Here is a 57671-nt window from a genome sequence, read left to right as displayed (position 1 = left end):
TCACATCGAACGATACCGGCTTTCCGCCGAGGAGTCACCGGCGATCAACCAAAGGGTGAATTAGATGCAGTCGATGACGTCCATGCTGACGAGGTGACGTTAGGCTCAGCTGCTATCAGGCAGTCGGTCTCGGTCAGGGTGGGGCATCGCCAGGTCCGGATTTCAACGGCAGGCCCGCGCCTGATCGCGTAGAACAGTGTAGTCGCTCAGCATCCGGACAATCACTGCGTCTTCCGGCATCGCCTCAACCTCGTCTGCCGCGCGCGCCTGCTCAGCGCTGGTGTACTCGACCACGGGCGGACATGGCGCGCGGGTCTCAGAACCTGCCATCGCGCAGCCGGTCAGCCAGAGCATCGCGATCAGGGGGGCGATGGGCGGCAGCGTCGAGCATCTGGCGGTGGATCGCATCGTTTCTTTCTTTGGCATCAAGGCGTTCGGCGGCGCGCCCGGCGCGTTCGCCTGCGCGGCGGAGGTTCAGCAGGAACAGCAGGATCGCTGCGGCGGGCAGGATCAGGCCCAGCGCCTTGCGCTCCGGGCCATGGGTGAAGAGCGAAAGGGTCACCGCTGGCCCCGTTTCCAGTCGTCGAGCCGAGCGTGGATCGTGACGGCGATGCCGATCAGCGCGATGACGATCAGCACCCAGCGCAGGGTGTCGAGGTACGGCACCAGCGGCTGGATCGTGGACTGGGTTTCGGCAAGGACATCCTGAAGCACCTCCACACCGGCGGCGCCGACGGTGGCGGCACCTGCAGCACCCCCGCCACGGAGCGTGCGGCTTTCCGACAGGACTTCGCGCGCGGGCGGCAGTTCCGGCGCGAAGGGGACGGCCCGCGCCGGAAAGGGATCGCCCCAGGATCGGGCAGGCCCGAGGTCGATGTGCATGAAGCCGGAGCGGGGATAGTATCCGAACCCCAGGAACCCGACCGCCCGCGCCGCTGCCTCGAAGGTCGAAGGATCGTGGTTCGCCATCGCGATGTCAAAGGCTGTGCCCTGCATGTGCTTGGACGCGGGCGCCCCGCCGACAGCGCGATTGTGTTCCGGGCTGCGGTAGGCCGAGCGCACGATCAGCGGCTTGCCCAGCCGATCGCGCAGGGCCTGCAGCTTGTCCATCGCCTCGGTGTTGATCTTGATCGCGCCGGTGCCGCGGCAGGCGATCTCGGCGGCCGAGAAGTTCGGCCAGCGCCAGGTGTTGGCGGGCACGTCGCGCCAGTGGCGGTAGGTCAGGGTGGGCATGGCATCCTCCAAATGAAAAACCCGCCTCTGGGGCGGGTGGGGTGTCGGTTGGCGAGGTTCGGATGGGTCAGTCGGATCGGCTGCGCTGGAATGCGTCGAACAGCATGTCCCGCATGGATCGGATGTCCGTCTCGATCCGGTCGAGGCGGTCGCCATCAGCCTTGCGGTCCTCACTGCGCTGGCGGTCGATGCGGTCCCGGTCGGCGATCAGTTCCCGGTCCAGGCGATCCAGCAGGGCCTCGTTGGTGAAGGCCTTGCGTGTGATTGCCGCGATCAAGGCCATGGTGCCGCCGATCAGGGCGGTCAGCGCGGCGGTGATCCCGTGGTCCCGAAAGGCCCGCGCGACCTCCCCGGCGAGAGTGGTCTGGTCGTTCATGATGGTCCTTTCATCGCCGCGGGTTGCGGTCGGTCAGAAATCGGTTTCCAGGTAGACCCCGGCACAGTCGTAGGCGACGACGGCGGCGGTCGCGCCGGTGTTCAGGAACAGCCTCGGCGACAGGAATTGCGTGGCCGCTGGCAGGTCGGCGGTGATCTCCTGTTCGAAGACCGCGCCGGAAACCTCGTGGACGACACGCACCCAGACCGAGCTGCCGTTCGGCGGGGCGGCGATGAAGATCGTCAGCACGCCACCGGTGGCGATGGCGAAGGACGCGCCCATGTCAGTCAGGGTCGGTGCGCCGGTACCGTCGTTGCGAACCAGCTGCCAGTTCGCATGGGTTCCGCGCTGGAAGCCGATGCCGATGCAGTTGATGGCGGCAGCCAGGGTCAGGGTGGTGGCCAGCGCGGCCGTAGATCCGTAGAGGCCGAAGAACCCCATGCCGGTCGCTTGCAGCGTCGTCAGCGAAATCCGCGTGACGAAGGTCCAGCCGCCGAGGCCCGCCGCGTTGCCGCGCCAGCAGGCCCAGCCTGCGGAACGCTGGTCGGCGACCGAGTCCACGACCGCCGCGGAGGTCAGACGCCAGCGCCGCATCGAGGCGGCCAGGTTCGTCGCGGCCAGCGTCGGGTGCGACACGGTGCCGACCGAGGTGATCGGCATCCCTTCGGTGGTGATCGTCGTCGTGACCGAAGGTGTCCACGTGGCGATCCGGTTCACCCCGAAATGCGGCTGGAGCGGAAAGTCCCGGCCAGAGGGGCGCATCACGTCGATCCAAGGCGCCCCGGCGCGGCTGCGGGCATAGACGGCGGCCTTGCCTGCGGGCGGCGGGGTTGGCGCTGCGGCCAGTCCCGGCAATACCGTCGGCTGCGGCAGTTCCACCTGGCCGTTGGTGCGGTCGATCCTGATCGCATCGAAGAAGGCGGAACCGTCTGGGCTCACCTTGAAGCTGAAGTCGTCGTTGCCCAAAAGACCGATCAGCGCCCGCGCCGAAAATCCGGTCTTGAAGGCGACGGCGGCATCGTTCGCCGGGGCCGCCTTGTTGACCGTGGCCTCGATCCCTGCGCCCGCATTGTTCAGCAGCACGGCGGGCGTGTTGACCGAGAGCCGATTGTAGCTGTCGGCCGTCGCCCCGCCGAGGCCCAGAAGCTGCGCGGTCAGGTTCGCCTGGGGCATGCCAACCTGCGTGACGGCATTGGCGAAGGTGACCGTCGGTGTGTTGATGACGGTCGTGCCCCCGGCCCCTGCTGTGGCCGAACCGATGTTGACGACCGTTGTGGATCCGGACGCGCCGCCGGTGCCGATGTTCACGGTCTTGGTGACGCCGGTGGTCGTGGCGCCGGTGCCCACGCCATAGGTGGCGGTCGTCGTTGCCGTCCCAATACTGGCCGACGCCGCCGAGACCGTAACCGTGCCCGAAGCGGTCAACGTCCCTGAGAAGGTCTTGTTGCCAGTGAAAGTCTGCGTCCCCGCGAGGATCGCCAGTTCGGACGAGGTGTTCGGCAGCGTGAAGCTGCGCGTCGTCCCGGCGCTGATCCCTGCGAGCGAGAAGGTCGCTTTCTTCGTCGGGTCCGCGTCGTTCACCAGGCTGAACACGGCATCCGACACGTCGCGCGGCTCGCCGACCACTTCCCAGGCGCTGCCGGTCCAGACGAGAAACAGCCCCTCCGCCGCGACCCAAACCATCCAGCCAGTGCGCGGCACCAGCCGGATCCATGCGCCGTCCACCCAAAAGGCGATGTTCAGATCCCACCCGGCCCAGAGTCCGCTCGCGCCCGAGGCCACCAGATGCCGGTTGCCGTCGGTGGGGCTGGCCGGGGGCGCGGTGCGTGTGCGGTCGAGGACCGAGAGCTGCACCATGGCATCAAGCAGGCGCAGCGCCTCATTGTGGGTGACATGCTTCTGCGCCTGCGCCGCCAGAAGATAGGGCAGGCCCAGATGGGTCGTGGTGTCGGACATGGGGGTTCCCGTGGGTTGGGATCAGAATTGTATCGTGACCGCGGCAGGCGTGCCGCGGCCGAGGCGGTTCGAAAGCTGGTAGATGCGGATGGCCAGCGTCTGCCCCGGCCCGAGCGGCGCGCCCCAATCGGCGGTCTGCTGGGCGGCGGTGTAGAGGACAGAGGTTGTGGTGCTGGTCAGCGTCCGCTTGATCGCAGCGCCGTCGAGGATCTGGACGTCGTAGGATTCCTGGTCCTCGGCCAGCGGCACCTCGACCTGTTCCCAGGCATCGGCGACCAACGCGCGCGACCGCCGGGTCCAACGGATGGTCAGATCGCCGGGGCTGCGTGCCGTTCGCCATGGCTGTTCGACATGGACCGGCGCAAAGGGAACAAGCCCCCGGCCAGTGGGGGTGAAGCCCAGCGCGGCATAGCTCGCGTCACTGACCGCCCGGGCGGCCGGGCCGACCCGCCAGTTCCACGGCAGTCCGAGGTCGGCTTCGGCGATGGGCAGCGAGGACAGCGCGGTGTCCAGGACCACAACTCGAGCCCCGGCGGGGGCCGGGTTGCCCATCGCGGGTTCCGTCCCGCGCTGGCCGCGCAGCAGGCGGGTCAGGCTGTACCTGCTCGGCGCGATCAGTTCAGCCTGACCCGCCTGGACGATCTCCCACTGGCCTGCAGTGCTTTCGACCGCCAGCGCATTCGCCCCGCCGAAGAGCGCGACGTCGGTCACGCCTTCCAGCGTTCCAGACAGGAGATCGACCACCAGCGCGTTGCCGAGATCGAAGCGTGAGGTAGGGCCCGGAAAGAAGTCGAGAGCCAAGGTGCCGATCCGCGCCCGACTGCCGAAGGTCGTCAGTAGCGCGAACCCATCCGTCGAGGCGCTGCGGAACACGGCGATCTCGCCAGGCCATGGGCTGGCATGGGCGGCGATCAGGGGGCGATGTGCGGGCTGGTCCTCCGAAATCTGCGGCAGGTCCAGCATCACCACCTCAGGCGTGCCGAAGACGACGGGGCTTGCGAGCGACGCGGGTCGGGGGTCCCCGGGTGGCAGATCGTAGGTGGCGCGGTCCTGGCGGACGGCCTCAATGCCCCTTGCCTCGGCATCAGCGACAGACACCAGCCGGAACTCGACCTCCCGGCCGTCATGCGAGAGGCGGATGACGTCGGCAGGGTCCAGAGCCAGCCGCGAGGGCGGCAGGCGAAGGGTGGCGCTTTACCGTCCGATCCAGGCTTCCATCAGCGCGCGGCGGCACCGGCGTACCGCCTCCTCGGGCGGGATTGCCATCGGGAAAGACTCGGACGCGATGCGCGTCGTGTCGACGGTGATGCGGCGCGCTTCCACCAGCGCCGCGTCATAGTCCTCGTCGGCGCGGGCGACCTGCCACTTCAGCGCCTGCGGCAGTTCGGTCTCCTGGCCGCGCGTCAACTCGAACGCCTCGCCCTCGCGGTTGGAGACCAGATCATCGATGGCCAGCGTGGCGACCGAGGCGCGGCCGCGCATGACAAAACGGATCACGCCTTCGGTCTCGATGGCATCGAAGCCGAATTGCCGGGCCAGCGTGGAGATCGACGCGCGGGGTGACTCAATGGCCCCGATCACATAGCCCTCGACCGCGCCCCAGAGGCCGGAAACGTCGATCAGGTCTTCTGTAAGCCCAGCGCGCAGGCAGAGGTGGCGCACCAGCGCGGCCAATGACAGCGCGCCCAGCCGCCCCGTCAGCCAGTGGCCGAGCCGCCAATTGGGACCGTCGGTCCAGATCCCGGTCAGTTCCGGAAAGAACGGATAGGGGCGCGCGTCCCAGGTCCAGGCGGCGCATTCCGGGACGTGGACCATCCGGCCGCCGTAGATGGCCGAAACCGGATTGTTGGTCGAGGTTCCCCACCAGAGATAGCTGGCCTCGAGATATGCACGCTGGATCGCGTCGTCGCGCCAGCCGCGCGAGAAGTAGGGCGTAAAGCTCTCGGACGACTTCGGGTCGAAGAAGACGTTGGGCTGGTTCGTGCCACGGTCGATGGCGGGGCAGCCCAGTTCCGTGAACCAGACCGGCTTCGACTGCGGCACCCATGCGGTCGGCGTACCGCTTTCCACCCCACCCGGTCGGTTGAAATGCGGGTTCGACCACCAGGCGCGCAGATCCTTGTAGCGGAAGACCCACGGCTTGCCCGCGGCTCCATCCGTGATGGGGGTCCGGATCTGTGCCGACCGGTCGGCGGCCGAGGCGTAGAACCAGTCGAAGCCCTCGCCACCCGCGATGTTCGCCTTCAGGTAGCCCCGGTCATGGATCGCGGGCCAGCCTTGCAGGGCATCGGCATGGTCGAAGCCGTCGCGCCAGTCGGAGAGAGGCATGTAGTTGTCGATGCCGATGAAATCGATGTTGGCGTCCGACCAGAGCGGGTCGAGGTGGAAATAGACGTCTCCCGTGCCGTCGCCGGGCCGGTGGCCGAAGTATTCCGACCAGTCGGAAGCATAGCCCACCTTGGTGCCCGGCCCGAGGATGGCCTTTACATCCGCCGCCAGCGCCTTGAAGGCAGTGACGGCCGGATAGGCGCTGGTGCTGGAGCGGATCGTCGTCAGCCCGCGCATCTCGGTCCCGATGAGGAAGGCATCGACACCGCCCGCGACGCCGCAGAGATGGGCGTAGTGCAGGATCATCCGGCGCAGGCCCCAATCGCCCGAGGGGCCGGTCCAGCTGACAGTGTCGCCAGAGATGGGCCTGCAGCGCCGGGTTCAGGGACTTCATGTGCGGATTTCCACGAGCGGGATCGAGGTGATCGACCCGAGACGTTCGAGGTCGAGGGTGACGTCGAGGACATCGGTGTCGAAGCGGACGGGTACGTCGAATTCGAAGCCTGCGGTGATGGCCACGCCCGCGGCGGGGGCGGTGGTGAAGGTGACGAGGCCGGTCGTGGTCGAAACTGACCAGCCTGAAGCCTATGGCGTGCCGTTCAGGGCGATGGTGACGGAACCGGCGACTGGCTTGGTGATGGCGCGCGTCCAGGACTGCGCGCCCGAGGTGTAGCGCTTGGTGAGCTGGAACAGAGTAGCCGACCCGTTGCCGGTGCCGATCGGCTGATCGGCTGGCCCCGGCGTCTGCGATGGCAGGCAGGACTTGAAATCGGCCCAGTCCTTGAAACGGAAGCCGTGCAGGCGGCCGTTGCGGGCCTCGAAGAAGGCGACCACCGCCGCCAGATCATCGGCGCGGCGGATGCCATAGGCGACATCATAGCGGCGGCGCGAATTGGCCCAGCTGGCATTGCGCTCTTCGGCCCCGCTCGCCAGTTCGACGATCTGGGTGCGCCGCTCGGGGCCGCCGCGCGCGCTACGGCCGATGTTGTCCGGAAACCGGACCTCGTGAAATGCCATCACATCCCCCTTCGGCCCAGCGACACGGCGCGTGCGATGTCGCTGGCGACCTGCGTCCGGGACTGGCGGAAGCTCTCTGCGTCGCGGGCGTTGATCGTGACGTTGACAGTCGACGCGCCCGCTTGGCCGTACCCCGCCGCCTCGCGCCGGGAGAGAACCCGCTCCCCGCGTTGCAGGATCGCGGGCACCTCATCGGGGCGCAGCCCGGCCCAGCCGCCGTTGTGCATGCGCGGCGCGCCCGCGAAGGCCAGTGCCGGGACCATCCGGCCGGGGCCACCAACCATCCCGCCCGCATGCAGGATGTTCGCGAAAATGCCGCTTGCCCCACCCAGCGCGCCGGAGAGGGCGTTCGCAATGGGGCCGAGGATGAAACGGCGCGCGGCGAGCTTGGCGAGATCGGCGATCATAGACGTGACCAGGTCGCGGAAGTCGAGCTTGCCGGTCTTCACGAAGTCACCGATGGCATTCTCCGCGCTCTGGAAGGCGCCCACCAGTGCGCTGCCAATGTCCCCGCCGATGTCGCGCGCCTTCGCGGCGTAGTCGGCGAGTGCGGCGGTGACGGCTTGCCAGCCGGAGAGGGCCGTGTCCGCGCCTTCGGCGGCAGCCGCCCCGGCGTCGCGCGCTGCACCGCCTGCGCCCTCGGCGGCGGTGGCGGTGTCGTTCAGCCCGGCCGTGAGGGCACCGGCCGAGGCGGCCGCATCGGCAAGTGCGGTCTCTGCTTCGGTCCCCGTGCCGGTCACCGCATCCTTCAGCGCCTGCCAGCTGGCCAGCGGCCGACCGGCGGCATCGGCGAGCATCCCGGCCGCCTCGCGATAGCCGTCGGCCCGGGCGCGGGCATCCTCGGCCATCGCGCCGAGGCCAAGATCAGGCGGTTCAAGGTAGGTCCGCGACAGCGCGGCCGAGAAGGCATCCGCCGCCGCAGCGCCCGCAGCGGTCGCGGCCCCCTCGAAGGGATTGCCGATGCGCCCCAGTTCCACCGGGTCGAGGATACCGATCCGCACGCCACCTTCGCCCGTAGCCCATTCGGGCAGGAGGGCCAGCGCTGCGTTCAGCGTCTCGATGAAGCTGTTGATGCGCGTGACGACGCCGTTCAGCATCGCCTCCACCCCGGAAATCAGCCCGTTCGCGGCCTGGAAGGCGAAGTCGCCGATGGCCCCGGGCAGGCTGCCCCAGATTGCGACCGCCGCGTCATAGGCCCCCTGAAAGATTGCGGCCGTCCGGTCACCGAAGCTGACGACGCCTGCGATGGTGGCTTCCAGGGCCGAGAGACCCGCCGCCTTCAGCCCCTCCCATCCGGCGGCCATCCGCGCGAGGGCTGCATCCAGCGACAGCCCGATACGGGACCAGACCTCGCGGGCCAGATCGCCGAGGAGGCGGAAGGCTTCACCCACCCCGCCGACCCGGGCCACCAGCTGTGAGAACTGATAGACCAGCTCGCCCGCGCCGACGATCAGCGCCCCAATGCCGGTGCGGATGAGGGCACCGCGCAGGAAGACCAGCGCGGTGGCGAGGCCGCGCACGGAGAGGGCCGCGGCCGCCATACCAGCGACCCAGCGCCCCGCCATGACAGCAGCGAAGGTCGCGGCATAGGACGCTAGGCGGCCAAGGTTGGCGATCAGAGTATCGATGGCAGACCGCAGGATCCCGCCATCGGACGCCAGCGCCACAAAGGCATTTGCCAGCGCCTCGATGGTCGGGGCCACGGCGACGGCGATGCGGTTCCGGAGACCATCGAACACGAGGGATACCGTGCCCAGCGCCAGTTGAGTGCGGCGGAGTGCCTCCAGCGCATCACTGTCCAGCACCGCCCCGAGATCGGAGGCCTGCTCGCCAAGCCGGGCCATTTCCGCGCCGCCGTTGCGCAGCAGCGGCAGCAGGCGTGTGGCGTCCGAGGCCATCGCCTCCAGATAGAAGGTCATCTCCTGCTGGCTGAGACCGGCGCGCTCGAGGGTATCGACGTAAAGCTGTAGCGCCTCCGGACCCGACAAACGTGCGAATTGGTCGGCCGTCACACCTACAAGCGGGGCGACATTCTCAAAGAAGTCCGCCATCGGCCCGCCGCCGGTCTGCAGGAAATCGCCGACCCGGTCGTTCACGTCTTTCAGGATGTCGGCCAGCTTCTCCTGCTCGACCCCGACCGTCCGCGCCCCGGCCGACCAGCGCTGCAGCGCTTCAGGAGTGGCATTGGCGACCTGCGCGAACTGGCGCATCTGTGCGGCGCTCTCGGCGGTGGATCGGACGATCAGCCCGAGCGAGGCCGTGGCCGCGGCAGCGGCGGCCCCAAGGGCAAGGCCAGCCTGGCGCGCAAAGGCGGCCAGACGGGTGTTCGCCAGTTCCATTTCACGCGACAGGCGGCCAAAGCCACGGGCACCGGCCTCGCCCACACCCTCCAGTTCGGCGCGCACGCGACGTCCGCCCTCCGCCACGAGGCGGACGGAGACCTTCTTCTCAGCCATTCCGGCGTCCTTCCATCTGCTCGTTCAGTTTGCGCACCATCACCGCCTCGATCTCGGGCAGCAGTTCGGCGGTGATCAGGGGGTTGATGCCCAGCGCTTGCGCCAGCGCGAGGGCGGCGCCCATGTCCCATCCGATGACGGCCCCCGGCGCGATGCGCAGCTGGCCACCGAGGCGCTGGGTCAAGTCCCAGACCTGCCAGCCCTCGACCGTCTGCGGCCGGTTCAGTCTTGCGGGGCAGTCCGGGCAGGGGCCCGCGCAGGCCGCGCAGTAGCCGTCGCCCCCGCCGAAGGACCAGTCGGCGAGGGCGCGGAGGCGTTTTTTTCCTGATCCAGCATCAGGCCGCGGGCGACGTATTGCGCCTGAAAGGCTTCGAACACCGGCCAGATTTCGAGAAGGGCGTCGATCCCGGCCGGGGTGACGGGCACGAGGTTGCCGTCATCGTTGCCGACGCCTTCCCATTCCAGGACCGCGCGGCGGGCGACGGCCATGGCCATGGCCAGCGCCATGTCCTCCTGGCTTGATGCCTCCGACAAATTGTCGATCAAGGGATCGGCGCGCGCCGAGACCATCAGCGCGGTGGTGAGAGGGGCCACCAGCACGCGAAGGCCGGGCAGCAGGTCCAGCCATTCGGGTCGGTTCGAAAGGTTCAGTCGGATCATGGTCAGTATCCCGTGACGGTGTTGACGAGGACGGCGGTGCACATGCGGGCGGGGCTGGTAGCCTTTGCGGCCTGCCATTCGAAGGTCGCCTGAATGCCCTGGGGCCCGGGGATCTCGATCCGCGGGACTGGCAGGTAGACGGCATGGGCGGTGAAGGTGAAGCTGGCATTCGCGCCGAGGCTGTAGGCGAATTCCAACTCGCAGGGCGTGCCGTCGATGGCCTGGGTCACCAGTGCCGAGTCTGCGAAGCGCACCTCGATCCGGCCTGTCAGCGCGGCCATGCCGGGATCGGCGCCCTCGATCTTGCCGTCGTTGCGGATGGTCTCGATCCGGTCGAGGCCATTGGCATAAGTGATCTCGGCCGAGACGACGTTGCCCAAGGCGGTGCCGTTCCGCCTCACCACCCCGTTGAAATGGCCGAAGCGCTGCAAGCCCAGCGCGGTGGGCGTCCCTGCCGCGGTGACGGCTGCAATCGCCTCGCCTTGGGCGATCAGGCGGGCGGTGGCGGTCAGCAGCCCCGACCGGCTCATCTGCCAGCTGAGCTGGTCCATCACGCAGCCCGCATACATCGCGAAGCGCGGCACCTCTGGCATGGCCACTTCGATGGCCATGGAGGGCAGGGTCCAGTTCCCCGACTGGAAGGTGTGGGTCTTCGGAGTGGTGCCCGTCGTGGTCGGGGCGCCGAAGGTCGCCTTCAGCCAGAAGCCGAAGGCCTCCACATCGATCGGCACCACCACCTCGCCGTCGGCGGTGACGGCGTCCTTAATCGGCGCCAGGGGATCGCGGCCGTAGCCCAGCAGTTCGCTGTTCAACAGAGGCTGTTCCGCGCCCAGCGTGGTCCGGGCGAAGGGCATCAACCGGTAGCCGTTGGCGGGCGGGGTGCCGTAGACGGTTTCGAACGCAAGCGCCATCTGCGCCCGCGCGCCGTGTGCGCGTGCCATGGGGGTCTCCTTGGATGTGGGGGTGTCAGGCCAGGGGGCCGGTCGTGGTGTAGTGCAGTACGACGGTGATCACCGCCGCCTTGAGCGCCGCGGCACCCTCGACGGGCAAGTCGACCGAAGCCGGTGCCTCGGGTTCGACCCAGTCGCAGAGGCCGCCGAGCGTGCGATCCGCCTCCAGCGCCGCGCCGATAGCGGCGATCAGGGTGTCGAACGCGGTAGCCCGGCCGGGGCCAGCCTGGACGACTACCTCCAGCTCCGCCCGGTGCTGGTAGTGGTAGCGCAGGGGTGACAGCGTGACTTCCGGATCGCCCGGTTGGCCGTCGCGCAGGATGATCAGCCCTGCCGCAGGGATCCGCTCGGGCAGCACCTCGTCACGCAGGGTGAGGGCGGCAAGCGGTAGCAGCCGCGCATGCAGCGCGGCGAGGACGGTTTCGCGGGTCGTGGGCATTTGGTCTCGACTTTCTATGAGTCCGCAACCTTCTCTGCCGCGTCCTTTCCGGCTTAAGGATCCCTGTGTGCGCTCATTCGAGGCGCGAAATGTCTCGGGATGTGGACGTCATGGCTCCAACTGAACTATAAGGTCGTTGGCTAAGGCCGCACATATGAGTTCTGAGGCAGGCAACATGAAGTTCGAAGTCTATTGTGATGAAGCCTTTCCGGACCTGTTTACCTCTCAGAATCCTAAAGCTCGCCACTTAATGATTGGTAGTCTCTGGTTGCCTGATACACTGCGGGATGAGCTAAAGGGCAAGATCAAGGATCTTCGCGCGAAGCACCAAGCTTGGGGAGAGATTAAGTGGAGTAAGGTGTCACCTTCAAAGTTGCCCTTCTTTTTGGACATTATTGACCTCTTCTTCGCACATGGCGAAAATCTGCGTTTTCGATGCATAATGGTCGAACGTGAGCATGTAGACTTTGGTCGCCATAACGGCGATCAAGAACTTGGATTCTATAAGTTCTATTATCAGCTCCTGCATCAGTGGATTCATGACTTCAATGAGTATCGCATTTTTTGTGATTTGAAATCAAATCGTGATCCTGAGCGTTTCCAAACCCTTCGAAGGGTCCTTTCCAATGCCAACCTTTGGGCGACTGTTCATTGTGTTCAGGCACTGCCGTCTCGCGAGGTAGTTTTGATTCAGTTTTGCGATCTTCTTTTAGGCGCTGTGAGTGCTCGGGCGAATGGAACATTGCGTGCAGGATCGGCAAAAGAGCGGCTTGTTTTGGAAGTGGAAGAGCGACTTGGAAAGGCTCTGACGCCGACTTTTCGCAACGCGAAGAAGATTAATATATTCAAGATAAATTTGCAGGGCGGGTGGTGATGGCGCTCCCGGCCCTTAAAATCCTTGCTGATGAAGCTGCATACCGTCAGTATTTCGTTAACCATTATGTAAATGGAACGGTCCTTACACGCGATGGTATCCGCGTTTATTTTGACACGAGGGATTTTTATCATGCATTCTTCGAGTCGACGCAGCGTGACGGGAACAAAGATGCATTCTCTGTTCCGCGTGCTCAGCGTATTGACTGGATTGGCTCTACACTTCTCGAGCCAGGCGTTGATTGGTATCAAGGTTACCTAAAGGCGAAAAAAGCCTATGATCCCACTCGTTCGGCAGCAGTTGCCTATGGAGACTTCGTGGTCATCCTTGGCTTCGGGGTCCGTAGGAACAAGACAATCAAAGCAAAGTTCATAACCTGCTATCATGCGGATAACAGTATCGCAAAGATCCGCACTTCACCACCGTGGGATCTGGCCGGCTGCATGTCATCGCTCGGGGTGTAAGGTGGTCGCTGATTTGCTACGCTGGTTCAGCGACCGAAACCTCGATTGGTTCGAAGCCGATAGGCAGCGAACTCACGTGTGTTAGATGCGAATGATTGCGAAATAGTCAACTGCTTTTCCGCGGTCGCAAAAAAAAGTGATCGACCACTTGGGGCGGTGCGCCATCGTCTTCCGGCGCGGCGCGACTATAGTAGTTTGATATTAAAGGATTTCCTGGATTTCCTCATGCCAACCACCCCGCCACAATCCGCCCCGGCACGCCGTCGATGGCCCGCTCGGCATCCCGCGCCAGATCGAGCCGCTTGCGCAGCTTGACCTGCGGCACGAGGAGGAAGATCGGCACAGTTGTCAGACCGCGGCCGGTTTTCGACCGCGATGCCACCGCGCGGCCCTTGCTGTTCAACCGCCCCTCGGCCACCAGCAGGCTCGTGCCCCGGCGCCGGTAGATGAACCGCAGGCGCAGGCCGGTGCGGCGCTCCCATTCACCGGGGGTGATGCGGCCGCCGGGGGTGGATTTTCCCGCCGCCGGGGTTGGGATGGCCAGCCAGAAGCCGTTTCGCGACCGGATCAGTGGCCCGGTGTCATGCGCGCCGACGATGACCGGCGCGTTCGACCAGACCAGCGCCGCGGCGTTCAGGCTCTCGCTGCCCTTGGGATAGGTGGCGAGACAGATCGAGTTGCCCAGCCGGGTGCCGAGCCCCGCGCCGGTGATCTGGCCGCGCCAGGCGAATTTGAGGCCCGCGCCCGCCTCGCGCATGGCGGTCGTGACCGCCTTCTCGCCCGCAGCGATTTCCGCCTGCATCAGGGCGGCGAGGTCGGGGCTGATTTCGAGCTTCAGCTTCATGCTGGCCTCAGGTCCAGCGTCCAGATCAGCCGCTCCTGGTCGCGCAGTGGCTCCCCCTGGATCACATGGCTGTCCGCGCCGATGACGATCACGTCGCCGGGTCGCGGGGCGGGCAGGTCGGCCACGCGCACATCCACCACCGTCGTGTCGCTGACGAAGCGACCCGCGCCGAAGTCGGTAACGCGGTCGGGCGCGCGGCGGATGATGCGGATCGGGCGTTCCTCGGACGTCGTGGCCGATATCCAGAGGGCCGGGGCCGCCATGGAGGCATGGGTGAAGATGCGGTCCATGGCGGCGGCAAAGACGGACACGGGGTGCGTCCGTCAGTTCGACGTGTGCAAGCGGATCGCCAGCCTCGGCCGCTTGTTGACGGGCAGGATCGAAGCCTCGGTCATCACATCGATCCAGCGGCCTTTCTCGTCGAGATGCTGGCGGGCGTAGAGGGGCAGGCCGATGGTGTTGGCCGTTTCCAGCAGGTTCGCGGGGCCGCCATAGGTGGTGAAGGTGTCCATCGTGCCGAGCGGGAAAGCGATGCCCTCGTTCGCCGGGACCAGCCGTTCGGTGGTCTTGGTCGAGAGGGTGACGGTGCCGGAGTATTCCTCGAAGAGAATGCCGCCGAAGGGGAAGTTACGCCGCACATCCTCGCGCAGGGGCTGGGCGCCGGTCGAGGCGTAGAACTTGTAGGCTTCCTCGGTCTTGGGGTGCGCGATCAGCTTGTCGAAGAACTCGCGGCTGACGAGGGCATGGACGGAGGTCATGGCCTCGCCCAGCAGATTGTCCTCGATGGCGCGCAGCACCTCTCGGACCTTGCCCTGCACGTTCGTTCCCGCCGTGCCCAGCACGAAGTCCACCGAGATCTGCGCCAGGCCGAATTCGGTGAAGTAGTTGTAGAGGGTGGTCCCGGCGCCATCCTTCACGATGCCGCGCAGCGCGTTCATCTCCATGTATTCGCGGGTCTGTGCGTGCTTCCGGCGCATCAGCAGAAGCTTGCGGTTCATCACCTCGACGAGGGGATCGGCCGCGTCGAAGGCGCCTCCCAGCGCGGGCTGTCCCTGGATGTCGGCAGGCAGGACCACATCGTCATGCGGGATCCACGGCAGCGCGAAGGACCGCATGGACCGGCCTTCGCGCGTGCCGACGGTGGCGGGACCGCCGAGGGGGACGGAGGGCAGCAGGCTCAGGACCCCCTCATACTGTTCGATGATGACCGAGCGCTGGCTGACCCCTTCGAAGCGGAAGAGGCCGATCTGGGCGAGGCGGGTGTAGAGGTTGGGCAGGATGTTGATGGCCTGCGTCATCTCGGCTAGCGAGTAACCGCCAGCGTCGAAGGGATTGCGGACGAGGGTCATGGTGGGGCTCCGGGGGAATGAGGGGGATCAGACGCCGTCGCGCGCGACAATGCCTGCGGCGGCCAGCTGGCCGATCTTGGTGGTGATCTTTGCCCCGTCATCGACGGTGGCGTCGTAGGCGAGACCCGCGCGCGAGACGATGGCCGGGCCACGGGCCACGACGATGCCGGTGGCGTCCGCGAGGGTTGCGTCCACGGCATAGAGGAGAACGGCCGAGGCAGTCTGCGCGCCGTCCGACCCGCCGCTGGTCGCCAGCTTGTACTTGCCGCTGGCCGTGATGCGGCCAAGGACGGCGCCGACGGGGTAGGGCGTGCCCGCGAGCAGCGTCACCACCTCGCGGGTGTAGTTCGGGTTGACCTCATATTTGAGGACATCGCCCATGCTGGGCGGTTCCGTCAGGACGGGCATGGTTCAGTCTCCAGGGTGTTCGGGGGATGGGGTGCGCTGCTCGATGGCGCGCGCGGCAGTGGTCGGTGCCGTGATCAGCGCAAGGCGGCGGCCGATTTTTTCGCGGCCGCGACAATGGGGCTTTCCTTCGCGCCTGCAGCCGGGGCGGTGGCAATGATGCCCGCGGCATCACCCCGGGCGGTGAGATCGGCCAGCACCTTGGCGCGCAGCGCTTCGGGCTTCACGCCCTTGGCGACCGCATCCGCGGCATCGATCTGGATGCCGAGGCGCGCCGCCTGTGCGCAGACCTGTGCGACCTCCGCTGCCTCGGCGCGGATTGCTTCGGGTGATATCGCGGCCGCTGCGGTTTGCGGCGGCGCGACTGCCGTGGGCGGGGCCGGTTCCGGCGCAGGACTGGTGGCAAGCGCGACTGAAGGCTGCGCATGATCTTCGGGGGCAGTGGTCATCATTGGGCCCTTTCCTCTGGGGGTGGTTGTGCCGCGGGGTGTGGCGGCGAAAGCGCGGAAGGCGGTGACCGGATCGGCCACCTCGTCGGCGAGACCGGCGAAGACCGCCGCCTCGCCGCGGAAGACGGCGGCCTCGGTGCCCAGCGCGCGAAGGGTGTCGAGGCGACGGCCGCGCCCTTCGGCGACAGTTTCGGCGAAGAGCTGGCGCAGGTCCTCTAACTCGCCCGCGATGCGGTCGCGGACGGCCTCGGGCAGCGGCTGATACGGGTTCGCATCGACCTTGCGGGCCCCGGCATGGATCAGCGTGACGGCGATGCCCTTCTGGTCCAGCGCCCCGCTCATGTCGTTGTGCATGGCCACGACGCCGATGCTGCCGACAGCGCCGGTGCGGGGCAGGATGATCCGGTCGGCTTGGGAGGCCAGCGCATAGGCGGCCGAGAGGGCGTGATCAGCGACGAAAGCCTGCACGGGTTTGACCTGACGCACGGCCCGGATGCGATCCGCCAGATCGAAGGCCCCGGCCACCTCGCCACCGAAGCTGTCTATGTCGAGGGCGATGCCGCGAATGGCAGGGTCGTCCAGCGCCGCCTCCAACTGCGCCGCTATCCCCTCGTAGGAGGTCAGCCCCGAGGATTGCCCGATCCAGGCGCCGCGATGGACCAGCGTGCCCGCGATCTCGATGACCGCGATCCCGTCCACCACAGCGAAGGGCTGACTGCCGTTTCGCGTCTGGCGGCTGGTCAGGTCGTTGCCAAAGAGCGAGGCGCGGGCGGGCAGGGCGGCTACATTCCCGTCTTCGGCCGCGATTTCCAGCCCCTCGACACTGATCTCCTGCCCGGTGATCCGAGGCCCCAGCCCGGTCAGGAAGGCCAGCGCCTTGCCGGGATCGACCATCAGGGGCGTGTTGAACACGCGCTGGGCGATCTGGGTGTGGTGCATCATGCGTCCTCCGCGGGCCGGGGTTCCCGGTCCTCGCCGAGGTTGTCCGCGTCTTCTTCTTTCTGCTGGTCTCGCTGCTCACCCTCGGCATCACCCGACCCAGCGCCGCCACCCACCGCCTGTGCCGGGGATCCCGGCCGCCGGAAGTCCAGCCCCAGTTCAGCCTCACGCTTGCGTTCGGCCGCGATTTCCCGGTCGACCTGTTCGGCGTCGTATCCCCGCTCGGCGATGGCCTGCGTGCGGGATTTGAGGCCTGCTTCGATCTGCAGGATCTCGGCCGCGGCATCCTTAGCCGGGTCGATCCAGTCCCATTTGGTGGGGAGCCAGTCGCAGGCGAGGTATTGGCGCCGGTCGGTGGCATAGCCCGGCAGGTCGATGGCACCGGCCAGCACGGCCATGTCCATCCAGCGCGTCCAGACCGCCCGGCAGAGCTGATAGACCATCACGGAATGCTGGAAGGCGGAGATGCGACGGCGGAAGTCGACGAGGGCAATTCGGGTGTTGGAGAAGTTGCCCTTCGCGGTGTCGCCGGTCAGATAGCCATAGGGCACGCCCAGCGCGGCTCCGATCTGCAGCAGCGTGCGGTACTGGAAGGGTTCATAGGTGCTGCCCGAGTCCGGAGTGGACGGAGTGGTGACGTCTTCGCCGGGGTCGAGCCGCACGACCTGGCCCGGTTCCACCTCGAGATCGTCTTCGGCCGGATCGAGGGCGGTTTCCGGGGCGGGCGACGTGATGAACATCGCGAACATCGCCGCGGTTTTCTTCCGCTCCAGCTCCGCATCGTCGTAGAGGTCCAGCGTGAAGAGCTTCACGACGGCTGCCGCAAACCGCGACACCCCGCGCAGCTGGCCCGCCTCGACCGGGTCCAGAATGTGGATCACCTCGGAGGCGGGCACGCGAACCGTCTCACCCACCAGCCCCGGGTCGGTCATGTCCCCCGGATGGCGGCGCAGGAAGTGATAGGCGACGCGCCGCCCGATGCCGTCGAACTCGATCCCCTGCCGGATCGATCCCGCGCCGGGCAGGACGCGGGTCATGTCCTGCGGCAGCATTTCTGACGGCAGCATCTGCAGCTGCATCGGCACGGTCAGGCCGTCTTCCGGCCGCCGCGTCCGGATGCGCAGGAAGACCTCGCCCGCCAGAAACACCTCGCGCGCGGCCCGGCGCTGGAGGCCGAAGAAGTCGGTTAGCCCCTCGGCATCCGCCTCGTCGGTCCAGGCAAGCCAGAGCTTCTGCAGCTCTTCCTTCTTGGCGACATCGGCGATCTTCGACGACGGCTTGATCCCGTCGCCGACGACATGGTTCGCGAAGGCATCGACCGCGTTCGCGGCATAGCCGTTGTTCCGCACCAGCCAGCGCGCACGGGCGGTGATCGTCTCGCCCGAGGCGGCGATCAGCGTGTTCACATGCGCCCGGGTGGCGCGGAACCCGCGCATGCGGCGATGGGACTGCGCGGCGTCGAACCCGCCGATAATGCTGCCGAGGCGTGCCCGGAAGGCGTCGAAGACCATCGTCACAGGCCTTTCGTGGCGATGGTGCCCCACCGACGGCGCCGGGAAGAGTTGCCGCTGACCGCCGCAATGCGCGCTTCCAGATCGCGAATGGCCGCCGCCAGTTCTGCGTCCGAGCCATAGGTCACGGTCTTGCCGTCATAGCTGACGCTGCGCAGCCCGGCGAAGCGGGCTTCCTGCAGCGCCGTGAGCAGGGCCTGCATGCGTTCCAGGTCCATCAGTCCCTCATGAAGTTCGGGGTGTAGGCCCGCCGTTTCCGGCGTGGCGTGGTCAGGGTTCCGGCCTTGGGCTGGGCCGGATCGGGTGGTGTGGCGTCTGTTGCGACAGCCACTGGCAGTCGCGTTTCCACGCCCGCCTGCGCTTCGAGCCGCCGCCATGTGGCTTCGTCCCAGCGGTCGGCACCAAGGATCCACGCCGCTGCGCGGGCGTAGCCCCGGCAGTCCAGCGCCTCGTTCCGCTCGCGCATCTTCTGCCATTCCTGATGGGCATAGCCGCGCTTGTTGCGGATGGTGACCAGCTGTTCGGCCACCAGCTGCTTCAGCCATTCGGTATCGGCCCAGCCGGGCAGATGGATCGTGCCGGGCGCGTCTAGCACGCCCAGCGCTCGGTCTTCGTCCGAGGGGCGTTCGATCCGCAGGAACCGGTAGGTCTCCGCCTTGAACGTCGCCGTGGCCACCGACCAGAGCCGCGCGCCACGGCGAAGCCGTTTGCCGCCAATGGTGGCGTCGACAAAGGTCGGGCCAGACACGGGTGCCGACCGGTTGAACCCTTCGAGGCCCTTCAGCGGCGCGACCTGTTCAAACCCGACCTTGCGCGACCAGGCATAGACTGCCGCGGCCTCGTAGCCGGTGTCGATGCCAAGCCGCGCCACGGTCATGAAGGCGCCGTTGGCATGCTGCCACGACCGGCCGAGAAGAGCGGTCAGCTTGTCCCAGGCGGCCGGATCGTCAGGCCCGCCCGGAATGACGATGTGATCGACGAGCCAGCTCTCCAGGCCCCGGCCCCAGGCCCAGATGTCGACTTCGATCCGGTCCCTCTGGACGTCGGCCCCGGCGGTCAGGAACAGAGCGGCCATCGGCACGGTGCCCGGCTTCCAGGTTTCACGCCGATCCGCAAGCCGCTGCCACTCCGGCGCGTCGCCCGACTCGACCCATGTTTCGCCCAGAAGGGTGTTGCGCGCGGCGCGGAGCGTGTCGTCCGACCCTTGGGCCGCCAGCCATTCCCGCGCCACGTCGGACCAGCTTTTCCAGCCCAAGGGCGAGTAGAGCGCCGAGAGGTGGAAGCCGATGGCCTTCGGATCCCTAGAAACCGCTGTCGGTCGCCATTCGCCGCGGGCTAGCATCTCGGTCTTGTGATGCTCGGCGATGGTACGTTCGCAGCCTTCGCAGTGGTAGGCGGCGGTTTCGGGTTTCCCCTTTGCCCAGCGCAGCCGGTCGAACTGCAGCCACTGCATCGTGCCGCAGTGCGGGCAGGGGACGAAGTAGCGCCGCTGGTCCGATGCCTCGAACTCGCGCTCGATCCGGCTCAGCCCCCGGATCGTCGGGGTCGAGACCATGAACACCTTGCGCCGGTGCGAAAACGTGGTCGTCCGCGCCTCGGCCAGCGTGACCGGATCGCCTTCCTCGTCGGCCGAGGCCGGGTAGGCGTCGACCTCGTCGAGGAAGACATAGCGCGCGGGCATCGACCGCAGGCCGGTGGCCGAGTTGGCCCCTGTCAGCACCAGGATGCCGCCGGGGAATTCCTTCGACAGCATCGAATTCCCGGCATCGCGCGACCGGGCCGGGTTCACCCGTTCGCGCAGCGCCGGGCTGTCCGCGATCAGCGGGTCCAATCGGCCGCGCGAGGTGCGCTTCGCCAGTTCCAGGCTCGGCAGCACCGCCAGCATCGGCCCCGGCGCGTGGTGGATGACGAAGCCGATCCAGTTGTTGCCCGCCTCGGTTGCGCCTACCTGCGCCGCCTTCATGAAGGTGATGCGCTGCGCCGGATGGCTGGGCGACAGTGCATCCATGATCTCGCGCAGATAGGGCGCGCGGGCGGTGCGGTACCGCCCCGGCTCGGCCGCGCCGCGCGAGGACAGCCAGCGATGCTGATCCGCCCATTCCGACACCGTCAGGTTCGGATCGGGCCGCAGCCCCTGCCGCCAGACCCGCAGCAGGTCCTCGGCGCCGTCGAAGCCGAGGTCGAGACCTGCGGTCAGATCGTTGTCGTCCTCCTCATCATGCAAGCGAGACCCGGAGGTCGGCGAGGGAGTCGAGCTGTTCGCGGACATGGGCTTCCAGCACCCTCTGCATGATCGCGGTCTCGATCGTCACCGATGCCCCGGATTGCCGTTCCACCTCCGCCATGATCTGCGCCGCCATCAGCGCGGCCACCCGTCCAGGCCAGGTCACCCAGACATCCCGTTCCTGCCGCGCCAGGCGGAAGACAAGGGTCTCCGCCCTTGCACGGTCGACCAGCGTGCCCTTCTTCTTCTGGACCGCCAGCTGGCGTTCTTGCGCCGCGTAAACCGTTAGCGCCGTGCGGGCCTTGATGTAGGACGTCGTGTCGCCGGGGCCGCTGGCCAGCCCATCCCCACCAAGCGACCGGCGCTGCTGGTCTGGGTCCGTCATTTCCGCCCGCCGCACATCCGAGGCCGCTGCGTTGATCGACCCGTCGTCATGGATCACCAGCCGCCCGTTCTTGCGCGCCTTCTGCACTCCGCCGCGCGACAGCCCGGAATGGGCCGCGTACTCGCGCTCGCTCATGCCTTTCATGGCGCCGTGAAGCCTATCAAGATATTGAAAATCAACAGGAAAATAGAATTATTGCCGTTGATTGTCTCCCCCTCCGGAGCGATTCTGTTGTCCATCAACAGGCCGCATCGCGCCGATCCCAGGAGGGTTTCACCATGACCACGACCACCATCCGCATCGACTATTCAACCCTTCCCGAGGGCTTCGACCTGAGCCGCCCAGACGCCATCGCCGAGGTCATCGAGCAGGCGTTGCGCGAGATCGGGATCCTGGCGGACGCCTCCGACGTCCTGTCGCACCTGAAGATCGAATTGCCGACCGCCCAGCTTGGTGCCGCCAGCCGCACGCTGGCCGAGATGCGGCTGATCTGACCGGAGCGATCAGAAAGCACTGATATTGCTCCGATTTGCCTACGATCATTCGCCCGACAGAGCGATGGTGTTGGCACCAGGACGATGCAACTCACCGAAGGATGCCCCGCCATGACCCGCCGCGCCACCGACAATTCCAAAGCCCTCGACGCCTTTATCGCCGCCAAAGCCGAGATCGACATCATGCTGGAGCGCCTGAAGTCCCTTAGCGACGACCACTTCGAGACCCACCCCGACGAGATCCATTGGGGGCACGTCGGGGCGCTGAAGCACTACGCGGGCCTGCTGCGCCAGATCACCGATAGCGCCTTCAAGGAAGGCGAACACGTCGCCTGACGCGCCCCCACGGCGCGAAGGCCGCCCCGTCCGATGACGGGGGTGAGCCCGGACCGTGGCCCCAGTGGGGCCGCGTAAGCCGGGCGAACGTCCGTAGAAGGCGCGCACACCGCGCGCCCACAGCCACGGAGGCCCCGATGACCACCCCATCCGACACCCAGTCTCTGATCCTGTCCCGCGCAGCGACCCGGCCCGGCAACCTCGCCCTGCCGCTGCCCGCGGGGCTGGTCGGTGCCGCCGCCAAGATGGTTGTCGGCAAGATGATCGCCCGCGGCTGGCTCGATGAGGTCAAGGCCAATCTGCGCCGCGGCGAGCCGATGTGGCGCGAGACCCGCGACGGACATGGCACCACGCTGATCGCCACCGAGGCCGGGCTGGAGGCCATCGGGATCGAGCCGGTGGTGGCCAGCGCCGTAGCCAGCGTGCGGAGGGCGAAGCCCAAGGCGGAACCGGTGCAGACGCCCGACGACACCGACACCGCGAAACCCGTCGCCATCCGCGCTGGCACCAAGCACGGTATTCGTCAACGCAGTTGTCCCAGTCGCTCGTTTTCAGGCTGCCTTTTCGGCCGGCCCGGCCATGGGTCCGCCGCCGCCAGCTTCATGGGGGAGCGCGTCGGCGGACCCATGGCCTCCGCGCCCGGCATCGGGCCGCTCGGGGTTCAGCCAGACCGAGCCGATGGGCTGCCAGTTGCGGGTCTTGCCTGACCAGCGCTCCGGATGCGCGGCGCGGGCCAGCTGGTAGACGCGGTGGCGCTCGGCGAGCAGCGCGTGGTCCTCGCCGCGGTGGCGCTGCTCGGGCGTGACAAAGCGGATCGCGCTACGGCGGTGCTCGAGATTGTACCAGCGCACGAAGCTCTGGACCCAGGCCCGCGCCTCGTCGATCGTCGCGAAGCCGTGGCGAGGCCAGCGGGGCGTGTACTTGCAGGTCCGGAACAGCGCCTCGGAGAACGGATTGTCGTTCGACACCCGCGGTCGGCTGAAGGAGGCGATGACGCCCAGCCGCTCCATCGTCACCTTCATGGTGGCGCCCTTCATCGGACTGCCATTGTCGGCGTGAAGTACGAGCGGGCTGGTCAGGCACTTCTCGGACCAGACGGCGCGCTTGAGCACCTCGGCCGCGAAGTCCGAGGCCTCGCGGTCGTGGACCTCCCAGCCGACAATCTTTCTGCTGAAGATGTCGACGATGAGGTAGAGGTAGAAGAAGGCGCCGGCGATCGGTCCGGGGAGCCACGTTATGTCCCAGCTCCAGACCTGGCACGGGGCCTTGGCTTCGAAGCTGGTGGGTGGCTTGCGGCGCGCAGCCGGTCGGGCGCGGCCGCGGCGATGGTTCTGCCCACGCTCGCGCAACACCCTGTAGAAGCCGGATTCCGATCCGATGTAGATGTCTCGATCGGCCAGCCGGGGCACGATCTGGCTTGGTGGAAGACTTGCGAACTCGGGACCGGCACAGGTCGCCACGATCCGGTCGCGCTCCTCGTCCGAGAGCTTGTTGGCCGGCGTCGGGCGGTCTGCGGAGGGGCGACGATCCTCGCGGATCCCGCCGTCGGGGCCCTGCCAGCGGCGCAGCGTGCGCGGGCTGAGGCCGATCTCGGCACAGGCGGCCGCCTCACGGGCACCTGTCTCCGTGGCCGTGGCGACAAGGGCGGCAACCTCATGGCGATCCGAGGCGGAGGTCATTCGTCCTCGCCGTCCTTGCGGCCCCAGATCGCGTCCACCTTTTTTCTGAGGATCATCAGCGCGGCGGCCTCGGCCAGCGCCTTCTCCTTGCGGGCAAGCTCACGCTCCAGCTGCTGGATCCGTTTCTTGTCGTCGCGCGTCTCGCGGGCGATCCGGCTGCTGGCCACCCGCTCCCAGTCGTTGGCGCGTGCGCAGGCCTCGCGCCAGACGGCCAGCTGCTCGGGATAGATCCCGCGGCGCCGGCAGTATTCGCCGAGCTCGGCCTCGTTCAGCGCGGACGTCTCGATCACCGCCGCCAGCTTGTCCTCGGAGGTCCAGCCCTCGGGACCGGCATTGGCGTCAGGCAGGAACTGCCCCTTCGCCCGCGCCTCGGCCCGCCATTTCGCGAGCGTCGCTACGCTGATCCCTTCCTCCTTGGCCAACTGGCCCAGGGGCATGTTGTTCGGCGGCAGCATCTTCGCGAGAACCGCCGCCTTCCGTTCCGGTGAGTAAGCCAAACCCGTCGTCCTGTCCCGCCCGCCTCAGGATACACTTCCAGATTCAGAACCGGCGACAACTACCCTGACGGAGGGGGACGGCTTCTAATGAATTGGCTTCCCGTGGTGGTTTCCGCCCACCTGGCTTCCCCGGAGGTGGCTTCCCTGGCTTCCCACCGGGAATCCAGCCCGGCCAGTTCCCGATTCCGCAAGCCGCTGATCTGATTCACGAATTCCGGCATCAGGTCGCAAGGTGGCTTCCGCCTGGCTTCCCCGGTGAAACTGCCTCACGCTAGCGAACCGCCGCGCTGCGCCCCCCCCGCATACGTTTGGCGCCGGGGAGGAACCAGAGGAGGGGGGAACGCAAAAATCGAACCGGCTGTCGGCTGTGATTGCGCTGGGACCTCTCGACATTTTGGCGCTATGCAGCCTAAAGCCCGCTCCTCTATTGGAAAGCTGACATTTACTCCTTTCGGAGCTGCTCGAAGGCAGTTTCAAATGGCTTGCGCATTGGCGCAGATTCGTTGAAGAACGGCAGTCCGTAGACGGTATAGTCGCGGCCTTGAAAGACGGTTTCGAGACGCGCGACTTGTTTGATTTGCTTTAGGAAATCCTCCTTCCATTGGTCTTGCTGGCGGAGGTGCTCGCCTTTTGGTTCGATGAAAATCTGCATTATAGAAGTTTGCCCGTTGTCGGCGCGGCGTAGGAACAGCACGAAGTCAGGCTCAAAGGCGCGTCCCTCCTTGAAATCGAAGAGCTGGAACAGCTTTTCGTTCCGCATTAGGTGAAAATCCTGGTATGCAGCCCTCAGCGTCGCCTCGTTGTCATGGAGGAAGCGAACGAAATGCTTCTCCTGATCAGTCCCATAGCTGTCATCATATATGTGCCAGTCTTTGGCGCTAAGGTCGATCAGGCTCAGGCCCGGTATCTTGCTCTCTGACCATGCAAGGCCAGTCTCGCCCTGAACGCTGACTTTCAGCGTTTTGTCTGCTAGGATGCTCTTCAGAGCGTGAGGCACAAAATCCTTCGTGCCTATGTAGTCGACGCTGTCCTGCCGAATGCCTGTTTCGACGCCGTGAAGTACAAACTGCGCGATTTCTACCTTCGATCTTGATGACAGGTTCCGAAGGTCTTCGGGCAGCCCGGTTACCTTGACCTTAACCCCACCAAGGAAGCGGTCAGACGACATGAACTGGGTCATCCCGCTCAACTGCGGAAAGTATTCCCGAAGGCGGCCAAACTGGAAGAATGGGTTGGTGTCGAGTGCGAAGCGCAGGATCGGCTGACCCAGGTCAGATAGGGACCATGTTTCAGTGACCGGCTCCTGCCCAAGCGATGCCTGACGAGGGCGAGCCTCGCCGAAGGCTGTCGCTTCGATTACCTGCCCAGTCATCAGTCGTGGGAAGGTGAACTCGCGGCCAGCCAGATAGTCATCCAACCCTTGCACCGCATCGCGTGGATTCTTGATGCGATCATTCAGCCAGATATGGCCATTCTGATAGAGATCGGTCTGCTTGAAGCTGTCCTTGACCCGCAAGGTGACAGTCCGCGCGGTATCGTCCAGCATCCCAGTTTCGCGTAGGGCGTTGCGGATATCCTGAATGTATTTCGGGTTGTGCGAACAGTGATAATGCAGTTGTTCCAGCAGCCGGAGAGGATGATCGGCCTGACGATCATACTTGCGCATGGCGCGTGGCGCGTCTGGCTGGTCAGCAGCGGTAAACGGAAAGTACCGCGCGCCACGCCCTATCAGTTGCGCCTCCTGCATGGTGGTCTTGCCAACCTTATTCTCGCGGCCGTCCCGGGTGTCATAGAGGCGGACGATGTCGAACAGGTTAAGCACGTCCCAACCTTCGTTCAGCTTGTCCACCGCGAAGATAACCCTCAGCTCGTTGTCGCGATCTTCCAGCGTGTTCAGGGCGATCTGGCGGGCTTGCAGGTCAGTCGGGCTGTTCACGTTCTCGACCTTCGCCGGGTCGAAATCCAACTTGATCTCTGCTGCCAGGTCCGGTGCGTTGACGCCTCGTTCGTCAAAGATGAAGCCAAATGCGCGAGTAAGGGTTTCGTCGCCACGGCTGGCGGCCCTGAGCGCGAGGAGGGCGTCTCCGTCCAGCCCCTTGATCATCGAGTGGAAGAGCGTCTCATTCGCGTTCGATTCCGCGATGGTCTTCGATTTCATCAGGATCACGGGCTTGCAGTCCACCCCGTGCGCCGCAGCCAGCTTGCGCCGAAACTGACTGACCACGACAGCCTGCAACATCCGGTCACGCGCGGGCAGATCGGCCTGCCGCAGTTCGATGTCTTTCGAATACCCGTCCTCGCGGAATTGCCGCAGGGCGTAATCGAATAGGATCTTGTCGTGGTACTTGGCCCGGATTGCCGGGTGCGACAGGTCCACAGTCGCTGTGAATTCCAGCAGCAGGTTGTCCGGGTTCGCGCTCCAGATGCGGGAGACCGTGCTTTCCCAGCTGGCCTTCTCTTCTTCCTCTTCTTTGCCTAGCTTCGCTTTGGTCTCGGCGTTCAGATGGTGCGCCTCGTCCGAGATCAGAACGATCTGCCGCGCCTCGAAATCCTCATAGGTCACGGCGTTCTCGCGGGGGTTCAGCAACCGGCTGTGTAGCCCCTGGATCGTGGTGAAATGGATGTTGATCGAGCCGTCCACCGCCTCGTCGAAATTGTCAACGGCTCGGATATCCACCAGCGCGTCATCAATCCGGACCTGGGGAGCGAACAGGTACTTGCTGGAGGCCGGGTTCAGGAAGTTGTCCTTGGTCTTTTCGATGATCTGCGACGAGTTGACGAAGAACAGGAAGTTCCGCTGCCCCTTGGAGTAAAGATACAGGATCAGCGCTGCCATCAGCACCGTTTTGCCGCTGCCGGTGGCCATGTGGAACAGAAGCTGAGCGGGGTTCGGGCGGTTTTGATACTTCTCCATGTAGAAGACAAACCGTTCCAAGGCACGTTCCTGATAGGGGCGCAGCTTAATGGACGCGGCAAGGTTTTCGGAAATGCATGTCGGGATCTGGGCCGTCAGGGCACCATACTTGGCAAGCGCGTCGAATTCCTGGGCGAGGGACTGCGTCACGCCTTGTCCCCGTAGAAGGCCCGGTTGACCCGCATGTCCTCGTCAGAGATGCCATAGGCTTCGTCGGCGATGTCGCCATAATTGACATAGAGGTGGTTGGCGTCGAGGCTGTCGATCAGAACGCGCTTCTGATCATCTAGCGGCAAGGCATCGAAGGCTGCGTCCGCCAGTCCATCCAGTTCTACGCCTGGTCGCACATAGCCTTCGGTCTGCAGACGGTCTCGCAGGGCGGCAAGGGCGCTGGCATCTGTGGCATCGCGAATGTCGTCGGCCAGCCTCGCGTTCCACCGGGCAAGCTCGGCATAGACGAAGCTGCCGCCGCCCTTCCAGTTTGCCGTGGCCGAGATCCCGCCCTGTTCACCATCGATCACCTTCTTCAGTCGCAGAGCCGTCAGATCATGGATGTAGTCCATCTGTTCGACTGCAATCCAGCGGCGGCCCATCTTCTGTGCGACGGCGGCGGTTGTGCCGGATCCTGCAAAGAAATCCAAAACGAGGTCGCCAGGGTTGGTGGCGATCTGAACGATACGAGAGATCAGTCGTTCTGGCTTAGGCGTAAAATCTGATGCTGCATCTGCACCAACAAGAGCATTCAACTCCTTCTTTGCAATCTCGTTTGTGCCTCCGTCTTGATGGGGCCACCACGTCGAGGATTGAATTCCAGTCTCCTCCTTTAGATATTTCTTTCGCCGCGGCTGGTTGGAGCCAAACTTTCCAAACCAAATGCGACCCTCGGCCATCAATGTCTTGAATTCATCTTCGGTCGTTTTCCAGCAGTAACCGTCAGGTGGATAGAACCGATCACCTGACGGAGAAGTTATCCAATAGAGTTGGTTCTCTCTGCCCGCTTTTCCATCCTTCTTCTTGTTCTGGGCAGTGAAGTCGCGATGGACCCAATCGCCTTTAGGGTCATTATCGGGATTCTTATACTCAGCCCTCTGCTTATCGGTCATTGGCAGGCGATTAGCAGTCTCCTCGAACAGTGTTTTTACTGTACCATTGGAGCGCTTCGTTGAGCCCTGCTTGCGCGCAAATACCAATATGTTGTCGTGAGAATTGCCAAGTATGACCCGATCATCAGGCGACGTCCGTTTCTGCCAAGCAATGTGAGAAACGAAATTCTCCCGACCGAAAACCTCGTCCATCATTACCTTGCAGTAGTGAACTTCGGTGTCGTCAAGGGTGACAAAGATAGCGCCATCTCGGCGAAGCAGGTCTTTCGCAACCTCTAGTCGATTGCGCATAAAGGTCAGCCAAGCCGCATGGTTGAACCGATCATTATACCGGAACCCGTCACTCCCTGTGTTATAGGGCGGATCGATGTAGATCAGTTTCACCGCGCCCGCATAGCGCGCTTTAAGGCTGTGAAGGGCCAGCAGGTTGTTGCCCTTGATGAGCAGGTTGTCGTCGTCCGCGATTCGGCCCACCGGCTTCGCTACACCCGCGGCGACGGCTTCGGCGTCCCAGCGTTCAAATCCGGTCAGTACTTTGGGTTCATACAGGCGGCTGATGTCGTCGGGCGCCAACGTGGTATTCCAAAAAACCTCCTGTCGCGCCTTGTCTTCTTTGGCCTGTCCGCCCTCTAGGACACAGTCCTTGTAGGGCCAAGCCAGAACCACATCACGGGATTCCTTGAGATAACCTCGAGCATCGGTCAGCCCGATCCGGTTCTTGAACGCGGTATAGCTGTCAGGCAGAAATGCCTTGTTTGACACGAAGTCCTGGAACCGCGCCTTGTCAAAAATCAGGGTGCCTTCGACCTCGACGAAGAAATGCTTCCGGATTGTTTCGGACTGCATAAGCAACCGCAACAGCCCCGCATCCATCTTTGCAGCTCGCTCGATCACAGCGTTTTTCAGGATATGTCCGTCCGAGATGAGTGACTGATCCTGTTGCAGAAGTGCTTCGAGGTCGTTGATCAGGTTCTGCATGGGCGTGTTTCGTTTCTACTTCTTGATGTAACGGCATGAATTAAGCGCCGATTTGACGGCCGGAGGCCAGATCGAGCGCCTGTCTTTGTAGACCAGAACCGGGCAGGGGTCGACAAGGCCCTACTTGGGTTGCTCCTCGGGCCTAGGCCATGACTTGTTGGAGCATGCGAGGTCGGTGGAAGCACATGGTCGCAGCCTCCGTCGGCGCTGGGCGATCCTATCGACGCCTTGGCTGATGACTCACCACAGCCGATCACGTAGGTTCCCGAAAAGACGAACAACTTGGAGACTATGCATGAAAGCTGCCGAAACCCGCGTCGACCGATTCTTGGCCAGCAGCGAGACAGCTTTCGCCATACCCGTCTACCAGCGGAACTACGACTGGACCCGGGTCCAGTGCCAGCAGCTGTTCAACGACATTCTGGCGATCGGCGCGGATGACAGTCAGTCGGGGCACTTCATCGGCAGCATCGTCTACGTTCATGACGACGTCTACACGGCCTCGGGCCTTCGTGAGCTTACGATCATCGATGGGCAGCAGCGCCTTACCACCCTGACCCTGATTTTCATCGCGCTCTATCGGCACGCGACGGCGACGGGGAAGGACCAGCAAGCCCAGCGCATCTACAAAACCTATCTGATCAATGAGTTCGCTGACGACACTGAGAAGCTGAAGCTGAAGCCCACAGATAATAACAAAGTCGCCTTGGCCCAGATCATGGACCCTAAGGAGGCCGTTAAAGCGACAGGATTTTCTCGGCTTATCGAAAACTTTCGTTTCTTCCAAGCGCGCATAACGGATGCCAATTTCGACGTCGTTCTCCGCGGCGTGTCGAAACTGATCTTCGTCGACATCGCACTTGATAGGCAGAAGGATAATCCGCAGCGCATCTTCGAAAGCCTGAATTCGACGGGTCTTGAGCTGTCGCAAGCTGATCTTATCAGAAATTACATTCTAATGGGATTGCCCCGGAAGGAGCAGGAGCAGGTTTTCCGGAAGTTCTGGGAGCCTATCGAAGCAAACGCAAGGAACCGAGAGGTTAACGAGAGCCGAGTGTCGGATTTCATCCGTGATTTTCTGACGCTGAAGCAGAAGGATATTCCGAACAAGGGGGCGGTCTATGCCAAGTTCAAGGAGCGTTACCCAGTGCCGAACTCGGCCGACCTTATGGATGCCCTCGAAGAGTTGCGCGAATTCTCCCATGTCTACGCGCGCCTGCTGAACCCTGACCTTGAATGCGACCCAGAGATCCGACGCGAGCTGGGCTACATCCGGACGTTGGAGGTTAACGTGGCCTTCCCGTTTCTGATGCCGGTCTATCGGGATTTCACCGCCGGGATCATCTCCCGCGACGTGTTCGCAGCCGTCCTGCGGCTGGTGCAGAGCTACGTCTGGCGCCGGTTTATCCTAAGCCTGCCGACAAATGCCTTGAACAAGATTTTCATGAGTTTGTACGACCGGGTGGACCCCGCAGAGTATTTGGTATCGATCGAACGTTCCTTGATGCAACGCAGCGGCAGCCAGCGCTTCCCGCGGGACGCCGAGGTGATCGCAATGTTGCGGGAAAAGGACATCTACAGCACGAAAAGCCGGACGAGGACATATTTCTTCGACCGCTTGGAAAACCACAACAACAGGGAACTGGTGGACGTCACGGTTCCTGGCATCACCGTCGAGCATATCTTCCCCCAGAACCCAGAGCCTGCATGGCGAAGTGCTTTGGCCGCCGAAGAGTACGCCTTGCTCGGCGAGAAGTACCTCAACACGATTGGAAACCTCACGCTGTCTGGGAACAACGGTCGATTGGGGAACAAACTCTTCGTCGATAAGCGGGACATGAACGAAGACGGTGGCGAGCAGGGATACCGGTTCAGTCGCCTTTGGCTCAACCGCGACCTTCAGGCCCTCGACGGATGGGGCGTCAAGCAGGTCGAAGCGAGGGCGGATCGTATTGCAAAGCGCTTTCTGGAGGTCTGGCCTGCGCCGGCCATCGAGGTCGTCGCAGAGACGAACGGAGACGAAATCAACATTTTCGATGCGGAAGAGCCCCGGTTCAAGCGCCTGGAGTATGCGGTCTTCCTCGGTGCCCGCTTGAACGTGACGCAAGTCGCCAAGCTGTATGTCGAGGTGCTGGAACAGCTTCTGGTGCTTCAGCCCGAGGCGTTTCAAGGCACCAAGCTTGGTGAACGGATACAACTGACGTCCGAGCCTGATACGTTGCGGCAGGCCGTTCGGGTGGCGGAGGGGTACTTCGTCGAGGGCAATATCGACTCCACCAACAAGTTTGAAAGAATGAAGCTGGCCCTGTCTGAATTGGGGATGGAGGAGGAACTCTTCATCAAGTTTGCATAGGCGGTGACACTGGTTCGGGCTGGGAACGCAGCCAAGGCCGCGCCTTCGGCATCGCCCCTGTCACCTCGACCTCCCTCAGCATCCCACCCGCGATCAGCCCCTCCCGGACCCAGCCCAGCGCCTGCCACCAGTCGTCATAGCCGCGCCGAGCGGCCTCGATCTGATGGGGATGGGGGGCGAAAGTGACCGGGCAGGCGAGGATGTCGATGGTTTTCCAAGTGGCGCGCGCGCCCGGGCCGCGCACGCGGACGCGCTCGGTGCCGACGACGATGGTGCCCACATGTGTGCCATGCTGGTTCTGCTTGACGATGCTTGGCACGCAGCGCGGGACGGCACCGGGCATCCAGTCCGGTGTCAGCCCAGCGCGGGCCAGTTCGGCGACGCGGATCGCCATGCGCTTGCCACCGAGGCTGTCGGGGATCCCGGCGACGGTGGCGGCGATCACCTCGGCGTCCTCGTGGGTGTAGCCGCCGATCTTGTACTGGCCGCCGTCAATCTTGCAGCCCAGCACGGCACGCTGGAGGAGAACGTATTCGAGGCGAAGCCGAAGCCTTCCTCGGTGACGTCCGGTGGCAGCGGCAGGTCCAGCTGCGCTTGTTCCACCCGGAACGCCCATTCCAGCGCCGCCTGCACGCCCAGCGCCCGTTTGATCCTGGTGCCGTTGACGCGGCCGTGGAAACTCATGTCTGCAATCCTTCAAGGAAATCCATCTGCGCCGGGCGCTGGGCCGCATCCGTCGGCCGCCAGATCCACGGGCCCGAGGCCATGGGCAGCCGCGAGAGCGCGCCACGCATGTGCCGCTGCCAGAGGGTGAACTCCGTTGCCGAGCAGGCGCAGAGCGCGTGCCCGATGGGCCAGCCCATCAGCCATCCGACGAAGAGCGGGTTCAGCCGCCGCCGTGATCGGCCCTTCAGGATCCGCCGACACGCGACGCGCCCATGCGAGGCAATCATCGAAGCCCAGAGCGGGCGCGAGATCGGGGCGTGTGGCGAGGACCGCGGCCCATCCGGCGAGATAGCCGGGGCCGGGCGGGTGAAGCCCTGTTCCGCCCGGTAGTGCAGCAGGTCCATCCGGGACTTGCCGTCGGTGCGGGTGATGCTCGCCTCGCTGCTGCCCTTCCAGTTCTGCGCCGCCGGTGTCGGCCAGTGGTTCGGCAGGGCTTTCGCGATGCCCAGCGCCAGTGCTTCCGCCTTCCGGGTGAAGTCGCTGTTCCCGGCCGGGTTGTAGCTGCCGGTGCCGGGGTGCAGGCTCATCGGTGTGGGCCAGGATGAAGATCCGCAGCCGCTCGTGCGACGCGCCGACCTCTGCCGCCGAGAACAGGCCCGCCGCAGGCGTGTAGCCCAATCCCCAAAGCTCTCGCAGGACGGTCTCGAGGCCGAGGGTGACGTGACCGGCGACGTTTTCGAGGAAGACCCATTCCGGGCTGCATTCGCCGATGACGCGGGCGACGTCGGGCCAGAGATGACGGGGATCGTCGGCCCCGCCGCGCTTGCCAGCCGCACTGAAGGGCTGGCAGGGATAGCCTGCGAGGATGGCATCGAAGGCGCCACGGAAGGGCAGGGCGTCGAAACTGCGCAGGTCGGTCCAGATCGGGGCCGGGGCGAAGTAGCCTGCGCGCTGGGCGGCGACGAGGACTGCCCTTGGCCAGTCCTCCCATTCGACGAAGGCGCGCGTGTGATAGCCGGGCTCGGCGAGCATGAGGCCCAGATCAAGGCCTCCGCCGCCTGCGCAGAGGGACAATCCGTGCCGGGGACGTGACACCATGCCATTCACCGCACCCCGCGCTCGCGCAGGCGTGCGGGTGTCACCAGCCCCCGGGCCAGCATGGCATCGCGCATCGTGTTGCTGATCGCGCTGACCGGCAGGTAGCGGTCGGAATTGACCAGATCGGCGTGGAAGGCTGGCAGGTTGGTGATCGGCTTCGCGGCCGGGGCGGGGGCCGCCTTGGGCTTCCGGCGCTTCCGGCGGTTCGGGATGTTCCTGGCGGCTGGCCTCAGCCGTGGCGATGATCTCGGCCTCGGTCAGCCCCAGCTCGTCGCGCCAGCGCTGGACGTGCAGCCGGGGCGGCCAGCCTTGCCACCAGCCGGGCAGGGCGTCGGGGTCGAGGCCCAGCGCGTCCAGCAGGTCTCCGAAAACCTCATCGGAAATCGCCTCGCGCGCTTGCGCGCCCTCCTCCTCCTTTACTGGTTTACTTAGAGGTTCCCTTACAGGGTTAGTGTCCGAAATCCGGACACGGCTTTTGGCATTTTCCGGACACGGCTCGGCCGGAAAATCGGACACGGCTTCCGCACCAACCCCGTGTCCGAATTCCGGACACGGCAAGGCATCGGCCGCGGCTTCCGGGGGCAAACCCTCTGCCATGTCGGCGATTTCCGCATCGGTCGGTCCTCCGTGTCCGATTTCCGGACACGGCACCACAGCCACGGGTGTGAAGCCCGGCTCGAACCCCAGGATGTAGCGGGTCGGCAGCTGGCGCTTGGTCACAGGGTCCAGCCGCGGCACCCGCCGCAGCAAGCCTACCGCCTCCAGCTGGCCAAGGTGATCGTTCAGCGTGGACCGGCTGATCTCGCAGTCGTGCGCCAGGCGGCCCTGCGAGGGGAAGCAGCCGTAGTCCGGGTTGAAGCGGTCGCAGAGGTGCCAGAGCACGATCTTGGTCGTGGGCTTCAGCCCGCGCTGCTTGATGGCCCAGTTGGTGGCCTCGTGGCTCATGGCGCGGGCCTCCGAGTGGCAGGGGCGATGCGCGTGGTGAACCCATGGTCCGCCAGCGCGCCCAGCGCGTCGTCGAGGCTGCGGACCAGCGCCCAGCCGAACCCCTGCGCCTGCACGGCGTCGCGGAACGCCTCCTGCTCCGGCCGCAGCCGCCCCGTCGGTGCCTTCAGTTCGAGGAACAGGACGCGGCCCTCACACAGGACCATCAGATCGGTGAACCCGGCATGGACGCCCATGCCGACCAGGATCGCCTGGCGCTTGGCCCCACGGGGTCCGGCCTCGGTCACCTCGTTGGCGCAGTGGTGGATGATGGCCGAGCGGGGAAGGGCGATGCGCAGCGCCTGCACGACGGCGCGCTGCAGATCGGCTTCGGGGGTGCCACGGCGCATCATCGCGCGGCCCTCCCCTGGTCTTCGCGCTGGGCACGTCGTACCGGCCGCCGCGCATCGATGACGACCAGCAGGCGCTGGGCATCAGCACGCTCGCCAGGGGTCTCGCCATGCTGGGCAAGCACGTTGCAGGCGAGCCGGATCAGGAGATCGCTGTGATGCGCGACATCGGCGATCACGGCGCGGGCCTCGGCCACGCGGTCAGCGGGCCAAGTGGAACTGCGAGGGTGGATGGTCATCACCGGCGCCCTCCGGCACGACGGCAGCGCGGTGAGGCCTGCTCCTGCTCCTCCAGCCATTCCTCGACGGCGGCGCGGCGGTAATAGACCTTGCGCCCGGCACGGACGCAGGGCGGCCCCGTCCGCATCGCCTCCCAGCGGCGCAGGGTGTCGACCGAAAGGCCGAGTTCCAGCGCGAGGTCGAGACGGCTGATCCAGCCGACCAGCAGGCTGCGGGGTTTGTCCTTCGGGTCTGGCATCGATCCGAGATGCGGCATCGGGGTCTCCTGCTCCTGGCCCCGAAGATCGGGGACGTCTTGCAGGGACCAGTGAGCGCAGAGCCCGAGGGGTGGCGGCGAGGCGAAGGGTGGCGGAAAGGATGCCGCCTTTGTGCCACCCCTTGTTTTGTTGGGGTTTCCGATGGTGGTGGGGTGGCGGAAGAAGATTGCGGCCGCTCCTGCCAAATGGGCGAAACGGACGCCAAGGCCGCAAACACCAGCAAACAGCCAGATTGACCGGCTTTGACCTGGATTGGAGGGCAAAGAGGGGGTGGCAACCGACACGGCACCCGTGCCACCCATTGAATTCCTTGAGGATTTGTCGCTGCGCGGCTCTTCAAAGGCCTGATTTGCGGCGTGATGACCGCGCCTGCCGCCTCAGACGTCCCATTGTGCGGGTCGGCACCAGTCGCGCATCGATCCGCCCAGCGCCGAAATCCCATGAAAACAAGGGGTGGCGCGGTTCTGGCGTCCTTCCTGCCACCCTCCGCCTCCCCGCCACCCGGGGCGCCATGCTTGCCTTGATAGTCAGGCGAAACCACGCCTCATGTCGGATGCAAGAAGGACCGAAGCCATGCCCGAACGCATCAAGCTGACCGAGAAAGTGCTGCGCGACGCCGAGCCGGTGCCGGGGCGGGACTACCAGATCTTCGACACCGACGTTCGAGGCTTTGCCGCCTGCATTTACCGCGGTGGCGGGCGGGCCTTCACGCTGGATTACCGCCACGCGGGGCGGCAGCGCCGGATGACCTTCGGGCGCTGGCCGGAATGGTCGGTGTCGGCGGCCCGGGAGCGGGCCAAGGAGTTGCGGCGCGAGATCGACGCCGGGGCCGATCCCTTGGGCCAGCGCGAGGCGAAGCGCGAAGCCCCGCGCGTGACCGACCTGATCGAACGCTATTGCGCCGAGCATCTGCCGAAACTGTCGGCGCGAAGCGCGGCCGACCAGCGGTCGGCGCTGGCCAAGATGGTGGAACCGGTCTGGGGCCGGAAGCTGGTCACGGAAATCACCCCGACCGACGTCGACAAGCTGCTGACCAGGATCGCCGAGGGCAGGGCGCGGCCCCACAAGGAAAAGCCCAACAACCGAGCGCGCAAGCTGCAGGGCGCGAAGCCCACGCCGGTGCGTGCCAACCGGATCGGCGAGGTGCTGCGCAAGATGTTCACGCTGGCGGTCCAGTGGGGCTGGTGCGAGGACAACCCCGCCCAGCGCTTCCATCGCCGCACCGAGACGCCGCGCGAACGCTTCCTGTCGAAGGAGGAAATCGCCAGCCTCGCCGCCGCGCTGGATGCAGCAGAAGATCGGCGCGCGGCCGACATCATCCGCATGTGCATGCTGACCGGAGCTCGGTTGGGCGAGGTGCGGCAGGCGCGGTTCGAGCAGTTCAACCTCGAGCATATGAGCTGGTCGAAGCCGCCCACCATAACGAAACAGCGCCGTGCGCACCGCGTGCCGATCTCGGACGAGACGGCCGCCATTGTGCGCCAGCGCCAGCTGCTAGTGCCGAAGGGATCGCCGTGGCTCTTCCCCGGCGACACGCCCGGCCAGCCAGTGCAGGAGGTCCGCCGTTTCTGGGCACAGGTCCAGAAGCAATGTGGGCTGCAAGACGTCCGGATCCACGACCTGCGCCACACCTTTGCGTCCCTGTTGGTCAGCGGCGGCGCCTCGCTGGAAATGATCGGCAAGCTTCTGGGGCACAGCCAGATGCAGACCACCCTACGCTATGCCCACCTGATGGACTCGCCCCTGCGCGCCGGGGTGGACGCGGTAGCCAGCGCCTTCCGGCCAAAGCCCAGGCTGGTCCACGACGCCGATGATCAGGGCGGCCGGAAGACCGCCTGATCCGGGCCAGCGCGGACCCACGTCATCACGCTTCCTCCCGTCGCAGCGCCCTCCATATCGGCGTGATCCGTCGCCGGATCGAACGGCTGTCGGGCATCTTCTTGCCGTCCGACCGATCCGCGAACCAGTCCTGCATCTCTGCAACCAGCTCGGCTTGGGTGGCGGGCAGGCCATGATCATGAATCCGCACAATCAAGGCGATGTTCATTCCCTCCCAATCATAGGGCGTGGCAGCACCTGGCCCGGTCGGCACACGCCGCACCATGTCGTTCTCTTCCTCGAAGGCATGCACCTCATCAGCCATGATCATCATGTCCGCGACCGCCACTGTGACCCCGCCGACAGGATCGGTGATGATCTGCCACTGGCCCTTCTCGCCAGCCATGATCCGGCGCACCACGCCCTCGGTCGGGCCGGTCCCGCAGCGGCGGAACAACGGCATGAGGTCCATCGGTGAGAGGACCACCCGACCGGCGCCGATCTGCTCGCCGCAACGCACCAGGCCGATGCCGGTCATGATATGGAACTTGCCCGCCGCGGCCCAGCCTGCGACGTCGGCGATGTTGCAGCCCCAACGGGCCGTGACTTCCTGAAGAGTGTAGTAAACGCGGGGCGGCAGAGCCATGACAGATCATCCTCACATGAACCGAGGACGGGCCTAACTCATACCGTCTGCAGCCCGTGCCGGGGCGGCACGGGGTCAAGAGATCGGGCGCAACGACACAAAAGGCGCCGAGGCGCCTTCGGTCAGTGCGACGTGTGCTCCGATAGACCTGTTATGCTTTTGGTTGAGGGCTGCTCTCCTCAAGGATGCACCCTGACGCAGGCCTCGATTCGGAGCAAGGGGGTGGGGGAGACGAAGCTGTGGACAAGTTCTGGATGTCGTCGGCGACGTTCTTGGTAGGGCGCTCCCTGCTGGCTCGATGACGAGCCGTGGCAGAAGAAGCCATCTTGGGATGATTGGCTTTGGCCGCTGTGACGGCTTGCACGGATAGGTCGTTCGCGCGATGGTTGCCAGAGGATTATAGGAGCGCTGGAGAAAGCATGAATACCGTTGAGGCTGAATTTGGTGTCGATACGATCACTCCTGCTGTGGAGCAGATTGCAGAGGAGTGCCTTTTGGCCATGGACACCATTTCCCGTGCCGCAGCGGAAAAAGCGTCGAGCCGATTTGTCGATGCCGGAACCGTCATGAGCAGCTTTAATTCACTGACGGGAGTCGATGCAGCTCGCAATCTCAGCCAGGTCCAAGAGCTTGAACGAAAAGCTGGTCATGAGCTCGCGCGAGAGCCATTGATTGCGCGAGTGAAGGTTCGTTCCGATTCGGGAACTGAAAAGACCTACTATTTTGCACGGAACTTTACGGTATCCGCACCTGGCATTTCTCTAACGAGCTACAACTCGGGAGCGCCTATTGGAAGGTTGGCTGCGCTTGATGTTGGCGATAGTTTCCAGTTGCCGGATGGCAATTGGGTCGAAGTTGTTGAGAAGGGGACGTATAATCCAACCAATCGAGGTGGCGAGTGGGATGGCGTCGACAATAGGATAACCCACGAACGCTTCGACTTGGTCGCGGTTCCTTCGCTTCGTGCAGCGGGTCGCGCCGCCCTTCTTGGTACGACGGCAATTGATGATCCATTTGCTGATCTGGACGAGCCTCTGCCTTGGCTGGCGCCACAGCGTACAGCCCTGACCGGTGTGGGCCTGCGCGATCAGAGTGTGATGAACAAGGTCCAAGACGAGATTTTCCGGCTGCCTATCGACAAGCAGGTAATGCTTGAGGGCCCACCCGGGACGGGAAAGACGACCACCTTGATCAAGCGGCTGAGTCAGAAGTTAACGCTCACGCAAGAGCGCGAGGAGGATTTGCGTGCTGTAACGCAACACCAGCTGGCTGACGATCATCATACAAGCTGGATCATGTTTTCGCCGACGGCTTTGCTGGAGCATTACCTGCGTGAGGCATTCGCGCGTGACAACGTTCCCGCGAGCCAAGATCGCATCCAGACTTGGGCGAATTTTCGAAATGGGTTGGCAACTCGAGTGCTTGGTATACTGCGCTCAGGAAAGCGCACGTCAGGCTTCCTCAGAGAGGACACCGAACAGTATCTTTCAACATTTGCCTTGGAGAACCAGCCCGAGTTCTATGCCGATTTTGACACTTTCCAAAGAAATATCTACTTCCAAGAAATCGATGCCGCGATTGGCACTCTTCGAGAAAGTGGCGAGGAGGTTCTGGTCGACATCGCACGAAGATTGGCTGACCGGGTTCGCGATACTGCGGCAGTCCTGACTGTCTATCTCGAAGTGGATGCAGTTGCACCCGAGCTGCGAGAGTGGGCAGCCAAAGCGCGCGCAGACATTGTTGATACTGTTGATCGTCGGATTGAGGTAATCGCGAGGTTGAGGGGCAGGCAGAGCATCACTGAGCTATCTCAACTGGTCGCCAAGATTGATGCGATGACAAATGAAGACGACGAGGACGAGGAGGATAGTCTCGAGCCAGATGTCGCCCCGACGTCGACCCGGGATCGAATGTACAAGGTGCTTCGTGCCTCCATTCGATTGATGGCGATTGCAGCTTGGACCAAACGCGCTGTTTCAAGGACTTCAAAATACAAGCCGGTCCTAGAATGGTTGGGGCCGGAAGCGGTCGGGCAAGCTGACTTGGAGCGGCTGGGACGCACCTACAACCTCATTTCGGCAGTCGGCATGGTCTCTCTCACGACGCGGAACTATTTTTCGAGACTGCCCCAAAGGTATCGAGCCTTCCGCAGGAACGCCGATCCACGATGGTACCGTCCAGAGGCCATGGAAGCGACAAGGATTACAGGTGATGAACTTGATCTTCTTGTTGCCGTGCACCTTGATGCAGCCAGTGAACTATTAGACTCCTCGAGGGTTCGTGCGAATCTCACACAAGGTAATCTTCAGGTTCTAGCACCACTAGTTAAGGAGTTCCGAAACCAGGTAGTCGTGGACGAGGCTACGGACTTTTCTCCCCTGCAATTGCGCGCGATGGCCTGTCTTGCAACACCAGGCATCCGATCATTTTTCGCCTGTGGTGACTTCAATCAGCGACTGACGAGGTATGGGGTATCTAGCCGTGATGCTTTCGAGTGGGCAGTGCGGGGGCTTGAATTTCACCGAGTCGAAGTTGCCTATCGCCAGTCGAAAGAGCTGAGGATCTTTGCCAACCAAATTGTACAGTTGTCCGGTGGCGATCTCTTCGAGACTACGATTGAGGGCCCTCGCATCGCCGAGGGCTACGCGCCCGTCGTCCACGTCAGCAAGTTGGGAGGTACTGACCAAAGTCATTGGATTGCGTCGCGCATCGTAGAAATTGATTCCATCCACACGGATCTGCCATCAATCGCGGTCTTTGTTCCAAGGGAGGACTTGGTCGTTCCCGTGGCGGATGAACTGCGGCAGGCGCTTCAAGACACCAATATCGAAGTGATGCCCTGCCTCGGTGGGCAGGTTCTTGGGCTGGACCGCCACGTCCGTGTGTTCGCCGTCGAGCATATCAAGGGTCTCGAGTTCGAAGCAGCGTTTTTCTACTCCTTGAACGACTTAGCGGTTAATGAGCCAGATCTGTTCGACAAGTATTTGTATGTTGGGGCAACGCGTGCGGCAACATTCCTCGGGCTTTCGTGCGATGGCCGTTTGCCCGGGTTGCTTGAACAGGCGACGCAGGGGATGGCTGCTCGTTGGTCTGTCGCCAACTAGGCTTGGTAGACGAACCGGATCAGCAACGCAGGGCAGATGAGGGATGACCGAGCGCAACGACATTTCCGACCTTTTGGCGTTCATCAGCCGTGAAGGTGACTGGCGGGAACGGCTACATGATGTGGTCGCCGAACACCTGATGCCTGCGCTTGAGGAATTCGAGATCGATCAGGACGGCTTGGCCGACCTGCTGGGCGAGCAGTGGTCAGGCGTGCTTTGGGGCTGCGGGTTCGAGGATTTCCTCGGCCAGCGCTATGAGGACGGCAACATCGTCGATCTCTATCTGAAGCGGCGCGGCTGGAAGGAAATGGCCCTGAACCGGGCCTACTTCAGCGCGCTTCGGGATGCGCCGGTCAGCCTGTATGAGGTCGGCGATGTCCAGCCTGGCACATCGATGGTGCTGCGCGACCTGCTGTCGGATGCCGCACCCGTCACAGTGCGCGAGAAATCCGCCACGCGGACGCTGAAGCAATGGGACCGGATCGCCGTGCGGGTGGTCCCCGAACGCGATCATCATGTCATCTCCGGAGCGCTGTTGCCCTTCCGGGCCGAGGCGGTGGATTTTCTTTTCGCCGGGCTGCGCGATGCCTTGAAGCTGAAGAAGCGAGATGCCCTGCGGCTTTCGCACGATCAGTTGATGGGCTGCGCGCCCATCTTCACCTCCGCCTGGCTGTTCATCGAGATTGACCGCGCCCTCAGCCCGGCACAGCCGCAGTTCACCAATTCGGACGGCGACGATGTGCTGTTCCATGATCTGCGCTACCCGCTTGCCAGCGGCGAGACGCAGAAAGCAGTGGCGGAGCGTCTGGACCGGGTGAAGCGCTTCCTGGCCGAGGGGCCGAAGTTCTGGAACTGGCTGGCTGCGCGGAAGGGGCGCGGCGGCAAGGCGGGCGGTGGCATCATGCTGGACACGCAGATGGAGGGGGCCACCGTGCTGGGCTCGCTGGAACTGAAGGGCAAGACGCTGCTCGTGACCGTCAACTCGGCCGAGCGGGCGGCCAAGGTCCAGACGTTGATCGGCGCGGCCGCCGGGGATTTGCTGAGGGCACCGTTGACCACGATCCGGACGGTTGAGCAGATGCGGGCCGACCAACGGCATGATGGGCCAAGTGACGCCGCCGATGAAATCCCGCCAGAGATCGCGCGCCAGCTCATGCGGGATCACCTCGACAAGCACTACCGCGAAACGCTGGACGCGCCGATCCCGGCACTGCGCGGCAAGTCACCCCGTCAGGCTGTCCGGACGGCCGCGGGGCGTGCGAAGGTGATCGAGTGGCTGAAGATGCTGGAGAACCGCAGCGCCGGGCATGGCAAGGGGCCAATTGCAGAGTACGATTTCGGTTGGATGTGGGTCGAGCTTGGGCTGCTGGAACATCGCAAATGAAGGCCGACGAGACGGTCAGCGATGATGATCTGCGGGGGAGGGCGCGAGGGCTACATCAACACCACATCAACCTGCGACTGTAGGCTTCGTGCCGGTCTTGCGTGTGAATCCGTGCGAACGCTGATGTTTGCGAGGACGAAAATCACGCCAGAACAAAGGCTTGCATCGTAAGTCGCTGGTTTTCTTGATTATTCGGTTTTGCCCTTCCATGGGCTCATAACCTGAAGGCCGCAGGTTCAAATCCTGCCTCCGCAACCAACGTCACTTGCCTCAAGCCCGTAGCAACGCTGCGGGCTTTTGTGTTTGTATCTATCCCATTGTCGCACAACGACAAAATCGCCCCCAGTTCGCCGTAGAGCTCGATCGCATGCCCGTTCGCGGCCGTCGCATCCGGCGTCAGCACGATCTTCCCGATCAGCCTACGCAGGATCGCCGCCGCCTCCGGCTTCGTCTCCGCGTCGTTCAGCGCCGCCACAAGGTCCGCGACCTTCCGGGCGTAGATCTCGGACAGCCCCGGGTGGATCGCGACCGGGTCCGGTTCCGGGATCTCCGCGAGCCGCGCTTCCAGATCAACCCGCTCCGCCTCTAGCCCGTCCATCTTCGCCTTCATGCTCGGGTGGAACATGCCGTTCGCGATCGCGGTGACGATGTTGTCGATCTCGCGCCGCACCTTCCCCAGCTTGCGCTCGGCCTCGCCGCGGGCCGCCAGAGCCTCCAGACGTTCGGACTGCGTCGCTCGCTGGAACTCGGCGATGAACTCGGCCACCAGATCCGGATGCATCAGCCGGTCGCGCAGGCCACCCAGCACGCGTTCCTCGACCAGCATCCGCGGGATCGTCTTCCGGTTCGAGCAGGTCCCGCGGTTGCGCGCCGCCGAACAGCCGTATCGGCTGTCGCTGATCATGATGTAGCTCGCGCCGCAGCAGCCGCAGGCGACGAGGCCCGACAGCAGGTGCTTCGGTCCGGTGCCGCGTTCGACATGGGGTGCCCCCGGATTGTCCTCGCGGGCGGCCAGGATGTCCTCGCGGATCGCGCCCTGCCGGTGCTTCACCCGGCTCCAGAGCTCGTCCTCGATGATGCGCAGATGCGGCACCTCTTCGATGATCCACTCGGAAGCCGGGTTCGGCCGGGCCTGGCGCTTCCCCGTGGCCGGATCCTTCACGAAGCGTTGACGGTTCCAGACCAGTCGGCCAATGTAGAGCTCGTTGTTCAGGATCCCCGTCCCGCGCTTCCAGTTGCCCGAGATCGTCGAGAAGCTCCAGCGCCCCGAGCCCTTGCCGCCCGAGCGCGGCGCGGGGATGCCCGCGCGGTTCAGGTCGATCGCGATGGTCCGCGCGCTGGCGCCTGCGGCGTAGCGTTCGAAGATCCGCCGGATCGTCGCCGCTTCCTCCGGGTCGATGGTCCGGTCGCCGGTGGTGAAGCTGCCGTCGGGCAGCGGCTGACGGTCGAGGCGGTAGCCGTAGCTGATCCCGCCCGCCGACTTGCCCTTCCCGATCCGCCCCTCGAGGCCGCGGCGCGTCTTCTCCGCCAGCTGCCGCAGGATCAACGCTGACATCGTGCCGCCGAGCCCGACGTGAAGCTCGCTGATCGCGCCTTCCGCTTTGGTCACGATCGACACGCCGAGGAAGGTCATCCGCTTGTGGAGGCCCGCCACGTGCTCCTGGTCGCGCGACAGCCGGTCGAGACTCTCGGCCACGACGACATCGAAACGTCGGGCTTCCCCCGCCCGCAGCATGCGCTGGAAGTCCGGCCGCAGATGCGTGGCGCCGCTCATCGCCTCGTCGGCGAAGACCTCCACAACCTCCCAGCCGCGCTCGTCGCAGAGCCGGCGGCAGATCCGCACCTGGTCCGGGATCGAGGCCGCGCTCTGCATCTCCGAGGAGTAGCGCGCGTAGATCACGGCGCGCAGGCCGGGGGCGCCTGCCTGCACCAGTCTGCCGGTCATCGTGCTCCCTCCCTTAATCCCCTGGCCGGTCGGCGCAGGTCGTATCCAACGCCCCAGTCACGTCCTCCCGCGCGTCTTCCCGCGCGGCCTGGCGTGCGAGGAGGCGGACGAGAGCGATCAGCGCAGGGTGCGGCGCCTCCCCGCTGTCGGCAAGTCCCGTCGTACCCGACGCATCCGACGCGCCGCCCGCGACCGGAGCGTCGGCTCCGGCCTTCGATCGGGCATGCGTCTTCCGTGCTCGGGCCATCGGCCGAGGTGCTCCGCTTGCGGCGAACGGGCCTCCGTTCGCGGGTCTGAGGGTCTGGCGGGGAGGGGGTCGAGGACCCGCTCCCTTGCCGCCAGTTTACCCCAGCCCGCGGTGCCGCGAAGCAGCGATTCGATCCCGACCTCGCCAAGCCTGTGGAAAACCTCCCCGCCCCGCAGCCGGAAATCATCGAAAAACAATGCTTTATGGCGGCAGCTCCCGCGTCGGGCTCCGCCGCAGCCTCACGCGGATCCCTCAGGAGCCGGATCGGCGGTCGAGGCCGGGACACAGAGAACCTCGCCGCCGTCCGGCGGGGCGAGCGGACGGACGTCGGGCGGGGCGATCCGGCCTCCGTCTTCCGGATGGAGCGGAGGGACGTCGGGCCGGGCCGTCCTGCCGGTGCCGTCCGGCTCGGGCGGGCGGATGGCGCGAGAGGGTGTCTCGTCGTCCGGCGCCCGTCGCGCCAGCGGCGCGAGCAGGTCGGCGATCCGGCCCGCATCGAGGTCGCGCTCGCGCAGGAGCGCGGCGGCGATGCGGTGCAGGTCGTCGAGGTGGCACTGGAGCAGCCGGGTCGCCTCCGCCTCCGGCGCTCCGAGCCGCGTCTCGACGCGGGCGCGGAGCGCGGGATCGGCGCGGAGGTCCACCCGGTTCGGGCCGTGCCAGGAGAGGCTGCCGCCGCGTTCGCCATCGTCCTCCGTGAGCCGCCAGGCCGTCTCCATGTCGAGCGCCAGCCGCGTCGCCTGCGCCAGATCGCTGGCGGGTCCCGCGCCGGCGCCGCTCGAGGGTGCGCCGAGAACCAGCCGTTCGGCGGCCCGTCCGGCGAAGAGGGTCGCGAGTTCGGCTTCCGCCGTCGCCAGGGTGTGAACCGGCAGGGCGGGACGCTCGACGAAGCCGCCCTGCGGCGTGAGACTCGCCCGACGCGGCGCCGGTAGGCCGGCCAGATGGCCGACGAGGAGATGGCCCGCCTCGTGCAGCGCCACGCGGCGCTCGAAGGCCGGATCGGACGTCGGCGCCAGCCGGTCGGCGGCGGCGTGGAGATCGGCCAGTGCCAGCGCCCGGCCGGCGGCGCGCGCCCGACCGGCGGCATCGCGCAGGAGCGCCGCCACGTCGGCACCGGTCGCGCCCACCAGCCGGCGGGCGAGAACCGGGACCTCCTCGGCCGGGATCTTCGGCACCGGCGCCATGCGTCGCAGCCCCGCCAGCAGCAGCGCCTCGAGCCCGGCGAGGTCCGGCAGCGTCATTGCGATCCGGAGGTCGATCCGGCCGGAGCGGACGACCGCCGGATCCACGTCCTGCGGAAAGTTGGTCGCGCCGAGCACGATCACCCCTTCGGCCAGCGCCAGCCGGGTCAGCTGTTCCAGCAGGCCGTTGACCACGCCCCGCAGGTAACGGCTCGAACTGTCGCTGCCGCCGCGGGTCGCGAAGCTGTCCAGCTCGTCGAGGAAGAACACCGAGGGCGCGCCAGCGATCGCCTCCTCGACCCGCGCATGGAGTTCGGCCAGCATGTCCCCTTGGTGGCCGAACTTCTGGCAGGCGCTATAGCTGGTGGCGACCAGCGGCACGCCGGCCGTTCCCGCCAGCGCCTCGGCGGCGAGAGTCTTGCCCACGCCGGGCGGGCCAGCCAGGAGCGCCGAAGCGGTGACTTCGTTCCAGCGCAGCCGGCCCGACCGCCAGGCGGCGAGGTCGCCGGCCATGCGGCGCAGGATGCCGACCGCCTCCGGCTGGCCCAGAACGTCATCGAGCGTCACCCGCGGCACGGGGCGGCCGGCCGCCGCGATCATGGCGAGGCGCATCGCAACCGCCGTGGCATCGGGCAGCGCGAAGGCGGCGGCGAGCTGCACCGGCGTCTGCCGCGCCAGCGCCACTTCGCCAGGCAAAAGGGCGCGGACCTCGGCCTCTTCGAAATCTTCGGCGTGGGTGCGGCTCAGCACTTCCAGGATGAGGTCGGGCGAAACCGGCGGCAGCTGAAGCGCTGCACCCGTCAGCGGCGCGAGATCCTCGCCCGGCAGGTCCGGCTCGGCGGTGACGAGGAGGAGCGGATGGCCGGCTTCTACAAGGCCGCGGAGCTGCTCGCGGAACCGCCGCTTCTCGACCGCCGTCTCCTTCGGGCTCGCCCCGCTCTTTGCGGCGAACGTGCGGACCTTCGGATCGGGCGCCTCCTCCTCGGGCAGCCCGCTCCTCTCGCGGAGGTGGCGCAGCAGCCGCAGGGTGATCGCGTCGAGGATCCCTTTCCCGAAGCCGGGCGCCGGCGGGCGGATCAGGGTGATGGCGCCCGGGCGGAACAGGTCCGCGACATCGGCCGCCGCCAGCGCCTCGGCGAGAGCGGCGAGCATCAGGAGCGTCACCGCCTCGCGCCGCGTGACCGAACGCAGCCCGGCTCCGCACTCGCGACCCGCCGCGAGGGCGGCGGTGGGCGCGGGGGCGGCTTCGGCCGGCAGCCGGCCGTAGCGTGGGTGATCCTCCGGATCCGGCGTGCCGAGTTCCGGCAGCTCGTCGGCGAGCAGCGGTTCGACCGAGAGGTGGGCGGCGAAGATGTCCGCAACCCGCGGTGAGGGGACGGGCAGGGTGGGGACGACGGAAGGCTGGGTCATGAACAGCACCTCGGAAAATCCGGAACAGGCTCCGGCCCGGCGAAGCGCCGGACCGGAGGGGCGCCGCAACATCCGGCGTGGGACCATATCGAAAGTGGGGAAGATCAGCCGCCGCGACGGCGCGACCGGCGCCGGCGCATCCCGGCCTCGACCGCTTCGAGCGCCGCCAGCAGGATCGGCTCGAGGGCGCCGTCATAGACTTCGGTCTTCACATTGATCACGCCGGCGAACCGCTCCTTCGGCAGCACCGCCTGAGGACAGCGGCGTCTCAGCGTGGCGTGCAGCCGCTTCTCGGCGCGGAGCGCCGCCACGCCGCTCGGCATCGGCAGGGTGCAGAGGATCTGCGCCGGCAGGTCGCGGCGCAACCGGAGCTGGTCGTTGAGCCGGCTCTCGACGTTGTTGGAATGGCCGAGCTTCACCGCGACGACGCCGTCCGGCAGGCCGAAGCGCAGGACGTAGAGGTTGTTCGGCGCCGCCGGCCAGGCGAGGCCGCAGCCGCCGCAGCCGAACCGGCCCGAGCCCATGTTGGCCCGCGCCACGCGCTGTTCGTGGCCGCACGCCTCGTGACGGTAGAATCGGTAGTTCGGATTGCCCTGCGGATCCGGACCGACGAGCTGCCAGCCGCGCCGCTCGGCCTCCGCCGCTTCCTTCGCGGCATGGCACGTCTCGCAGCGCAGGCCGGTCTCGCCCCGCGCCATGCGCACGATCATCTCGCGCTGGCGCCGCACCTCGTGGCCGCAGGGCGCGCGGTAATAGCCGTAGGCGCGGTCCGTCTTGTCGCGGCGCAGGAAGGTGAGGCCCGCCGCCTCCGCCGGACCGGTCCAGCGCTCCTTCAGGCAGGCGGCACAAAGCGGCTGGTGGTCCATGAGGACGATCCGGTTCACGACGGACTGCGCGCCGCAGGTCTGGCATTCGAGGGCCACATGTCCACGGTCGCGCACTCGTGCGATCAGCGTGTAGCCCTTGGCCTCGGCCGCGGCGATCCAGTCGGGATGGTGCGGGCCGGGATGGACGGGTTCCGGAACGCCGGAAATCAGGATGGTGTCGGTGAAAATGCAGATCCTTTCGATGAAGGCAGGGAGAGGGAAAGTTCAGCCGCACCGCGCCTCAAGGTGACGCGGCCGATCCGGAAATCCGTATCCGGTCCAGGGCGAAAATCCGGATCCTGAGGTGCCCTGAAAACGGTTCCGGGGATGCGGAGAGTCCGGACCGTCCGAGCGGCGGAGCGGGAGTGTTCCGGGCATCCGGAGCTTGCGAGATCCGGGTCCTGCGACACTGGCACTCCGGATTTTTGAAGCTCGCTCCGGAGGCCCCGCCGGCAGCCGGACCGGGGAGGCCTGCCCCCGGACCAGCCGCCGGCGAGCGCTGCTGACCCTGCGCCTCAGCCGTGCATCGGCGGCAGTTCCGGATCGGTCGGGCCCGAGGCGCCGTCGCCCGAAAGCGCCGCCACCGCGTCGAGATGGGCGCGCGCCGTCACCAGCATGCGGTCTATGCGGAGCGACACCGGATCGTCGCCGGGGCAGCGGAAGCAGTCCGCATGGCGGTCGAAGAGGCCATGCAGCTGGATGAAGTCATCCGGGCGCGTGCTCTCCAGCATCGCGCGTCCGAGCAGCGCCGTGAGCCGCAGCGGCTGGTCCGACGGGCGCTCGATCTGCAGTTCCAGCACGTCCGCCATGCCCTCGAGCACGTCCAGTCGCGCCTCCTCCTCGTCAGTCGACCAGTCCTCAAGGGCCGGGTCGGCCCAGCTGGAATGTTCGATGTCGCGCTCCGCCTCGACGTAGCAGCCGAGTGCGCCGGCGAGTTGCGAGAAGGCGCGCGAGATCGGCGTGTGGGTGAAGTGCGTCGGCGGTTCCATCGCGCCGGGGCGCGTGGTAATCGACCTCTTAGCCATGGTGATCTCCTTGCAGATCAGTGTGGTCAGGGCCAAGGCGAGGGCCGCAATCCCTTGCCTTGGCTCGCCCAACATGACTATATGACGTCAAATAGTCATGTGGCTGAATACGGGGATACTGTCGAATGGCGAAGATGGGCCGTCCGTCTGCGGATACGGAGCCGGTTACCATCCGCATGGACCGCAGGATGCTGCGGGCCATCGACGATTACAGGAGGATGCAGGAAGACCTGCCCTCGCGTCCGGAGGTCGTGCGACGCGTGATGGCTAAGTGGCTTGCCGAATTCGAGAAGGCGAAAACTGAGAGCTAATTCCGGACTGGACCGCCTATTTCGCAACACGCGGTTCGGATGCCCGAACCTGGCCCGCCCCTGTGTGCCCTTCAGCATGATGTCGCGAACTCAATGGTCGTCAGCGCCGTCCGTGAAGTTGACGGCGTGAACGTAGTTGAGGACTTGATGGTTTCTCTCATGCTCCGACGCTCAGACGATGCCGGTCATGACGAAGCGGAAGACGACGAGGTTCGTCCGTGCCAGCACCGCTGCTTTGTTGGAGCCGAAGAACGGCCAATCGATCCGGAGCGGCCAGGGTCGAGCAAGCGTGCGGCCGCCGCTGAGGCGCGCAACGCCCAAAAGTGCCCCTCGATAGGCATCAGGAATGAGACGGTGATGATGACGTCGGTGAGCGTCATCGGATGGACGAGAAAGCGCGGCGGGGCGGGCTGCCGACAAGGCGCGCCAGCAGATCGCAGAGGATCAGGACGCCGATGATGACGTCCACCCCTTCCGCCAAGCCTGACGTGGAACGAAGGACGTGCCATGACGAAGGCGACCGTTACCACGTCGAAGGTGAGCACCGCATGGCGGAACCGGTGCGCCGCCGTGCGGTCACTCTCGTACATCCGGTGAACCGCTTCTCACATCGCGCCTCCGTGGTTGCTGGCGCAACCACTGGGTCTTGCGCCGATCCGATCATGCACATCGCCATGTCAGGCCGTCCCGCGTTTGCGTCGCCGGTTCCGCGTGGCTCAGGCGACCGAAGTTCCCCCGGCGAAGCGCGCCGACCATTCCGCCGCCCGTGCGGCGCAGGTTGCCAGATGATCCGCAAGCGTCAGCCCCGTAACTGACTTCCTTGGCTTGAGATCGTGGTCGCCGTTCTCGAGCCAGACCAGATCGATACTGGCGGACAAGGCGTAGGTCTCGACCTCATCGCGGTTACCCAGCGGATCGCGGGTTCCCTGGAAGAAGAGCGCCGGTGTGCGAAGCCCTGCCAGATGCGCGGTCCGCAACTGTGCCGGCTTACCAGGTGGATGGAACGGATAGCCGAAGCAGATCAGCCCGCAGACACCGCCGGCATCACGCAGCTCGTCGACGACCATGCTGGCCACCCGGCCGCCCATCGACTTTCCGCCGATGACAAGCGGTCCCTCGACCGCCGCCGCACTTGCCGCTGCCCGGTACTCATCCAGCAGCGCCTCGGCGCGAGGCGGCGGCCGGCGCTGGCCGTCCCGCCGCGCCGCCATATAGCCGAACTCGAACCGCAGGACCCGGATGCCGCCGCCCGCAAGCGCTTTTGCCAAGGCATTCAGGCCGGCCGACTCCATGCCCGCTCCCGCTCCATGCGCGAGAAGAAGAGTGATTGCCGCCCCGGCCGGGCCATCCTCGATGAAGTCCACCCTGCACCTCATGATCCTCGCCCACGAGAACCATGTGCCGAGGACGCGGGCAACTTACCACGTGCGCAGCCGAGACGGACACGCCAGTTTGGAGCCTGCTCGGCATGGGATCGAGCATGATAGCGACTTACTGCGGAAGAACGGAAGCGATGCTCACGTACCTGTCCACCATGGTGTCGACCATCCTGATCGCGCTCGGCGCGGCAACGGCCCTGTTCATCGGTCTGGTAGCTACGACCGCTGCATCTCCGGTGCTTCAGGCACTCGTTCTCGCGCTCCTCCTCACGCTGTACCTTTCGTTCCGGCCAGTCCGCGCCTGACACGAAGCAAAGAGGATCCGAGCGGTCTGCTGGCCGATGTCCGGCCCATGGTGTGCGGCCCAACGGGCGCGAATACTTGACAAGATATCGACGTGAAGGGCGGGGAGCAGACGGTTGATCCGTGTCCACCTTCATCCATTGGCCAAGCTTCTCGACATCGATCGGCACCACGACATCGCCGTCTGCGGTAACCGCGTCCTTGATCGGGGCCAGCGGGTCGCGTCCCTGGCCCAGCAGTTCCGAGGCGATCAGCGGCTGCTCGCAGCCGAGTGTGGTGCTGGCAAAGGGCACGGTGCGATAGCCCGAGGCAGGCGCGGTACCATAGACGGTCTCGAACGCAAGCGCCATCTGCGCCCGCGCCCCATGGGCTCGTGCCATCGTGTTCTCCCGTCGTGAGTGGGCTCAGGCCAGCGGATCGGCCGTTGAGTGAGGCGGATCAGACAAAGGTCCGGGGGACCTTTGTCCCGCCGGACGCAGGATGGAACCCGCTGCCGGTATCAGGCGAGCGGGTCGGCCGTGGAATAGTGCAACACCACCGGGATCACCGCTGCCTTCAGGCTGGCGGCACCCTCGACGGCCAGATCGACAGGGCGCGGCGCTTCTGCCTCGATCCAGTCGCAGAGGCTGCCCAGCGTCCGGTCGCCAGCAATCGCTACGCCAATGCTGGCGCAAAGGGTGTCGAAGGTGGCGTCACGCGCGGCGCCCTGCACGACCGCCTCGATCTCGACCCGGTGCTGGTAGTGGTAGCGCAGCGGCGACAGCGTCACCTCGGGCCACCTGGCTCGCCATCGCGCAGGATCAGGAGGCCCGCACTGGGCACGCGCTCGGGCAGTACGTCGCCGCGCAGGGCTGTGGCGGGCAACGCCGAAAGCCGCGCGTGCAGCGCGGCGAGGATGGTTTCGCGGGGCGTGGGCAATGGATCACCATGTGACCAAGGACGTAGGACATCGGCCGACTTCGAAATCCGGTCGCCCGGCTAGTTCCCTCATCAGCCATTGAGTGCCGACATTTTCGATCTCAACGTCCCAATTTTCTTGTCCCGCTTCCGCAACAAGACGCTCGTAAACGACGGGATTGTCGGATTTCAAAACAAGCCCGACGTCGTTTCGCCAAGCGAACTGATACCCGCGTTCATCTAGAGGCTCCAGTGAGAGGCCATAAATGGTGGTTGGCGTGATCTTGATCGACCAGAGCGTGTCGCGCAGGATCGGCGTTCCATCCTCCAATCGCGGCACCGCAATTGGCTTCATGTAGGGCCTGCTGAGATCAAAGACTGCTTCAAAGCCGAGGTTCGCGCCGTTCTCAAGCTGCACACACGTGCGGTACCTGGAATTGAAAACGACCACGATCCATAGAGCCAGAATTGCGCACGGCAGCAGAACAAGACCGGCTAGTACGGCCAAAACTCCAGTTCCATGATTTTCCTGCCCGTATTTCATTAGAAGTTGCTGCGCGCCGGGTCCGCGTAAACCTGACCCGAGAATCTTCCAGTCCAGAGATCGGTGATCAGATATGGTTCACCCGTGTGAATGCCAAGCCGTTGGGGGCCGCTGGGTGGCAGACCGAGCCGAGCGCGCCCATGGTCATCCAGTGGTCGCAGAAGATTCTCGAAGATCGTTTCACCAGGGTCAATGGCGTCCACGCCAATATCGAGCGGGTCGGCGAACTCGTCTTTCAGATAGAACTCAAGTTGCCCAAAAAAGAAGATAACATCGTTCAGCTCTGTCGCACGCCCGGAGAATGACCCACCGATGGTGGTGTCGCCAATGCTGAATACGATGCCGGTCATGTTGTAAGTATTGACGAAATCGTCGGAGAATGTGCCGTTGGGGTGCCTTCTTGCGGCCCGAGCAATTTCACCTTTCAATCGCTCGCTCACCTCACTCATGTATTGCGCCACGATGCTTCTCAGATGTCCGGTTTCGCGGACAGTAACACCGCGCCCACGACCGTTGTAGTAGTGGCGTACGAAGTCACGGCTGCTCCAAGCAGCAGCTGTGTCGCTTGCGTCTGCCAACTCAATTTCGACAAACTCATCGCCTGACGGCATGAATGGCTGCGCCGTGCAGCGGCAGCCATAATCTTCGCCGGGGTGGCCGGTCTCAGGCGGGTCATCCCACGCGAAAATCCGTCCATTGTTGGCCGCATGGCTTGGGCGTACTTTTTCATCGTCGCGGGTCCGCCAGATGTAGTGTGTCGTGGGTCGTTCCTGCTTTATCGACCATTCAATAGGCGTTCCATTGCGAAGGTAGGCTTGAAATGCCCTTCGGTCCAATAGCGGGTTAACCAACATGAAACGGTCCCTCTGGCGGCTTTGGTTCCCCGCCTATCAGAATTTCGTTAACTTTCTTGTAACCGCCCGCGCGCTCAGGGATACTTACCTATCCAACTCGCCGCGATCAGCCCCGGCACGGCGACATGCGCCCGCTCAGCATCCCGCGCGAAGTCCAGCCGCTTCGGCGCTTGACCTGTGGGACCAACAGGAAGATCGGCGCGGTCACCAGGCCCCGGCCGGTCTTCGACCGTGATGCCACGGCGCGGCCACCAGCAGGCTCGGGCCCCTGCGGCGATAGATGAAGCACAGGCGCAGGCCGGTGCGGCGTTCCCGTTCGCCGGGGGTGATCCGGCCGCCACGAAGAGACTTGCCAGCCGCAGGCGTTGGGATCGCCAGCCAGAAGCCGTTCTTCGAGCGGATCAGCGGGCCGGTGTCGTGGGCACCGACGATCACCGGGGCGTTGGACCAGACCACGGCGGCCGCGTTGAGGCTGGGCGTGGCCTTGGGGAACTGCTCCGACCGGCGGCTGTGGGCCGAGTTGGACTAACAGCGCAGGGCAAACGGTAGAACGTGCCGCCGCTGATCGCGGGCGAATGGGTGCGCGCGATCCTGAGCGGCTCTGCCTATCCGCTGACGCTGCTTTCAACCGTGCTCATGCGCATCCGCGCGGATGGCGACATCAACGCCTTGCGCGCGTCGATCCTGAAATCAGTCCTGATCCGCAATTTCGCCAAGGAGGTTCCCGTGGCGCTCGATCCTGCGAACACCAACAAGGGCTACATCCTCGGGCGGATCTTTGCCGTCTATGAAGAGGTGCAGCGTGCCGCGCTTGGCGGCAACGTCAACGCGACCATCAAGGACAAGTTCTACGGCGCCGCCTCGGCCTCGCCGCAGAAGGTGTTCCGAACGCTCGATGCCGGGGCGCAGAACCATTTCTCGAAACTGCGGAAACAAAGCCCCGGCCGGGCCGTGAACCTTGAAAAGCTGCTGACGTCCATCACCGATCTGATGGATCCCGGAGATGACCCGATCCCAGCAGCCCTCGGCGCTTCCGAACAGGCGCTGTTCGGTCTCGGCTATTACCACCAGCGCAGCGATTTCTTCCGCAAGCACGACGACACGCCCATGACGGAGGCCTCCGAATGACCATGCTCTCTCGCCGCCACGATTTCGTCCTGATCTTCGACGTGACGAACGGCAATCCGAACGGCGATCCCGATGCGGGCAACCTGCCGCGACTCGATCCGGAAACGAACCATGGGCTGGTGTCTGATGTCTGTCTCAAGCGGAAACTGCGCAACTACGTCGAACTCGTCCGCGCCGACGAGGCGGGGCATCACATCTATGTTCAGGAAGGCGCGATCCTGAATGAGAAGCACCGCAAGGCCTATGTCGCCAAGCGTGGTGATGACGCCAAGGCGCTCAAGGAGGCGAAGGAAGCCAAGAAACTCAACCCGAAAGGAGACGAGGAAGCCAAGGCCTTGCGCGACTGGATGTGTGCCAATTTCTTCGACGTGCGGACCTTTGGCGCGGTGATGTCGACCGGGATCAACTGCGGTCAGGTCAAGGGTCCGGTGCAGATGACTTTCGCTCGCTCTGTCGAGCCGGTCCTGCCGGTCGAGATCTCGATCACCCGGATGGCCACCACCAACGAGGCGGAGCAGAAGAAGCGCGCGGAGGGCGAGGAGGGTGAGGCCCGCACCGACAACCGCACCATGGGCCGCAAGCATATTGTGCCCTATGGGCTCTATGTGGCGCATGGCTTCGTTTCGGCCCCATTTGCCGAGCGGACCGGCTTTACCGAGGCCGATCTTGACCTGTTGTTCGACGCCCTGGCGAACATGTTCGAGCACGACCGTTCGGCCGCGCGGGGCGAGATGAACACCCGCAAGCTGGTCATCTTCGAGCATGAGAACGCCTAGGGCAATGCGCCTGCCCATGTGCTTTTCGACCGTGTCCAGATCGGGCGCTGCGTCGATGGCGAGTTTCGTGCGCTCGACGAAAGGGGCCTTGGCAACCTCGCCCCGGCACGGCGAAGGCTCCGATGTCGTGGATGCCATGGCGGCGGCCATGGCCGGCGCAATGGGCAGCACTGTGTCCGCTACCTCGACCGGCCCCCGACCATCACCGTCCGGCGGGACGCCGAGGTCACGATCATGGTCGACCGCGACCTGCAGAAGGGCCGGTTGAGGCGTGCCTGCCCCTTCCCGATTGATGTCAGGCGATGCAGAGATCGCGGCGCTCGCGGAGGCCACGCGCTCGGCCTGAACCCGTACTTCTTCCCGCTGAGGGTCCGGTCTTCGGCGTCTGTACCCGAGGCGCCAACGGCCGCCGCCTCACCACAAGGAAGGCGTCGCGCGAATCCCCGATTTGGCGCAGGCTGAGGCTGGACGGGCAACCCTACGCGAGGCCAGACCATGAGGACGAGTCGAAACGCGACGCCGCAACTCCTGCTGGGAACCGACGGGCCGGATCTTCTGACAGCTCTTTACGAGAACACCCTCGTCCTCGGCCTTGAGGGTGACGACACGATCACGAGCGGTTTCCAGCGCACCGTTATCGATGCAGGGGACGGCGACGATCTCATTACCCTTCATTCGCACGGCGACAGTTTGCGGACGGAGCCGGCCATGGCCGTTGCGGCCCTGTCGGGCGGCGATGGCGCCGACCGGATCGAGGCGACGCTCGAGGCGCAATCGCAAAGCGACGCAACGGTGCTGGTGAATGCCAATGGCGGGTCAGGCGATGACGACATCCGGATCCTGGGTCAGGCGAGCAGCTACGGCGGCACGCGGTCCGTGGTGTCGCTGACGGCGACCGGAGGCGAGGGGACCAACCTGATCACCTTGAACGCCTACGCCGGCGACTACCGTCGCAACTTCGGGGTGGGTGGTGAGTTCGTCCTGACCAACAGCGTCGCGGGCGGAGACGATGCCGATATCCTCTCGGCGTCGATGGTGTTCGATCAGACGGCCGAGCGCAGCTGGTCCCGGTCCTTCGTCGACGGCGGTGGCGGCGACGACGTGCTGTCGAGTTCCGTCATGGCGATCAACGGTCGCGGCGTGATCGGTCTGAGCGAGGTGCGGGCAGGCTCGGGCGCCGACGAGGTCTGGGCACGCCTCGGCGTCACCGGCAACGAACTGGGCGGCTTGACCCGGATGATCGTGGACGGCGGCAGCGGAGATGACCGCCTGGATGTTGGTCAGGCAGGCCGCAACAGCGCGCTGCGTGTGACCCTGCACGAAAAGTTCGTGACCCGGATCCGCGCGGACGCGGGCGACGACACGGTCGAGAGCTTCGCAAGCCACGTCGCCGCAGTGTCGGCCCGGTCGCTTCAGATCATCCACGCCGGGGAGGGAAACGACGCGGTCACCGCACGGCTGGATCTGACCACGAGCAGGACGGACGACATCGACTACGGGAGCATCCACGGCTCCTTCGTGCTGGACGGTGGGACCGGCAACGACCGGCTCTCCGCCGTGGCCGATCTGTCGGCGATCGACCCATACGGCGGCAGCACCTCGGGACCCGTGCGCCTGATCGCCGATCTGCGCGGCGGCGCGGGGAACGACGAGCTGACCGTGGACTTCGGGATCGAGGCCATGCTGACCGGCCACCGCTTCGCCTCGACCCTCGACGGCGGTGCGGGGCACGACCTGATGACGGTGACGACCCGCGGCGGCGATCGCGGCCTGCACGTCCTGTCCGGGGGCGACGGCGACGACAGCCTGAGCGTGGCGGTTCGGGACGCTGACAGCGCGATCAGGCTGAGCGGCGGCGCCGGAAACGACAGCCTCTCGACCTCGATCATCGCTCGGGGGCGGGCGCAGGATTTCGGCCTGATCACGGCGCAGGGCGGCGGGGGTGACGACGTGATCGACAACGTGGCGCTGATCGGCCCCGGCTCCGGCGCCACGTCGGCCTATCGGTTCGAGGGGGGCGGGGGCAACGACCGGATTCAGTCCCGGACCGAGTTCTTCGGTGCTGCCGCAGGAGGTTTCAGCCATGCCGAGAGCCTGTCGGGCGGCACGGGCGACGATGTGCTCGCAGCGTCGGTTGGACCCTATGTCGAGCGGACCAGCTGGCCCGACCTCGGCATCGCGCACTTTGCCCTGTCGCTTGAGGGCGGGGACGGCGCCGACACCCTTCTCGCCGTGACGGCACACGGCTGGTCGGAGGACAGCGTGTCGCGCATTGTCATGGGTGGCGGCGCAGGCGACGACCGGCTCGAGGCCGTCTACACCGGCCAGGGCACCAACATTCTCCGCCTGACCGGCGGCACCGGCGACGACTTCCTCACCCTCTACAACGGCATGACGGTGGTGAGCGATGTCTGGACCCGGCTTCCGACACCCGGAGGCGGCTCGGTCTTGGGCGGCTCGGGCGACGACACGCTGGGCGGTTGGGGCGGCGAGATCGTTGCGACCGGAGGTGCGGGGGTGGACACCTTCCTCTTCGATCCCGCCGCGCAGGGCGAGATGCGGATCACCGACTTCGACGGCAGCGCCGAGCGCATCCGGTTCTCGATCCGGGAGCACCCGGATCCGATCTACTCGGATCCCAGTGAGAGCTGGGAGGATGCGGTCATCACCGGCGTAGAGGACACCGGTCCCGGGGGCGACGTCATCGTCCGCTTCGTCAGTGGCGCGGTCCTTGTCATCGAGGGTTACGGGACGGGCGCGATCACGGACATTTCCGGCATCGTGGACTATCCGCTCATCTAGAGGATCGGTTCCAATGCCCTTGGCAGAGGGGCGAACAGGCTGGTTGCGGCGGCCTCCAGTCATGCGGCCAGATCGTCGGCGCTTCGCTTCCGGACCAGGCGCTCGAGCGACAATAGTGTCTTCGCCCGGATCATGATGGGCCTGGCCGCGGTACGAGCCGAGCACAAGACGATCAGGATCGACGCGACCTACCTGAAGGCGCATCGCACGACCTCGCCTGCCGGTGAAAACCTCAAGAGTGCGAAC

The 57671-nt window shown here is 65.3% G+C and carries 46 protein-coding genes and 8 pseudogenes; 13 read left to right on the top strand and 41 right to left on the bottom strand.

From position 1 onward, the window contains the following. Positions 1-316: 316 nt before the first annotated feature. From ACTVZP_RS19460 to ACTVZP_RS19410, 11 genes and pseudogenes are all read right to left on the bottom strand, one after another. Positions 317-562, bottom strand: a complete 246-nt coding sequence (locus tag ACTVZP_RS19460) for a hypothetical protein (RefSeq protein WP_443213824.1) — start codon at positions 560-562, stop codon at positions 317-319. Then, positions 559-1233, bottom strand: a complete 675-nt coding sequence (locus ACTVZP_RS19455) for a YcbK family protein (RefSeq protein WP_443213823.1) — start codon at positions 1231-1233, stop codon at positions 559-561. Before ACTVZP_RS19455 ends, ACTVZP_RS19460 begins: the two co-directional genes overlap by 4 nt. Positions 1234-1300: 67 nt before the next feature. Continuing rightward, positions 1301-1609, bottom strand: a complete 309-nt coding sequence (locus tag ACTVZP_RS19450) for a hypothetical protein (RefSeq protein ID WP_443213822.1) — start codon at positions 1607-1609, stop codon at positions 1301-1303. 33 nt (positions 1610-1642) lie between these two features. Beyond that, entirely contained in the window at positions 1643-3565 is a 1923-nt protein-coding gene (locus tag ACTVZP_RS19445) for a DUF2793 domain-containing protein (RefSeq protein WP_443213821.1), read from the bottom strand. 21 nt (positions 3566-3586) lie between these two features. Further along, positions 3587-6256, bottom strand: a pseudogene (locus tag ACTVZP_RS19440) (baseplate multidomain protein megatron); the annotation flags it as partial. Positions 6257-6283: 27 nt separating this feature from the next. Further along, positions 6284-6910 (bottom strand): annotated as a pseudogene (locus ACTVZP_RS19435) (phage distal tail protein, Rcc01695 family). Then, entirely contained in the window at positions 6910-9366 is a 2457-nt protein-coding gene (locus ACTVZP_RS19430) for a phage tail tape measure C-terminal domain-containing protein (RefSeq protein ID WP_443213820.1), read from the bottom strand. The pseudogene ACTVZP_RS19435 and the gene ACTVZP_RS19430 overlap by 1 nt, the downstream one beginning before the upstream one ends. Beyond that, on the bottom strand, positions 9359-9550 hold the full coding sequence (locus ACTVZP_RS19425) for a DUF7697 family protein (RefSeq protein ID WP_443213819.1): 192 nt from the start codon (positions 9548-9550) through the stop codon (positions 9359-9361). Before ACTVZP_RS19425 ends, ACTVZP_RS19430 begins: the two co-directional genes overlap by 8 nt. Positions 9551-9588: 38 nt before the next feature. Then, positions 9589-10026 (bottom strand): hypothetical protein, encoded by a 438-nt coding sequence (locus ACTVZP_RS19420; RefSeq protein WP_443213818.1) that lies wholly within the window; start codon positions 10024-10026, stop codon positions 9589-9591. Positions 10027-10028: 2 nt separating this feature from the next. Continuing rightward, on the bottom strand, positions 10029-10967 hold the full coding sequence (locus ACTVZP_RS19415) for a phage tail tube protein (RefSeq protein ID WP_443213817.1): 939 nt from the start codon (positions 10965-10967) through the stop codon (positions 10029-10031). Between the two features lie 25 nt (positions 10968-10992). Then, a complete protein-coding gene (locus tag ACTVZP_RS19410) occupies positions 10993-11415 on the bottom strand; it encodes an acyl-CoA transferase (protein ID WP_443213816.1) in 423 nt (140 codons plus the stop codon). Between the two features lie 175 nt (positions 11416-11590). On the opposite strand from ACTVZP_RS19410, the gene ACTVZP_RS19405 reads away from it, so the two are divergent. Then, positions 11591-12289, top strand: coding sequence for a DUF3800 domain-containing protein (locus ACTVZP_RS19405; protein ID WP_443213815.1), 699 nt, complete (start codon positions 11591-11593; stop codon positions 12287-12289). Further along, a complete protein-coding gene (locus tag ACTVZP_RS19400; RefSeq protein ID WP_443213814.1) occupies positions 12289-12753 on the top strand; it encodes a hypothetical protein in 465 nt (154 codons plus the stop codon). The genes ACTVZP_RS19405 and ACTVZP_RS19400 overlap by 1 nt, the downstream gene beginning before the upstream one ends. Positions 12754-12976: 223 nt before the next feature. On the opposite strand, the gene ACTVZP_RS19395 is transcribed toward ACTVZP_RS19400, so the two are convergent. The 9 genes from ACTVZP_RS19395 to ACTVZP_RS19355 form a co-directional block, all read right to left on the bottom strand. Next, the gene (locus ACTVZP_RS19395; RefSeq protein WP_443213813.1) at positions 12977-13597 is read right to left on the bottom strand and encodes a DUF6441 family protein; all 621 of its coding nucleotides are present in this window, start codon (positions 13595-13597) and stop codon (positions 12977-12979) included. Further along, entirely contained in the window at positions 13594-13908 is a 315-nt protein-coding gene (locus ACTVZP_RS19390; RefSeq protein WP_443213812.1) for a head-tail joining protein, read from the bottom strand. Before ACTVZP_RS19390 ends, ACTVZP_RS19395 begins: the two co-directional genes overlap by 4 nt. A 12-nt stretch (positions 13909-13920) precedes the next feature. Next, positions 13921-14946: a major capsid protein gene (locus ACTVZP_RS19385; protein WP_443213811.1), complete on the bottom strand. Its 1026-nt coding sequence runs from the start codon at positions 14944-14946 to the stop codon at positions 13921-13923. A 27-nt stretch (positions 14947-14973) separates the two neighbouring features. After that, positions 14974-15354, bottom strand: a complete 381-nt coding sequence (locus ACTVZP_RS19380) for a head decoration protein (RefSeq protein WP_443213810.1) — start codon at positions 15352-15354, stop codon at positions 14974-14976. 74 nt (positions 15355-15428) lie between these two features. Then, positions 15429-16739, bottom strand: coding sequence for a S49 family peptidase (locus ACTVZP_RS19375; protein ID WP_443213829.1), 1311 nt, complete (start codon positions 16737-16739; stop codon positions 15429-15431). Next, positions 16739-18250: a phage portal protein gene (locus ACTVZP_RS19370; RefSeq protein WP_443213828.1), complete on the bottom strand. Its 1512-nt coding sequence runs from the start codon at positions 18248-18250 to the stop codon at positions 16739-16741. Before ACTVZP_RS19370 ends, ACTVZP_RS19375 begins: the two co-directional genes overlap by 1 nt. Before the next feature lie 2 nt (positions 18251-18252). Next, positions 18253-18468 carry a phage head-tail joining protein gene (locus ACTVZP_RS19365; protein WP_443213809.1) on the bottom strand — a complete coding sequence of 72 codons (216 nt, stop codon included), beginning with the start codon at positions 18466-18468 and terminating at the stop codon, positions 18253-18255. Further along, positions 18468-20519, bottom strand: coding sequence for a phage terminase large subunit family protein (locus tag ACTVZP_RS19360; protein WP_443213808.1), 2052 nt, complete (start codon positions 20517-20519; stop codon positions 18468-18470). Before ACTVZP_RS19360 ends, ACTVZP_RS19365 begins: the two co-directional genes overlap by 1 nt. Further along, on the bottom strand, positions 20467-21003 hold the full coding sequence (locus ACTVZP_RS19355) for a hypothetical protein (protein ID WP_443213807.1): 537 nt from the start codon (positions 21001-21003) through the stop codon (positions 20467-20469). The genes ACTVZP_RS19360 and ACTVZP_RS19355 overlap by 53 nt, the downstream gene beginning before the upstream one ends. 134 nt (positions 21004-21137) lie before the next feature. Here ACTVZP_RS19355 and ACTVZP_RS19350 point away from each other — a divergent pair, with 134 nt between their 5' ends. From ACTVZP_RS19350 to ACTVZP_RS19340, 3 genes are all read left to right on the top strand, one after another. Beyond that, positions 21138-21353 carry a hypothetical protein gene (locus ACTVZP_RS19350; RefSeq protein WP_443213806.1) on the top strand — a complete coding sequence of 72 codons (216 nt, stop codon included), beginning with the start codon at positions 21138-21140 and terminating at the stop codon, positions 21351-21353. A 111-nt stretch (positions 21354-21464) separates the two neighbouring features. Beyond that, a complete protein-coding gene (locus tag ACTVZP_RS19345; RefSeq protein WP_443213805.1) occupies positions 21465-21689 on the top strand; it encodes a hypothetical protein in 225 nt (74 codons plus the stop codon). 137 nt (positions 21690-21826) lie between these two features. Continuing rightward, on the top strand, positions 21827-22396 hold the full coding sequence (locus ACTVZP_RS19340) for a hypothetical protein (protein ID WP_443213804.1): 570 nt from the start codon (positions 21827-21829) through the stop codon (positions 22394-22396). Here the strand turns inward: ACTVZP_RS19340 and ACTVZP_RS19335 are convergent. The 3 genes and pseudogenes from ACTVZP_RS19335 to ACTVZP_RS19325 all read right to left on the bottom strand — a co-directional run. Next, positions 22340-23823 (bottom strand): annotated as a pseudogene (locus ACTVZP_RS19335) (IS3 family transposase); the annotation flags it as partial. The gene ACTVZP_RS19340 and the pseudogene ACTVZP_RS19335 overlap by 57 nt on opposite strands. A 484-nt stretch (positions 23824-24307) precedes the next feature. After that, positions 24308-26929, bottom strand: coding sequence for a DEAD/DEAH box helicase family protein (locus ACTVZP_RS19330; RefSeq protein ID WP_443213803.1), 2622 nt, complete (start codon positions 26927-26929; stop codon positions 24308-24310). Then, entirely contained in the window at positions 26926-28860 is a 1935-nt protein-coding gene (locus ACTVZP_RS19325; protein WP_443213802.1) for a DNA methyltransferase, read from the bottom strand. The genes ACTVZP_RS19330 and ACTVZP_RS19325 overlap by 4 nt, the downstream gene beginning before the upstream one ends. A gap of 295 nt (positions 28861-29155) precedes the next feature. Here ACTVZP_RS19325 and ACTVZP_RS19320 point away from each other — a divergent pair, with 295 nt between their 5' ends. After that, positions 29156-31213: a DUF262 domain-containing protein gene (locus ACTVZP_RS19320; protein WP_443213801.1), complete on the top strand. Its 2058-nt coding sequence runs from the start codon at positions 29156-29158 to the stop codon at positions 31211-31213. Here the strand turns inward: ACTVZP_RS19320 and ACTVZP_RS19315 are convergent. The 6 genes and pseudogenes from ACTVZP_RS19315 to ACTVZP_RS19290 form a co-directional block, all read right to left on the bottom strand. Further along, a pseudogene (locus ACTVZP_RS19315) lies at positions 31200-31897 on the bottom strand (hypothetical protein). The gene ACTVZP_RS19320 and the pseudogene ACTVZP_RS19315 sit on opposite strands and share 14 nt — an antisense overlap. Further along, positions 31894-32466 (bottom strand): DNA methyltransferase, encoded by a 573-nt coding sequence (locus ACTVZP_RS19310; protein ID WP_443213827.1) that lies wholly within the window; start codon positions 32464-32466, stop codon positions 31894-31896. The pseudogene ACTVZP_RS19315 and the gene ACTVZP_RS19310 overlap by 4 nt, the downstream one beginning before the upstream one ends. A gap of 49 nt (positions 32467-32515) precedes the next feature. Further along, a pseudogene (locus ACTVZP_RS19305) lies at positions 32516-33922 on the bottom strand (DNA cytosine methyltransferase); the annotation flags it as partial. Next, positions 33919-34314: a VRR-NUC domain-containing protein gene (locus ACTVZP_RS19300; protein WP_443213800.1), complete on the bottom strand. Its 396-nt coding sequence runs from the start codon at positions 34312-34314 to the stop codon at positions 33919-33921. The pseudogene ACTVZP_RS19305 and the gene ACTVZP_RS19300, both read right to left, overlap by 4 nt. Continuing rightward, positions 34311-34550, bottom strand: a complete 240-nt coding sequence (locus ACTVZP_RS19295) for a hypothetical protein (RefSeq protein WP_443213799.1) — start codon at positions 34548-34550, stop codon at positions 34311-34313. Before ACTVZP_RS19295 ends, ACTVZP_RS19300 begins: the two co-directional genes overlap by 4 nt. Then, positions 34550-34807 carry a helix-turn-helix transcriptional regulator gene (locus tag ACTVZP_RS19290; RefSeq protein ID WP_443213798.1) on the bottom strand — a complete coding sequence of 86 codons (258 nt, stop codon included), beginning with the start codon at positions 34805-34807 and terminating at the stop codon, positions 34550-34552. Before ACTVZP_RS19290 ends, ACTVZP_RS19295 begins: the two co-directional genes overlap by 1 nt. A 574-nt stretch (positions 34808-35381) precedes the next feature. On the opposite strand from ACTVZP_RS19290, the gene ACTVZP_RS19285 reads away from it, so the two are divergent. Beyond that, positions 35382-36647, top strand: coding sequence for a tyrosine-type recombinase/integrase (locus tag ACTVZP_RS19285; RefSeq protein ID WP_443213797.1), 1266 nt, complete (start codon positions 35382-35384; stop codon positions 36645-36647). Between the two features lie 25 nt (positions 36648-36672). Here ACTVZP_RS19285 and ACTVZP_RS19280 read toward each other — a convergent pair whose 3' ends face one another. Next, a complete protein-coding gene (locus tag ACTVZP_RS19280; protein ID WP_443213796.1) occupies positions 36673-37272 on the bottom strand; it encodes a hypothetical protein in 600 nt (199 codons plus the stop codon). Positions 37273-37691: 419 nt separating this feature from the next. Between ACTVZP_RS19280 and ACTVZP_RS19275 the strand changes: the two genes are divergently transcribed. Both ACTVZP_RS19275 and ACTVZP_RS19270 read left to right on the top strand, forming a co-directional pair. Then, positions 37692-40376, top strand: a complete 2685-nt coding sequence (locus tag ACTVZP_RS19275; protein WP_443213795.1) for a hypothetical protein — start codon at positions 37692-37694, stop codon at positions 40374-40376. A gap of 43 nt (positions 40377-40419) precedes the next feature. Beyond that, entirely contained in the window at positions 40420-41760 is a 1341-nt protein-coding gene (locus ACTVZP_RS19270; protein ID WP_443213794.1) for a hypothetical protein, read from the top strand. Positions 41761-41974: 214 nt separating this feature from the next. Here the strand turns inward: ACTVZP_RS19270 and ACTVZP_RS19265 are convergent, their stop codons facing one another. From ACTVZP_RS19265 to ACTVZP_RS19250, 4 genes are all read right to left on the bottom strand, one after another. Beyond that, positions 41975-43705: a recombinase family protein gene (locus tag ACTVZP_RS19265; RefSeq protein WP_443213793.1), complete on the bottom strand. Its 1731-nt coding sequence runs from the start codon at positions 43703-43705 to the stop codon at positions 41975-41977. Positions 43706-44191: 486 nt separating this feature from the next. Continuing rightward, positions 44192-46540 (bottom strand): AAA family ATPase, encoded by a 2349-nt coding sequence (locus tag ACTVZP_RS19260; RefSeq protein WP_443213792.1) that lies wholly within the window; start codon positions 46538-46540, stop codon positions 44192-44194. Positions 46541-46644: 104 nt separating this feature from the next. Then, entirely contained in the window at positions 46645-47481 is an 837-nt protein-coding gene (locus tag ACTVZP_RS19255; RefSeq protein ID WP_443213791.1) for a GIY-YIG nuclease family protein, read from the bottom strand. 440 nt (positions 47482-47921) lie between these two features. Further along, positions 47922-48431 (bottom strand): hypothetical protein, encoded by a 510-nt coding sequence (locus tag ACTVZP_RS19250; RefSeq protein WP_443213790.1) that lies wholly within the window; start codon positions 48429-48431, stop codon positions 47922-47924. Between the two features lie 125 nt (positions 48432-48556). Between ACTVZP_RS19250 and ACTVZP_RS19245 the strand changes: the two genes are divergently transcribed. Next, on the top strand, positions 48557-48742 hold the full coding sequence (locus ACTVZP_RS19245) for a hypothetical protein (RefSeq protein WP_443213789.1): 186 nt from the start codon (positions 48557-48559) through the stop codon (positions 48740-48742). Between the two features lie 171 nt (positions 48743-48913). On the opposite strand, the gene ACTVZP_RS19240 is transcribed toward ACTVZP_RS19245, so the two are convergent. From ACTVZP_RS19240 to ACTVZP_RS19210, 7 genes and pseudogenes are all read right to left on the bottom strand, one after another. Next, a complete protein-coding gene (locus tag ACTVZP_RS19240) occupies positions 48914-49063 on the bottom strand; it encodes a hypothetical protein (RefSeq protein WP_443213788.1) in 150 nt (49 codons plus the stop codon). A gap of 395 nt (positions 49064-49458) precedes the next feature. Further along, positions 49459-50106: an alpha/beta hydrolase family protein gene (locus ACTVZP_RS19235; RefSeq protein WP_443213787.1), complete on the bottom strand. Its 648-nt coding sequence runs from the start codon at positions 50104-50106 to the stop codon at positions 49459-49461. A gap of 428 nt (positions 50107-50534) precedes the next feature. Beyond that, positions 50535-50804: pseudogene (locus ACTVZP_RS19230) on the bottom strand (phage tail tube protein); the annotation flags it as partial. Positions 50805-50923: 119 nt separating this feature from the next. After that, positions 50924-51342 (bottom strand): annotated as a pseudogene (locus ACTVZP_RS19225) (acyl-CoA transferase). Positions 51343-51346: 4 nt separating this feature from the next. Next, complete coding sequence (locus ACTVZP_RS19220) at positions 51347-51865, bottom strand: hypothetical protein (RefSeq protein WP_443213786.1); 519 nt, start codon at positions 51863-51865, stop codon at positions 51347-51349. Then, positions 51865-52719: a minor capsid protein gene (locus ACTVZP_RS19215; protein WP_443213785.1), complete on the bottom strand. Its 855-nt coding sequence runs from the start codon at positions 52717-52719 to the stop codon at positions 51865-51867. The genes ACTVZP_RS19220 and ACTVZP_RS19215 overlap by 1 nt, the downstream gene beginning before the upstream one ends. Positions 52720-52793: 74 nt before the next feature. Continuing rightward, positions 52794-53232, bottom strand: a pseudogene (locus ACTVZP_RS19210) (DUF6441 family protein); the annotation flags it as partial. Positions 53233-53271: 39 nt separating this feature from the next. On the opposite strand from ACTVZP_RS19210, the gene ACTVZP_RS19205 reads away from it, so the two are divergent. The 3 genes from ACTVZP_RS19205 (at position 53272) to ACTVZP_RS19195 (ending at position 57425) form a co-directional block, all read left to right on the top strand. After that, complete coding sequence (locus tag ACTVZP_RS19205; protein WP_443213784.1) at positions 53272-53847, top strand: type I-C CRISPR-associated protein Cas8c/Csd1; 576 nt, start codon at positions 53272-53274, stop codon at positions 53845-53847. Further along, positions 53844-54623, top strand: a complete 780-nt coding sequence (gene cas7c, locus ACTVZP_RS19200) for a type I-C CRISPR-associated protein Cas7/Csd2 (protein ID WP_443213783.1) — start codon at positions 53844-53846, stop codon at positions 54621-54623. Before ACTVZP_RS19205 ends, cas7c begins: the two co-directional genes overlap by 4 nt. 495 nt (positions 54624-55118) lie before the next feature. Beyond that, positions 55119-57425 carry a hypothetical protein gene (locus ACTVZP_RS19195; RefSeq protein ID WP_443213782.1) on the top strand — a complete coding sequence of 769 codons (2307 nt, stop codon included), beginning with the start codon at positions 55119-55121 and terminating at the stop codon, positions 57423-57425. The last annotated feature ends 246 nt before the right edge of the window (positions 57426-57671 follow it).

Source organism: Rhodobacter sp. NSM (genome assembly GCF_052244495.1).
Taxonomy (GTDB): Bacteria; Pseudomonadota; Alphaproteobacteria; order Rhodobacterales; family Rhodobacteraceae; genus Cereibacter_A.
Note: the sequence above shows the minus strand (reverse complement) of the source record. Positions and strands in the feature narration are given on the sequence as shown.

Bases quoted from the DNA above. Each gene is read 5' to 3' on its own strand.
- ACTVZP_RS19220 (WP_443213786.1), bottom strand. From the start codon at position 51,865: ATGAAATACGGGCAGGAAAATCATGGAACTGGAGTTTTGGCCGTACTA.
- ACTVZP_RS19295 (WP_443213799.1), bottom strand. From the start codon at position 34,550: ATGACCATCCACCCTCGCAGTTCCACTTGGCCCGCTGACCGCGTGGCC.
- ACTVZP_RS19345 (WP_443213805.1), top strand. From the start codon at position 21,465: ATGACCCGCCGCGCCACCGACAATTCCAAAGCCCTCGACGCCTTTATC.
- ACTVZP_RS19300 (WP_443213800.1), bottom strand. From the start codon at position 34,314: ATGATGCGCCGTGGCACCCCCGAAGCCGATCTGCAGCGCGCCGTCGTG.
- cas7c (WP_443213783.1), top strand. From the start codon at position 53,844: ATGACCATGCTCTCTCGCCGCCACGATTTCGTCCTGATCTTCGACGTG.
- ACTVZP_RS19360 (WP_443213808.1), bottom strand. From the start codon at position 20,519: ATGTCCGCGAACAGCTCGACTCCCTCGCCGACCTCCGGGTCTCGCTTG.
- ACTVZP_RS19280 (WP_443213796.1), bottom strand. From the start codon at position 37,272: ATGGCTCTGCCGCCCCGCGTTTACTACACTCTTCAGGAAGTCACGGCC.
- ACTVZP_RS19250 (WP_443213790.1), bottom strand. From the start codon at position 48,431: ATGGCTAAGAGGTCGATTACCACGCGCCCCGGCGCGATGGAACCGCCG.
- ACTVZP_RS19340 (WP_443213804.1), top strand. From the start codon at position 21,827: ATGACCACCCCATCCGACACCCAGTCTCTGATCCTGTCCCGCGCAGCG.
- ACTVZP_RS19310 (WP_443213827.1), bottom strand. From the start codon at position 32,466: ATGAGCCTGCACCCCGGCACCGGCAGCTACAACCCGGCCGGGAACAGC.
- ACTVZP_RS19450 (WP_443213822.1), bottom strand. From the start codon at position 1,609: ATGAACGACCAGACCACTCTCGCCGGGGAGGTCGCGCGGGCCTTTCGG.
- ACTVZP_RS19265 (WP_443213793.1), bottom strand. From the start codon at position 43,705: ATGACCGGCAGACTGGTGCAGGCAGGCGCCCCCGGCCTGCGCGCCGTG.
- ACTVZP_RS19355 (WP_443213807.1), bottom strand. From the start codon at position 21,003: ATGAAAGGCATGAGCGAGCGCGAGTACGCGGCCCATTCCGGGCTGTCG.
- ACTVZP_RS19270 (WP_443213794.1), top strand. From the start codon at position 40,420: ATGACCGAGCGCAACGACATTTCCGACCTTTTGGCGTTCATCAGCCGT.
- ACTVZP_RS19365 (WP_443213809.1), bottom strand. From the start codon at position 18,468: ATGGACCTGGAACGCATGCAGGCCCTGCTCACGGCGCTGCAGGAAGCC.
- ACTVZP_RS19375 (WP_443213829.1), bottom strand. From the start codon at position 16,739: ATGCACCACACCCAGATCGCCCAGCGCGTGTTCAACACGCCCCTGATG.
- ACTVZP_RS19370 (WP_443213828.1), bottom strand. From the start codon at position 18,250: ATGGTCTTCGACGCCTTCCGGGCACGCCTCGGCAGCATTATCGGCGGG.
- ACTVZP_RS19385 (WP_443213811.1), bottom strand. From the start codon at position 14,946: ATGACCCTCGTCCGCAATCCCTTCGACGCTGGCGGTTACTCGCTAGCC.
- ACTVZP_RS19320 (WP_443213801.1), top strand. From the start codon at position 29,156: ATGAAAGCTGCCGAAACCCGCGTCGACCGATTCTTGGCCAGCAGCGAG.
- ACTVZP_RS19260 (WP_443213792.1), bottom strand. From the start codon at position 46,540: ATGACCCAGCCTTCCGTCGTCCCCACCCTGCCCGTCCCCTCACCGCGG.
- ACTVZP_RS19245 (WP_443213789.1), top strand. From the start codon at position 48,557: ATGGCGAAGATGGGCCGTCCGTCTGCGGATACGGAGCCGGTTACCATC.
- ACTVZP_RS19445 (WP_443213821.1), bottom strand. From the start codon at position 3,565: ATGTCCGACACCACGACCCATCTGGGCCTGCCCTATCTTCTGGCGGCG.
- ACTVZP_RS19420 (WP_443213818.1), bottom strand. From the start codon at position 10,026: ATGATCCGACTGAACCTTTCGAACCGACCCGAATGGCTGGACCTGCTG.
- ACTVZP_RS19195 (WP_443213782.1), top strand. From the start codon at position 55,119: ATGAGGACGAGTCGAAACGCGACGCCGCAACTCCTGCTGGGAACCGAC.
- ACTVZP_RS19350 (WP_443213806.1), top strand. From the start codon at position 21,138: ATGACCACGACCACCATCCGCATCGACTATTCAACCCTTCCCGAGGGC.
- ACTVZP_RS19455 (WP_443213823.1), bottom strand. From the start codon at position 1,233: ATGCCCACCCTGACCTACCGCCACTGGCGCGACGTGCCCGCCAACACC.
- ACTVZP_RS19415 (WP_443213817.1), bottom strand. From the start codon at position 10,967: ATGGCACGCGCACACGGCGCGCGGGCGCAGATGGCGCTTGCGTTCGAA.
- ACTVZP_RS19380 (WP_443213810.1), bottom strand. From the start codon at position 15,354: ATGCCCGTCCTGACGGAACCGCCCAGCATGGGCGATGTCCTCAAATAT.
- ACTVZP_RS19410 (WP_443213816.1), bottom strand. From the start codon at position 11,415: ATGCCCACGACCCGCGAAACCGTCCTCGCCGCGCTGCATGCGCGGCTG.
- ACTVZP_RS19215 (WP_443213785.1), bottom strand. From the start codon at position 52,719: ATGTTGGTTAACCCGCTATTGGACCGAAGGGCATTTCAAGCCTACCTT.
- ACTVZP_RS19325 (WP_443213802.1), bottom strand. From the start codon at position 28,860: ATGCAGAACCTGATCAACGACCTCGAAGCACTTCTGCAACAGGATCAG.
- ACTVZP_RS19405 (WP_443213815.1), top strand. From the start codon at position 11,591: ATGAAGTTCGAAGTCTATTGTGATGAAGCCTTTCCGGACCTGTTTACC.
- ACTVZP_RS19285 (WP_443213797.1), top strand. From the start codon at position 35,382: ATGCCCGAACGCATCAAGCTGACCGAGAAAGTGCTGCGCGACGCCGAG.
- ACTVZP_RS19430 (WP_443213820.1), bottom strand. From the start codon at position 9,366: ATGGCTGAGAAGAAGGTCTCCGTCCGCCTCGTGGCGGAGGGCGGACGT.
- ACTVZP_RS19395 (WP_443213813.1), bottom strand. From the start codon at position 13,597: ATGAAGCTGAAGCTCGAAATCAGCCCCGACCTCGCCGCCCTGATGCAG.
- ACTVZP_RS19275 (WP_443213795.1), top strand. From the start codon at position 37,692: ATGAATACCGTTGAGGCTGAATTTGGTGTCGATACGATCACTCCTGCT.
- ACTVZP_RS19400 (WP_443213814.1), top strand. From the start codon at position 12,289: ATGGCGCTCCCGGCCCTTAAAATCCTTGCTGATGAAGCTGCATACCGT.
- ACTVZP_RS19290 (WP_443213798.1), bottom strand. From the start codon at position 34,807: ATGCCGCATCTCGGATCGATGCCAGACCCGAAGGACAAACCCCGCAGC.